General features: G+C 67.8%; 48 protein-coding genes and 3 tRNA genes (2 of these 51 only partly in view). 25 read left to right on the top strand and 26 right to left on the bottom strand.

The genetic code is table 11. The annotated features are described in order from the left end of the window. The 3 genes from bktB to CBM2594_RS07825 all read left to right on the top strand — a co-directional run. Positions 1–373: the 3' end of a beta-ketothiolase BktB gene (gene bktB, locus CBM2594_RS07815; RefSeq protein ID WP_018004476.1), read on the top strand. It extends 812 nt beyond the left edge of the window; the window shows 373 of its 1,185 coding nt (coding positions 813–1,185); the start codon falls outside the window, past its left edge; it ends in the stop codon at positions 371–373. An 8-nt stretch (positions 374–381) separates the two neighbouring features. Beyond that, positions 382–1,005, top strand: a complete 624-nt coding sequence (locus tag CBM2594_RS07820) for a hypothetical protein (RefSeq protein WP_116356328.1) — start codon at positions 382–384, stop codon at positions 1,003–1,005. A gap of 135 nt (positions 1,006–1,140) precedes the next feature. Beyond that, on the top strand, positions 1,141–2,364 hold the full coding sequence (locus CBM2594_RS07825) for a cystathionine beta-lyase (protein ID WP_116356329.1): 1,224 nt from the start codon (positions 1,141–1,143) through the stop codon (positions 2,362–2,364). Positions 2,365–2,377: 13 nt separating this feature from the next. On the opposite strand, the gene CBM2594_RS07830 is transcribed toward CBM2594_RS07825, so the two are convergent. The 8 genes from CBM2594_RS07830 to mfd all read right to left on the bottom strand — a co-directional run bounded on the left by CBM2594_RS07830 (position 2,378) and on the right by mfd (position 12,487). Continuing rightward, positions 2,378–2,617 carry a DUF2789 domain-containing protein gene (locus CBM2594_RS07830; protein WP_116356330.1) on the bottom strand — a complete coding sequence of 80 codons (240 nt, stop codon included), beginning with the start codon at positions 2,615–2,617 and terminating at the stop codon, positions 2,378–2,380. A gap of 103 nt (positions 2,618–2,720) precedes the next feature. Further along, entirely contained in the window at positions 2,721–4,370 is a 1,650-nt protein-coding gene (locus CBM2594_RS07835) for a PepSY-associated TM helix domain-containing protein (RefSeq protein ID WP_116356331.1), read from the bottom strand. Between the two features lie 10 nt (positions 4,371–4,380). Beyond that, positions 4,381–4,692 carry a hypothetical protein gene (locus tag CBM2594_RS07840; RefSeq protein WP_116356332.1) on the bottom strand — a complete coding sequence of 104 codons (312 nt, stop codon included), beginning with the start codon at positions 4,690–4,692 and terminating at the stop codon, positions 4,381–4,383. Then, positions 4,689–4,976, bottom strand: a complete 288-nt coding sequence (locus CBM2594_RS07845; protein ID WP_116356333.1) for a hypothetical protein — start codon at positions 4,974–4,976, stop codon at positions 4,689–4,691. Before CBM2594_RS07845 ends, CBM2594_RS07840 begins: the two co-directional genes overlap by 4 nt. 246 nt (positions 4,977–5,222) lie before the next feature. Further along, entirely contained in the window at positions 5,223–6,077 is an 855-nt protein-coding gene (serB, locus tag CBM2594_RS07850) for a phosphoserine phosphatase SerB (RefSeq protein WP_116356334.1), read from the bottom strand. A 104-nt stretch (positions 6,078–6,181) separates the two neighbouring features. Beyond that, a complete protein-coding gene (locus tag CBM2594_RS07855) occupies positions 6,182–7,549 on the bottom strand; it encodes an amidohydrolase (RefSeq protein WP_116356335.1) in 1,368 nt (455 codons plus the stop codon). Positions 7,550–7,731: 182 nt separating this feature from the next. Beyond that, positions 7,732–8,958 (bottom strand): acetylornithine deacetylase, encoded by a 1,227-nt coding sequence (gene argE / locus CBM2594_RS07860; RefSeq protein ID WP_116356336.1) that lies wholly within the window; start codon positions 8,956–8,958, stop codon positions 7,732–7,734. Between the two features lie 79 nt (positions 8,959–9,037). Continuing rightward, positions 9,038–12,487, bottom strand: coding sequence for a transcription-repair coupling factor (gene mfd, locus CBM2594_RS07865; RefSeq protein ID WP_116356337.1), 3,450 nt, complete (start codon positions 12,485–12,487; stop codon positions 9,038–9,040). 221 nt (positions 12,488–12,708) lie between these two features. Between mfd and ispD the strand changes: the two genes are divergently transcribed. Continuing rightward, entirely contained in the window at positions 12,709–13,449 is a 741-nt protein-coding gene (ispD, locus tag CBM2594_RS07870) for a 2-C-methyl-D-erythritol 4-phosphate cytidylyltransferase (protein WP_116356338.1), read from the top strand. A 4-nt stretch (positions 13,450–13,453) separates the two neighbouring features. Beyond that, positions 13,454–13,963, top strand: coding sequence for a 2-C-methyl-D-erythritol 2,4-cyclodiphosphate synthase (ispF, locus tag CBM2594_RS07875; protein ID WP_116356339.1), 510 nt, complete (start codon positions 13,454–13,456; stop codon positions 13,961–13,963). A 2-nt stretch (positions 13,964–13,965) separates the two neighbouring features. Here ispF and CBM2594_RS07880 read toward each other — a convergent pair whose 3' ends face one another. The 6 genes from CBM2594_RS07880 to ompR all read right to left on the bottom strand — a co-directional run bounded on the left by CBM2594_RS07880 (position 13,966) and on the right by ompR (position 19,817). After that, positions 13,966–14,538, bottom strand: a complete 573-nt coding sequence (locus CBM2594_RS07880; RefSeq protein ID WP_116356340.1) for a GNAT family N-acetyltransferase — start codon at positions 14,536–14,538, stop codon at positions 13,966–13,968. Between the two features lie 190 nt (positions 14,539–14,728). After that, the gene (locus CBM2594_RS07885) at positions 14,729–15,250 is read right to left on the bottom strand and encodes a carboxymuconolactone decarboxylase family protein (RefSeq protein ID WP_116356341.1); all 522 of its coding nucleotides are present in this window, start codon (positions 15,248–15,250) and stop codon (positions 14,729–14,731) included. Between the two features lie 105 nt (positions 15,251–15,355). Then, a complete protein-coding gene (locus tag CBM2594_RS07890; protein WP_116356342.1) occupies positions 15,356–15,904 on the bottom strand; it encodes a peroxiredoxin in 549 nt (182 codons plus the stop codon). Between the two features lie 291 nt (positions 15,905–16,195). Continuing rightward, positions 16,196–17,497, bottom strand: coding sequence for an MFS transporter (locus tag CBM2594_RS07895; RefSeq protein ID WP_116356343.1), 1,302 nt, complete (start codon positions 17,495–17,497; stop codon positions 16,196–16,198). A gap of 223 nt (positions 17,498–17,720) precedes the next feature. Continuing rightward, a complete protein-coding gene (locus tag CBM2594_RS07900; protein WP_116356344.1) occupies positions 17,721–19,070 on the bottom strand; it encodes an ATP-binding protein in 1,350 nt (449 codons plus the stop codon). A gap of 24 nt (positions 19,071–19,094) precedes the next feature. Continuing rightward, positions 19,095–19,817, bottom strand: coding sequence for an osmolarity response regulator transcription factor OmpR (gene ompR / locus CBM2594_RS07905; protein ID WP_010810107.1), 723 nt, complete (start codon positions 19,815–19,817; stop codon positions 19,095–19,097). A gap of 302 nt (positions 19,818–20,119) precedes the next feature. Here ompR and CBM2594_RS07910 point away from each other — a divergent pair, with 302 nt between their 5' ends. Beyond that, positions 20,120–20,467, top strand: a complete 348-nt coding sequence (locus CBM2594_RS07910; RefSeq protein WP_116356345.1) for a hypothetical protein — start codon at positions 20,120–20,122, stop codon at positions 20,465–20,467. Here CBM2594_RS07910 and CBM2594_RS07915 read toward each other — a convergent pair. Both CBM2594_RS07915 and hpnD read right to left on the bottom strand, forming a co-directional pair. Beyond that, positions 20,464–21,726 carry a Zn-dependent hydrolase gene (locus tag CBM2594_RS07915; RefSeq protein ID WP_116356346.1) on the bottom strand — a complete coding sequence of 421 codons (1,263 nt, stop codon included), beginning with the start codon at positions 21,724–21,726 and terminating at the stop codon, positions 20,464–20,466. The two genes, CBM2594_RS07910 and CBM2594_RS07915, sit on opposite strands and share 4 nt — an antisense overlap. Before the next feature lie 119 nt (positions 21,727–21,845). Next, positions 21,846–22,682 carry a presqualene diphosphate synthase HpnD gene (hpnD, locus tag CBM2594_RS07920; RefSeq protein ID WP_116356347.1) on the bottom strand — a complete coding sequence of 279 codons (837 nt, stop codon included), beginning with the start codon at positions 22,680–22,682 and terminating at the stop codon, positions 21,846–21,848. Positions 22,683–23,068: 386 nt separating this feature from the next. Between hpnD and CBM2594_RS07925 the strand changes: the two genes are divergently transcribed. Together CBM2594_RS07925 and CBM2594_RS07930 are read left to right on the top strand one after the other, a co-directional pair. After that, a complete protein-coding gene (locus CBM2594_RS07925; protein WP_116356348.1) occupies positions 23,069–24,268 on the top strand; it encodes an efflux RND transporter periplasmic adaptor subunit in 1,200 nt (399 codons plus the stop codon). A gap of 4 nt (positions 24,269–24,272) precedes the next feature. Next, complete coding sequence (locus tag CBM2594_RS07930) at positions 24,273–27,386, top strand: efflux RND transporter permease subunit (protein WP_116356349.1); 3,114 nt, start codon at positions 24,273–24,275, stop codon at positions 27,384–27,386. A 41-nt stretch (positions 27,387–27,427) separates the two neighbouring features. On the opposite strand, the gene CBM2594_RS07935 is transcribed toward CBM2594_RS07930, so the two are convergent. Together CBM2594_RS07935 and CBM2594_RS07940 are read right to left on the bottom strand one after the other, a co-directional pair. Further along, complete coding sequence (locus CBM2594_RS07935; RefSeq protein WP_116356350.1) at positions 27,428–27,874, bottom strand: hypothetical protein; 447 nt, start codon at positions 27,872–27,874, stop codon at positions 27,428–27,430. Between the two features lie 258 nt (positions 27,875–28,132). Continuing rightward, positions 28,133–28,219, bottom strand: a tRNA-Leu gene (locus tag CBM2594_RS07940). A gap of 272 nt (positions 28,220–28,491) precedes the next feature. Here CBM2594_RS07940 and CBM2594_RS07945 point away from each other — a divergent pair. Further along, entirely contained in the window at positions 28,492–28,866 is a 375-nt protein-coding gene (locus CBM2594_RS07945; RefSeq protein ID WP_116357732.1) for a VanZ family protein, read from the top strand. Here CBM2594_RS07945 and CBM2594_RS07950 read toward each other — a convergent pair. Beyond that, positions 28,841–29,698: a 23S rRNA (adenine(2030)-N(6))-methyltransferase RlmJ gene (locus CBM2594_RS07950; protein WP_116356351.1), complete on the bottom strand. Its 858-nt coding sequence runs from the start codon at positions 29,696–29,698 to the stop codon at positions 28,841–28,843. The genes CBM2594_RS07945 and CBM2594_RS07950 overlap by 26 nt on opposite strands. A gap of 155 nt (positions 29,699–29,853) precedes the next feature. Here CBM2594_RS07950 and mnmC point away from each other — a divergent pair, with 155 nt between their 5' ends. From mnmC to CBM2594_RS07980, 6 genes are all read left to right on the top strand, one after another. Then, a complete protein-coding gene (gene mnmC / locus CBM2594_RS07955) occupies positions 29,854–31,827 on the top strand; it encodes a bifunctional tRNA (5-methylaminomethyl-2-thiouridine)(34)-methyltransferase MnmD/FAD-dependent 5-carboxymethylaminomethyl-2-thiouridine(34) oxidoreductase MnmC (RefSeq protein WP_116356352.1) in 1,974 nt (657 codons plus the stop codon). A gap of 229 nt (positions 31,828–32,056) precedes the next feature. Next, positions 32,057–33,412, top strand: a complete 1,356-nt coding sequence (gene tig / locus CBM2594_RS07960; protein ID WP_116356353.1) for a trigger factor — start codon at positions 32,057–32,059, stop codon at positions 33,410–33,412. Positions 33,413–33,511: 99 nt separating this feature from the next. Then, positions 33,512–34,162 carry an ATP-dependent Clp endopeptidase proteolytic subunit ClpP gene (clpP, locus tag CBM2594_RS07965; protein WP_116356354.1) on the top strand — a complete coding sequence of 217 codons (651 nt, stop codon included), beginning with the start codon at positions 33,512–33,514 and terminating at the stop codon, positions 34,160–34,162. A gap of 252 nt (positions 34,163–34,414) precedes the next feature. Beyond that, a complete protein-coding gene (gene clpX, locus CBM2594_RS07970; RefSeq protein WP_012352668.1) occupies positions 34,415–35,692 on the top strand; it encodes an ATP-dependent Clp protease ATP-binding subunit ClpX in 1,278 nt (425 codons plus the stop codon). Between the two features lie 253 nt (positions 35,693–35,945). Further along, positions 35,946–38,357, top strand: coding sequence for an endopeptidase La (gene lon, locus CBM2594_RS07975; RefSeq protein ID WP_116356355.1), 2,412 nt, complete (start codon positions 35,946–35,948; stop codon positions 38,355–38,357). A gap of 191 nt (positions 38,358–38,548) precedes the next feature. Beyond that, a tRNA-Val gene (locus tag CBM2594_RS07980) sits at positions 38,549–38,624 on the top strand. 134 nt (positions 38,625–38,758) lie between these two features. Here CBM2594_RS07980 and CBM2594_RS07985 read toward each other — a convergent pair. From CBM2594_RS07985 to CBM2594_RS08005, 5 genes are all read right to left on the bottom strand, one after another. Beyond that, positions 38,759–39,745 (bottom strand): tripartite tricarboxylate transporter substrate-binding protein, encoded by a 987-nt coding sequence (locus tag CBM2594_RS07985; protein WP_198048112.1) that lies wholly within the window; start codon positions 39,743–39,745, stop codon positions 38,759–38,761. Between the two features lie 26 nt (positions 39,746–39,771). Beyond that, positions 39,772–41,178, bottom strand: a complete 1,407-nt coding sequence (locus CBM2594_RS07990) for an MmgE/PrpD family protein (protein ID WP_116356357.1) — start codon at positions 41,176–41,178, stop codon at positions 39,772–39,774. An 80-nt stretch (positions 41,179–41,258) separates the two neighbouring features. Then, complete coding sequence (locus tag CBM2594_RS07995; RefSeq protein ID WP_116356358.1) at positions 41,259–42,245, bottom strand: Bug family tripartite tricarboxylate transporter substrate binding protein; 987 nt, start codon at positions 42,243–42,245, stop codon at positions 41,259–41,261. Positions 42,246–42,319: 74 nt separating this feature from the next. After that, a complete protein-coding gene (locus tag CBM2594_RS08000; RefSeq protein ID WP_116356359.1) occupies positions 42,320–43,474 on the bottom strand; it encodes a 2-methylaconitate cis-trans isomerase PrpF family protein in 1,155 nt (384 codons plus the stop codon). A 120-nt stretch (positions 43,475–43,594) separates the two neighbouring features. Next, positions 43,595–44,464 (bottom strand): tripartite tricarboxylate transporter substrate binding protein, encoded by an 870-nt coding sequence (locus CBM2594_RS08005; RefSeq protein WP_232346577.1) that lies wholly within the window; start codon positions 44,462–44,464, stop codon positions 43,595–43,597. 264 nt (positions 44,465–44,728) lie between these two features. On the opposite strand from CBM2594_RS08005, the gene CBM2594_RS08010 reads away from it, so the two are divergent. From CBM2594_RS08010 to leuD, 4 genes are all read left to right on the top strand, one after another. Continuing rightward, positions 44,729–45,520: a GntR family transcriptional regulator gene (locus CBM2594_RS08010; RefSeq protein WP_116356361.1), complete on the top strand. Its 792-nt coding sequence runs from the start codon at positions 44,729–44,731 to the stop codon at positions 45,518–45,520. A gap of 277 nt (positions 45,521–45,797) precedes the next feature. Next, positions 45,798–46,682 (top strand): isocitrate lyase/PEP mutase family protein, encoded by an 885-nt coding sequence (locus tag CBM2594_RS08015; protein WP_373457570.1) that lies wholly within the window; start codon positions 45,798–45,800, stop codon positions 46,680–46,682. Next, the gene (gene leuC, locus CBM2594_RS08020) at positions 46,682–48,082 is read left to right on the top strand and encodes a 3-isopropylmalate dehydratase large subunit (RefSeq protein ID WP_116357734.1); all 1,401 of its coding nucleotides are present in this window, start codon (positions 46,682–46,684) and stop codon (positions 48,080–48,082) included. Before CBM2594_RS08015 ends, leuC begins: the two co-directional genes overlap by 1 nt. A gap of 2 nt (positions 48,083–48,084) precedes the next feature. Beyond that, positions 48,085–48,717, top strand: a complete 633-nt coding sequence (gene leuD, locus CBM2594_RS08025; RefSeq protein ID WP_174077596.1) for a 3-isopropylmalate dehydratase small subunit — start codon at positions 48,085–48,087, stop codon at positions 48,715–48,717. Between the two features lie 167 nt (positions 48,718–48,884). On the opposite strand, the gene CBM2594_RS08030 is transcribed toward leuD, so the two are convergent. Together CBM2594_RS08030 and CBM2594_RS08035 are read right to left on the bottom strand one after the other, a co-directional pair. Continuing rightward, positions 48,885–49,676, bottom strand: coding sequence for a transporter substrate-binding domain-containing protein (locus tag CBM2594_RS08030; protein ID WP_116356363.1), 792 nt, complete (start codon positions 49,674–49,676; stop codon positions 48,885–48,887). 142 nt (positions 49,677–49,818) lie between these two features. Then, a complete protein-coding gene (locus CBM2594_RS08035; RefSeq protein WP_232346578.1) occupies positions 49,819–50,607 on the bottom strand; it encodes a MipA/OmpV family protein in 789 nt (262 codons plus the stop codon). A 406-nt stretch (positions 50,608–51,013) separates the two neighbouring features. Between CBM2594_RS08035 and CBM2594_RS08040 the strand changes: the two genes are divergently transcribed. From CBM2594_RS08040 to CBM2594_RS08065, 6 genes are all read left to right on the top strand, one after another. Continuing rightward, the gene (locus tag CBM2594_RS08040) at positions 51,014–51,910 is read left to right on the top strand and encodes an AraC family transcriptional regulator (protein ID WP_116356365.1); all 897 of its coding nucleotides are present in this window, start codon (positions 51,014–51,016) and stop codon (positions 51,908–51,910) included. 126 nt (positions 51,911–52,036) lie between these two features. Continuing rightward, positions 52,037–52,714, top strand: a complete 678-nt coding sequence (locus tag CBM2594_RS08045) for a 2Fe-2S iron-sulfur cluster-binding protein (protein ID WP_116356366.1) — start codon at positions 52,037–52,039, stop codon at positions 52,712–52,714. Continuing rightward, complete coding sequence (locus CBM2594_RS08050) at positions 52,711–53,709, top strand: FAD binding domain-containing protein (RefSeq protein WP_116356367.1); 999 nt, start codon at positions 52,711–52,713, stop codon at positions 53,707–53,709. The genes CBM2594_RS08045 and CBM2594_RS08050 overlap by 4 nt, the downstream gene beginning before the upstream one ends. Positions 53,710–53,726: 17 nt before the next feature. Continuing rightward, entirely contained in the window at positions 53,727–56,030 is a 2,304-nt protein-coding gene (locus CBM2594_RS08055; RefSeq protein ID WP_232346579.1) for a xanthine dehydrogenase family protein molybdopterin-binding subunit, read from the top strand. A 205-nt stretch (positions 56,031–56,235) separates the two neighbouring features. After that, positions 56,236–56,312: transfer RNA gene (locus CBM2594_RS08060), tRNA-Asp, on the top strand. 286 nt (positions 56,313–56,598) lie between these two features. After that, a protein-coding gene (locus CBM2594_RS08065; protein ID WP_116356369.1) for a SurA N-terminal domain-containing protein crosses the window boundary here: on the top strand, positions 56,599–57,245 show its 5' portion. Its footprint extends 1,288 nt past the window's final position; only the first 647 of its 1,935 coding nucleotides appear in the window; the start codon lies at positions 56,599–56,601; its stop codon lies off the right edge, out of view.

The following is a 57,245-nucleotide window of genomic DNA, read 5'->3' on the forward strand; positions in this document are numbered from 1 at the left end:
GAAGCCGCTGGCGCGCCTGGTGTCCTACGGCCATGCCGGCGTCGACCCCAAGACCATGGGCATCGGCCCGGTGCCGGCAACGAAGATCGCGCTCGAGCGCGCCGGCCTGCAGGTGTCCGACCTGGACGTGATCGAAGCCAACGAGGCTTTTGCCGCGCAGGCCTGCGCGGTCAGCAAGGCGCTCGGCCTGGACCCGGCCAAGGTCAACCCGAACGGCTCGGGCATCTCGCTGGGCCACCCGATCGGCGCCACCGGCGCGCTGATCACGGTCAAGGCGCTGCATGAGCTGAACCGCGTGCAAGGCCGCTACGCGCTGGTGACGATGTGCATCGGCGGCGGGCAGGGCATTGCCGCCATCTTCGAACGGATCTGAGGACTGCCTTGCGCGTGGCCTGGCTGACTGACCTCTGCACGGCGCTTGGCGCCGCCGCCGTGCTCGCCCTGGCGGGCGCGGCGCAGGCGGCGCCGGCTACCGAGCTGTCGACCGGCCCTGCAGGGGGCGTGGCCACTGGTGGTGAAGGCCTCGGCCTGAACCAGGCCATCCGCGACGGCGAGGCCCGCCGCGGCGCGGCGCTGTCGACCGGCGCCCCCCGGGCGCTGGCACCGCGGCCGGAGTATGAGTCGCTGCCGGTCTATGTCGGCACGGTCGGCGAGCAGCCGGTGCGCTTGCGCCTGGGCCCCAAGCCCGACGAGCGCGACAGCGTGCGCGGCGAATACAGCGGCCGTGGCGCCGGCGTGCGGCTGCTCGCCGGCGAGTGGGAGGACGGCGCCTTCCTGATGGAAGAGTCCGACGACGGCACCCGCGTGTCCGGCAACTGGGAAGGCACCATCGACGCCAGCGGCGCCGTGCGCGGCACCTGGACCGATGCGTTCAATCCCGCCATCGTGCTGCCGTTCTTCATCCGCCCGCTGGGCATGCTGGTGATTCCCCCGTTCGACATGACCCCCAACAGCGGCGTCACCTACGCGCCGCCGCCGCCGAAGTCGTCGATTTCCGGCTGGTAAGCCTTTTCTGCCGGCCGCGCTGAAGCGTCCCGGTGGCGCGGGCGGCATTTGCTGGTAAGCTCGAAGGCTCATCGCGTCCCATGCCTGACCGTGCCCGCGCACCGCGGCCGGCCGGCAGCCAGCAAGGAAACCGCCGTGTCCGATTCGCCATCCGACAAGCCCGCATCCGCTTCCCGTTACCTGCAAACCGTCGCGGTCCAGCCCGAGCTGGATATCGCCCCCGGCTTTGCGTCGTTTTCCCCGGCCACGCACCGCGGCTCGACCGTGGTGTTCCGCAACCTCGCCGAACTGCGCGCGCATGGCGACGGGGCCACCACCTACTGGCGCTACGGCCTGCATGCCACGCCCACCAGCGAGGCGCTGTGCCAGCACCTGGCGCTGCTGGAAGGCGCGCGCCACACCTTGCTGCAGCCGTCGGGGCTGGCGGCGATCTCGCTGGTGTATTTCGCGCTGCTGAAAAGCGGCGACGACGTGCTGGTGCCGCATAACGTCTACGGCCCCAACCGCGACCACGGCGAGTGGCTGGCGCGCGACTTCGGCGTCACCGTGCGCTACTACGATCCCATGGACGCCGCCGCGGTGCCGGCGCTGATCCAGCCCAACACGCGCCTGATCTGGATGGAGTCGCCCGGCTCGGTGACGATGGAAGTGCCCGACTGCGGCGCCATCGTCGCCGCGGCGCGCGCGCGCGGCGTGCTGACCGCGATCGACAATACCTGGTCGGCCGGGGTCTACTTCCGCCCGTTCGAGCTGGGCATCGACATCTCGGTGCAGGCGCTGACCAAATACCAGTCCGGCGGCAGCGACGTGCTGATGGGCGCGGTGCTGACCTGCGACGATGCCCTGCACGGCCGCCTCAGGCGCGCCCGCATGCTGATGGGCTGGGGCGTGTCCGCCGACGACTGCCACCTGGTGCTGCGCGCGCTGCCGAGCCTGCCGGTGCGGCTGGCCGCGCACGACCGCGCCGCGCGCGAAGTCGCCGAATGGCTGCGCCAGCGGCCCGAGGTGGCGCGCGTGCTGCATCCCGCGCTGCCGGACTGCCCGGGGCATGCCAACTGGCGGCGCGAGTTCACCGGCGCCAGCGGGCTGTTCGCCATCGTGCTGCGCGAGCGCTATACGCGCCAGCAGGTGGATGCCTTCGTCGAGGCGCTGCAGCTGTTCGCGATCGGCTGGTCGTGGGGCGGCGCGCACAGCCTGGCGGTGCCGTACCACGTGCAGGGCATGCGCCCGGCGGGTACCTGGCCGCCGGCCGGCTGGCACGATACCGGCGAACTGGTGCGGCTGTATATCGGCCTGGAAGACACGCGCGACCTGATCGCCGACCTGCGCCAGGCGATCGAGGCCACGCTGGCCGCGTAATCGACCAGCGAGGTCAGGCTGGCTGGCGCAGCGCCAGGTTGAGCTGGTCGACGACTTCGGCCCAGTCGGCGTCGTCGAGCAGTTCGTCGCGCAGCAGCGCGGCCTGTGCGGGCGACCAGAACGGGGCCTCGGCCAGTTCGATGGTTTCGGGCAGCGGCGCGTGCTTGCCGATGAAAGCGCGGATGCTGGCTTCATCCGACGGCAGGCCGAGCTGGTCGAACAGTTCTGAAAACTGGTGGAAGGTGGGTTCCATGATGGTCGGGCTCGCGGTGGTTGGCCTCTGCTAGTGTAGGGCAGCCACGACAACAAGAAACGGACGCCGCGGCGTCCGTTTGCTATTGCGCTGGCGCTGCGCTTCAGCGCGTCTCGGTGCCGGACATTGCCTTGGCGCCGGCGGCGGGCCTGGCGGCCTGTTCCGCACGCGCTGCCCGCGGCATGGCCCAGACTGATTCCGCCGGCCCGCCGCGGGCGCGGCGCGCGGTGGCGCGGGCCAGCGCGGCAAAGCCCGCGGCCAGCGCGATCGCGCCGAGGTCGAAGCCGGCGATGATCCAGTGGCCGCTGGGAATGCTGTGCAGCAGGTGGTCGCCGGTCAGGAGCGCGTTCGACAGCGGCACCGTCAGCGCGGCCAGCGCGGCGGCACCGAGCAGTTCCACCGCGGCGCGCACCGGCGGGCGCAGCAGCGCCCACGCGCAGGCCAGGCCGAACACGGTGAAATAGGTCTGGCTGACCGCGCGCTCGGGCCACAGCAGCGCCGCCGGGAAGCACAGCGCCACGCCGATGCAGCAGCCGATGCACACGCCCACGGTGGCCTGCGCCAGCAGCCGGTGCACGCGCGGCTGCTCGGCCTGGCGCAGCTTGCGCCGCGACTCGATCCACAGCAGGTTGCCCGAATAGAACAGGAAAGCACCGGCCAGGCCGGCCAGCAGGTAGACCAGCCGCACCGGCAGCTCGCCGAAGGTGCCGAAATGCAGCGCGTACAGCGCGCTGTAGAGCCCGTGGTTGCTGTCGCGCGCGCCGGCGGTCTGGTTGGCCGTCAGCTGGCCGGCGTTGGCTTCGCCGCTGGCGGCGTGAATGCCGACCGAGCCCAGGTTGCCGAGCGCCCGCGTGCTGGTGCCGCGCACTTCGACCACGGCGTTGGCGTCGCCGTAGCGCTGGAAGCGGAACGATTCGGGCGTAAAGCGCTCGCCGCCGTGTTCGCGCGCGATCTGCATCAGCGTCGCGGTGGGCAGCGTCGGCACCGCGCGGCCGGCCGCGGCCACTTCCGGCACCGCGGTGGTGGCGGTCGGCACCGCCTCGAACAGGCGGCCGTTGAAGGTCAGCGTGTTGAACACCATCATCAGCACCAGCGACAGGCAGAACAGCGCGCCGGTGATGGCGAAGACAAGGTGGAAGGGCAGGCTGAACAGGCCCAGCACATTGTGCGTGTCCATCCAGAAGCGCTTGAGGTTGCGCCCTGGGCGCACCGCGAACAGGTCTTTCTTCAGCCGCGGCAGGTGCAGCAGCACGCCGGACACCAGCGCCAGCCCGTACAGCACCGAGATCGCGCCCATGAAATAGATGCCGCCGACCGGGATGCCGAGCGAGTAGTGCAGGCTGTTCAAAAACGCCGACAGCTCGCCCATCACGTGGTCGCGCGAGGTGTCGCGCTGCATCGCCGCGTTGCCGGCCAGGCGCGCATCGGTGGTCATCTGCCACTCGCCGGCCTTGTCCTGCCAGTAGGCCGAGATATTGGGCTCGCCCTCCGACGGCATGATCACGTAGGCACTGGCTGCGGCTTCAGGATGGATGGCGACCAGCTTCTGCATGAAGCGGTCAACCGCGTCCGGATCGGCGCTGGCCTCGACCGGCGCACTGCCCTTGAGCCGCGCTGGCGACTGCCACACGTGCAGCTCGTGGTGGAACACGGTGATGGCGCCGGCAAAGAAGGCGATAAACAAGGCCCAGCCGGCCATCAGGCCGACCCAGGTATGCAGCGTCTGGTACAGGCGCAGGGTTGCGGTTTTCATGATGGTGGTCTCAGGGGGCGGGCAGGGCTGCCAGTGCGGCCGGTGCAACGCCGGCCAGGCGCAGCGCCCACAGCGCGGTGAAGCCGAGCAGGTTGGCGCCGCCCAGCCACAGCCACGCGCTGCGGCTGGAGCGGAACAGCAGGCTGGCGCTGATAATGGCGACCCACACCGGCAGGCACGCCGCCACGGCCGCGACGATGCCGGTTTGCCAGCCGCCGGGCAGGCCGAGGATCGCCAGCGTGCACAGCACCACCGCCAGCGGCAGCCCGAGCAGCGCGCCGGCCAGCCATTTGGTGCCCATTCCGGATGCGTCCGCGCTCATGCCCGCTGCTCCCGTTCGACGTGGCGCAGGCGCGCCGCCCAGGTGCCGATGAACGGCCACACCGACAGCGCGCACGGCACCGTGACCAGGGTGGCGGCGATCGCGACCGGCCAGCCATCGGACAGGCTCCACAGCCACGTGCTGATGCCGGTCAGCGCCAGCCCCAGCCAGCCCGACAGCCGCGGCCGGGTCAGGGTGCCGGGCGGCAGCAACACCTGGTTGGGCGCGGCCAGGTACAGGCACGCGGCCGCAGCCAGGCCGAGAAGGACGGCCAGAACTTGCATGGGGCAAATGTCAGATTAACGAAACATTAATAATAATGATTCGCATTTAATTGCGCAAGCGCCAGCCCGGGATCATGCTGTTCAGTTAGCCACCGTCGTTCCCGCACAGGCGGGAACCCGGTGACTTCACCCCGAAAGGGGACGTGAAAGACGCTGGATTCCCGCCTGCGCGGGAATGACGGCGGGACTCGATACCTTGTCTGAATGACTCTGCTGCGGCTCGGGGGGGCGTGGCCTGGCGGGGTATCAGTGCGGGAACAGCGCCAGCAGGCCGTCCAGCCCGACATGGTTGAAGGCGACGCTGGCCTGCGCGCGCACCACCGGCTTGGCGCGGAACGCCACCGACAGGCCGGCCACGGCCATCATCTTCAGGTCGTTCGAGCCATCGCCCATGACGATGGCCTGGTCCGGCGTGGCGCCGATCTGCGCACAGACCTCCTGCACGGTGCGGGCCTTGACGTCGGCGTTGACGATCTCGCCGACGACGTTGCCGGTCAGCTTGCCGTCGACGATCTCGAGCGTATTGGCGCGGGTGTAATCGAGCTTCAGGCGCGGCTTGAGCTGGTCGGTGAAGTGCACGAAGCCGCCGGAGACCAGCAGCGTCTTCAGGCCCAGCGCCTGCACCGTCTGCAGCATGCGCTCGGCGCCCGGCGACAGCCGCAGGCGCTCGGCATAGACGCGGTCCAGCACGGCGGCGTCGAGCCCCTTGAGCAGCGCGACGCGGCGGCGCAGGCTTTCGTTGAAATCGGTGATCTCGCCGCGCATGGCGGCCTCGGTGATGGCGGAGACCTCGGCCTTGAGGCCGCAGAAGTCGGCGATCTCGTCGATGCACTCGATCGTGATCAGGGTCGAGTCCATGTCCATCGCCACCAGGCGGAAGTCGGACAGCCGGCGCCCGGCCGGCACCACCGCCCAGTCGATCGCGCGCGGGCCGCAGAAGTCGTCGAGCGCGTCGCGCAGCGCCGGCGTCAGCGGCGCGCAGTCCTCGGCCACGGCCACGGTGTCGGCGCGCGGCACCAGTGCGGAAGCGCGGGCCAGGGTACGGGCAGTGTCGAGGTCGGCGGGGGACAGCGGGGCGAGGCTCTGCAGGATCAGGGGCATGACGGACGGGAATCGGGCGCTTGCCGGCGTTGCCGGCAAGGCGGGGCGCTGCAACGCGGCAAAAGCGCTATTGTAGCCCCCCGCGGCGCACGCGGGCGCCGCGCTCAGCGCTGCGCCATCACCATGTAGTCCACGGTCAGGCTGGACAGCGCGCGCACGCCGTTGATCAGCGCCGGCTCATCCACATAGAACTCCGGCGAGTGGTTCGACGCCGCCTTGGTCACGTCCTGCCCCTTGGGCGTCACGCCGAGATTGAAGAACAGGCCCGGCACTTTCTCCTGGTAGAACGAAAAGTCCTCCGACGCGGTGGCCTTGGGCGTGATCATCCAGTTGCCGTCGCCGGCCACGCGCTGCAGCGTCGGTGCCATCTTCTCGGTCAGCGCCGGCTGGTTGATGGTCGCGTTGTACAGCTCGACCACGCGGAAATTGGCCTCGGCGCCGGCGCTGGAGGCAATGGCCTCGGTGGTGCGCTTCATGCGCGCATGGATGTCCTTCTTCATGCCTTCGTCGTAGGTGCGGATGGTGCCCATCATCTCGACCTTTTCCGGCACGATGTTCATGCGGTTGCCGCCATGGAAGGTGCCCACCGTGATCACCGACGGCTCCAGCATGGCGTTGACCTGGCGGCTCTGGATGGTCTGCAGGCCCATCACGATCTGCGACGCCACCACGATCGGGTCGATCCCGCCCCACGGCCGCGCGCCGTGCGTCTGGCGGCCCTTGACGTCGATCCAGAACTGGTCGGCCGCGGCCATCGAGGCGCCGCTGCGCCAGCCCAGCTTGCCCGATTCGATGCCGCTGGTGACATGCAGGCCGAAGATGGCGTCGACCTTCGGGTTGTCCAGCACGCCCTCGGCCACCATCTGCTTGGCGCCCCACATGTTCGAGCCGTTGGGCTCGAAGTCGGCCGGGCTTTCCTCGGCCGGCTGGAAGATGAACTTGACGGTGCCGGGCAGCTGGTCCTTCATGCCGGCCAGCACTTCGGCGGTGGCCATCAGGATCGCCACGTGGGTGTCATGGCCGCAGGCGTGCATCACGTCGACTTCCTTGCCCAGGTACTGGCCCTTGGCCTTCGACGCGAACGGCACGTCCACGCGTTCCTTGACCGGCAGCGCGTCCATGTCGGCGCGCAGCGCCACCACCGGGCCGGGCTTGCCGCCCTTGAGCACGCCGACCACGCCGGTCCTGGCCACGCCCGTCTTCACTTCCATGCCGAGCTTGCGCAGGTGGTCGGCCACCAGCTTTGCCGTACGGGTCTCGTAGTTGCCCAGTTCCGGGTGCTGGTGGATATCGCGGCGCCAGGCGATCAGCTGCTTCTCTACCGCCTTGGCGCGGGTCTCGATCTGGGCGTGCAGCGCGTCGGCGCCTTGCGTCTGGGCCTGCGCGGTATTGCAGAGCAGGCCGCTGGCGAGCGCCAGCGTGGCGAGGGCGAAGCGGGCGGTGGAACGGGATGCGGTGCGACGTGCAGCCATGCGGGATCTCCTTCGTTGTTGTTGGTTTGATGCTGGCGGGACGTTGGCTTCTTGGTGAATGCGGACGCTTGCAGTGCTGCACGCGCCGGCCCTCACCCCCGCCCCTCTCCCGCTTGCGGGAGAGGGTTGGGGTGAGGGCGGGGGTATCGACGAAGCGCAGGCGGAAAAGCCACGCGACCTTGTCAGTCCGCCACGCGCAAGCTGTCCACCACCTTGTGCAAGAACGCCTCGCAAGCCGCCAGCTGCTCCAGCGCGACAAACTCATCCGGCTTGTGCGCCTGCTGGATATCGCCAGGCCCGCACACCACGGCGGGGATGCCGGCACGCTGGAACAGCCCGGCCTCGGTGCCATAGGCCACCTTGTTGGTATCGCGGTCGGCGGTCAGTGCGCGCACCAGCTGCGTGATGGCTTCCTGCTCGGCCACGTCGAGCGACGGCGCGGCGGCGATCTTGCTCAGCGTCAGGTCGGCGTCGGCATGCTCGGCGCGCATCTTCGGCAGTAGCACCTCGTTGGCGTAGGCATGGATGCGCGCGTAGATCGCTTCCGGGTCGACGCCGGGCAGGTTGCGGAACTCGAACACGAACTCGCACAGCGCCGGGATCGTGTTCAGCGCGATGCCGCCCTGGATGGTGCCGGTCTGCGCGGTGGTGTAGGGCACGTCGAAGGCCTGGTCGTAGGGGCCGTTGGCCTTGAACTCGTCGGCGATGTCGCGGATGAAGCAGATCAGGCGCGCGGCGTATTCGATGGCATTGACGCCGCGCGGCGTCAGCGACGAATGCGCGGCCTGGCCCTTGACGCAGCAGCGGTAGGCGTTGATGCCCTTGTGCGCGACGATCACGCGCATGCTGGTGGGCTCGCCGACGATGCAGCCGCCCGGCGTCACGCCGCGCTCGCGCAGTTCGGCCAGCAGGTAGGGCGCGCCCATGCAGCCGATCTCTTCGTCGAACGACAGCGCGTAGTGCACCGGCTCGCGCAGTTTGGCGTCGAGGATGGCCGGCAGCAGCGACAGGCTGGTGCCGATAAAGCCTTTCATGTCGCAGGTGCCGCGGCCGTACAGCTTGCCGTCGCGCACCACCGGCTTGAACGGGTCGGTGGTCCAGGCCTGCCCGTCCACCGGCACCACGTCGGTATGGCCCGACAGCACGATGCCGCCATTGGTCTCGCCATTGGCCGCGGGCACGGTGACGAACAGGTTGGCCTTGTCCTGCTGCGGGTTGTAGCTCAGATGCGGCTTCAGCCCCTTGGCCAGGAAATGGTCGCGCACCGCTTCGATCAGGCCCAGGTTGGAATGGCGGCTGGTGGTGTCGTAGGCGACCAGCCGCTGGGTCCATTCCAGCGCGCTGCCGCGCGCGGCGGTTTCGGTGACGGGCTGGCGGGAAGATCCGGCGGGGGCGGCTTGGTTCGGCATGGGGCGATATCACTAACTTGTTAAGGATTTGATGCTACACCCGGCCGCGCGCCGCGTCCATGCAGGATCGGCATGGGCGCTACGCCAGTTGCCGCAGTGTGTGCTTGATAGTCTGCGCGCGCACCGCCACGTCGGGCATCTTGGCCTCGATGCGCAGCTTGTCCTGTCCCGCCAGCTTGATATGCCGGTTCTTCTGCACCAGGTCGATGATGCGCATCGCGTCGATCGGCGGATTGGGCACGAACTGCACGCTGATGGTGGCTTCGCCGGCGTCGATCTTGCGCACGCCCAGCGGCGCCGCGGCGATGCGCAGCCGGTGGGTCTCGACCAGCGCCTGCGCCTGCGCCGGCAGCCGGCCGAAGCGGTCGATCAGTTCTTCCTGGATGTCGTCGACGCGCTCCGGGGTCTCGCAATTCGCCAGCCGCTTGTACAGCGACAGGCGCTCATGCACGTCGGCGCAGTAATCGTTGGGCAGCAGCGCGGGCGTGCCCAGGTTGATCTCGGTGGTGGCCGCCAGCGGCGCCATCAGGTCGGGCTCCTTGCCGGCCTTCAGCGCCTTGACCGCGGCGTTGAGCATGTCGGTGTACAGCTGGAAGCCGATCTCGTGGATCTCGCCCGACTGCTTGTCGCCCAGCACCTCGCCGGCGCCGCGGATTTCCAGGTCGTGCATGGCCAGGTAGAAGCCCGAGCCCAGTTCCTCCATCTGCTGGATGGCCTCGAGCCGGCGCTGCGCCTGCTTGGTCAGTCCGTCGACGTCATGCACCAGCAGGTAGGCATAGGCCTGGTGGTGCGAGCGCCCGACCCGGCCGCGCAGCTGGTGCAGCTGCGCCAGCCCGAACTTGTCGGAACGGTGGATCAGGATGGTGTTGGCGGTCGGCACGTCGATGCCGGTCTCGATGATGGTGGTGCACAGCAGGATGTTGTCGCGGCGCGCGACGAAGTCGCGCATCACGCGTTCGAGCTCGCGCTCGTGCATCTGGCCGTGCGCGACCGCGATGCGCGCTTCCGGCACCAGCTCGGCCAGCCGCGCGCGCTTGTTCTCGATGGTCTCGACTTCGTTGTGCAGGAAGTAGACCTGCCCGCCGCGCTTGAGCTCGCGCAGGATGGCCTCGCGGATCACGCCGTCTTCCTCGCGCCGCACGAAGGTCTTGATCGCCAGCCGCTTCTGCGGCGCGGTGGCAATCACCGAGAAATCGCGCAGCCCCTCCAGCGCCATGCCCAGCGTGCGCGGGATCGGCGTGGCGGTCAGCGTCAGCACGTCGACCTCGGCGCGCAGCGTCTTCAGCGCCTCCTTCTGGCGCACGCCGAAGCGGTGCTCCTCGTCGATGATGACCAGCCCCAGGCGCTGGAATTTGACCTGGTCGGACAGGATCTTGTGGGTGCCGATGACGATGTCGACGGTGCCTTCGTTGATCTGCCTGATCGCCGCGTCGATTTCCTTCTTGGTCTTGAAGCGCGACAGCTCGACGATGCGCACCGGCCATTCGGCGAAGCGGTCGGACAGCGTCTGGAAATGCTGCTCGGCCAGCAGCGTGGTCGGCGCCAGCATCGCCACCTGCTTGCCGCCCAGCACCGCGACAAAGGCCGCGCGCAGCGCGACCTCGGTCTTGCCGAAACCGACGTCGCCGCACACCAGCCGGTCCATCGGCTTGCCCGAGGTCATGTCGGCGATCACCGCCGCGATCGCGGCGGCCTGGTCCGGCGTTTCTTCAAAGCCGAAGCTTTCGGCGAAGGTCTCGTAGTCCTTCGGCGAAAGCGGGAAGGCAAAACCTTCGCGCGCGGCGCGGCGCGCGTACAGGTTGAGCAGTTCGGCGGCGGTGTCGCGGATCTGCTGGGCTGCCTTGCGCTTGGCCTTGTCCCACTGGCCCGAGCCCAGGTGGTGCAGCGGCGCGGTATCGGGATCGGCGCCGGAGTAGCGCGAGATCACGTGCAGCTGGTGCACCGGCACGTAGAGCTTGCTGCCCTTGTCGTAGTCCAGGTGCAGGAATTCCTCGTCGCCCTGGCCCATGTCGAGCGTGACCAGGCCCTGGTAGCGGCCGATGCCGTGCTCGCTGTGCACCACCGGGTCGCCGATCTTCAGCTCGGCCAGGTCGCGCACCATCGAGTCGACGGCGGAAGCCTGCTCCTGCTTGCGGCGGCCGGTGCGGCGCGCGGTGCCGGCGTACAGCTCGGCCTCGGTGACGAAGGCCAGTTGCGCCTGCGGCAGCGCGAAGCCGCTCTGCAGCGGCGCCACCGCGATCGAGAAATGCGCGTCGCCGGCAAGGAACGCGGCAAAGTCATCGACCGGCTGCGGGCGCAGCCCGCTTTCGGCAAACAGCTGCAGCAGCGTCTCGCGCCGGCCGGCGGAGTCGGCGCACATCAGCACGCGGGTCTGCTTGTCGAGCAGCAATGCTTCCAGGTTGACCAGCGGGTCTTCGGCGCGCCGGTTGACCGCGACGTCGGGCAGCATCGCCGAGAACGCCGGCTGCTCCGCGCCGGCTTCCAGCTGCAGCACCAGGCGCGCCATCGGCTTGGCGGCGACGAAGAACTGTTCCTCGGACAGGAACAGGTCAGCGGGCGGCAGCAGCGGGCGCTCGCGGTCGTGGCGCATGAAGTTGTAGCGCTGCGTGGTGTCGGCCCAGAAGCGGCGGATCGCCTCGTCGATGTTGCCGGCGAACACCAGCTGGGTGTCGGCGGGCAGGTAGTCGAACACGGTGGCGCTGTGCTCGAAGAACAGCGGCAGGTAGTACTCGATGCCGGCCGACGGCACGCCGTTGCCGATGTCCTTGTAGATCGGCGACTTGGTCGGGTCGCCTTCGAACACTTCGCGCCAGCGGCCGCGGAAGGCGGTGCGCGCGGCTTCATCCAGCGGGAACTCGCGCCCGGGCAGCAGCCGCACTTCCTTGACCGGATAGAGGCTGCGCTGCGTGTCCGGATCGAAGGCGCGGATGGTCTCGATCTCGTCGCCGAACAAATCGATGCGATACGGCAGCGCCGAGCCCATCGGGTACAGGTCGATCAGGCCGCCGCGCACGCTGTATTCGCCGGGCCGCATCACCGCGCTGACATGCTCGTAGCCGGCCAGCGTGAACTGGGCCTTGAGCGCGGCCTCGTCGAGCCGCTCGCCCTGCTTGAAGAAGAAGGTGTAGGCGGCCAGGAAGGCCGGCGGCGCGAGCCGGTACAGCGCGGTGGTGGCGGGCACCAGCATCACGTCGCACTGGCCGGCCTGGATGTCGTGCAGCGTCGCCAGGCGTTCGGAGACCAGGTCCTGGTGCGGCGAGAAGCTGTCGTAGGGCAGGGTTTCCCAGTCGGGCAGCAGGCGCACGCGCAGCTCCGGCGCGAACCACGGGATCTCCTCGGCCAGGCGCTGCGCATCGACGGCATGCGAGCACACCACCGCCAGCATCGGCGCGCGTTGGCGGTGCTGGCGCGCGTACGCGGCCACCGCCAGCGCATCGGCCGAGCCGCGCAGGCCGGCCACGCTGTGGCGCAGCCCCGGCTTGACCAGCGGCAGGTTGACAAAGGGAAAGGCGGGCGTGGCGTCAGGCATGTCGGCAGGGGGCGTTCAAAACGACGACGCCCCGCCGGCATTGCGGGCGGGGGTCGGAACAGGGGACTTCAGGTGCCGGTGGCGCCTGCCAGCATGGTGACACGGCATGGCGACGGGCAAGGGCCGTATTATAGAATGCGCACCGGCTGTCCCGCTGCGCGCGCTGTTGCATCGCAATGGCTGCGCCGGCAGCCCGCCTTCCTTCACTCCACGCCGATCCTGTGTCCGCTCGCCGCTTTGCCCTGATTCCCTGTGCCGGTACCGGCAGCCGCGCCGGCGGTGCCGTGCCCAAGCAATACCAGACCGTGGCCGGCCGGCCGATGATCTGGTACGCGCTGGCGGCGTTCTCGGCGTGCGACGCCATCAACGCCACCGCACTGGTGCTGGCGCCCGACGACATGCCGCTGGAATCGCGCTTCGGCGCGGCGGCGTTCGCGGGGCTGCGCTTCGATACCGCCTTTGTCGGCGGCGACAGCCGCCATGCCTCGGTGCTGGCGGGCCTGCACCACCTGGCGCAGCTGGGCGCGACCGACGCAGACTGGGTGCTGGTGCACGATGCCGCGCGGCCCGGGCTGACCCCGGCGATGATCCACGCGCTGGTGCGCGCGGTGGAAAGCGACGGCGACGACGATCCGGACGCCGCCATCGGCGGCATCCTGGCGGTGCCGGTGCCCGATACGCTGAAACGCGCGCAGGACGATGCCCGCATCGGCGCCACCGTGCCGCGCGAAGGGCTGTGGCAGGCGCAGACGCCGCAGATGTTCCGCCTGGGCGTGCTGCGGCAGGCGCTGCAGGACGCCATGGCGGCCGGCGCGGTGGTGACCGACGAGGCCAGCGCGATCGAGCGCCTGGGCCTGCATCCGCGGCTGGTCAACGGCTCGCTGCGCAATTTCAAGGTGACCTACCCGGAGGACTTCGCTCTGGCCGAAGTGCTGCTGGGCAACCACGCCAAAGGAGCATGACCGCATGATGCCTTTCGATATCCGGGTGGGACAGGGCTATGACGTCCACGCGCTGGTGCCCGGCCGCAAGCTGATTCTCGGTGGCGTCGAGATTCCGCACGACCGCGGCCTGCTGGGCCATTCCGATGCCGATGCGCTGCTGCACGCGGTCACCGACGCGCTGTTCGGCGCCGCGGCGCTGGGCGATATCGGCCGCCATTTCCCCGACACCGACGCGCAATTCGCCGGCGCCGACAGCCGCGCGCTGCTGCGCGAGGCGGCGCGCCGCGTGCGCGAGGCCGGTTATGAAATCGGCAACGTCGACGCCACCGTGATCGCGCAGGCGCCCAGGCTGGCGCCGCATATCGACGCGATGGTGGCCAACCTGGCCGAAGACCTGTCGATTGCGCGCGGGCGCTGCAACGTCAAGGCCAAGACCAACGAAAAGCTGGGCTTCGAAGGGCGCCAGGAGGGGATCGTGGCGCAGGCCGCGGTGCTGCTGTGGCGCGCCTCGGTGGCGGACGCGCAGGACTGAAATCAGGCGCGCGGCGCATCCGGCGCGGTCTCTTCGGGCGGGATGGCGTAGGTGTAGTCGATCAGCCGCGCCATCGCGCCGCTGCGCGCACCGGCCTCGGTGCGCTTGGTGAATCCCATCTGCTGGCACAGCCGGTTGGCCGACGCCATCTCCGGCATGGTGCGCACCACCAGCGTCGACGCGCCGATATCGCGCGCGCGCTGGATGCAGATCTGCATCAGCGTGCGGCCCAGCCCCAGTCCGCGCGCCTGCGGGCTGACCGACAGCAGCCGCGCCTCGGGCTGGGTCAGGGTGATGGTGCTGCCGTCCAGCGCCGGCAGCGTCGCACCCGGATGGCAGAACAGCACGGCGCCCATGATGCCGTGATCGGTCTCCGCCACCCACCACTCCATGTCCGGGTGGCTGGTCGCCAGCACAGCCTGCATGCCGCGCTGGAACGACGCGCGGCAATCTTCCATGATGGCCAGCTCATATTGCCCGTAGGCCTGTTGCGTGACGGCGGCGATATCGCCCCAGTCATGCACCGCCGCCAGGCGGTAGTGGAAACGGGGGGAAGTCGGCGAAGGCAGGGTCATGGCAGGCTGAAAGTGCGGTTCCTGCCTGGATTGTAGGCGGATCGCCGCGCCCGCGCAGGCTGCGGCCATGACGGTTGCTGAATGGGAACAGCCGGCAACTCCCGATGGGAAGCTGCCGGCTGCTGTGCTACGGGGCCCGCTGCCGAATGCCAGAGGCCGCCGGGGCAGGGCGCGGGGGCGCGCAGATGCCTTACTGCGCCGCGATCACGTTGGCGGCGGCCACGATCACCGCGGCAATGCGGCCGACGTCGCGCAGCTGCTGCGCGGTCATGCCCTGTTCGTTCTTCAGCAGCTGGTAGTGCGACTTCACGCAGAAGTGGCACTTGCCCACGATCGATGCGGCCAGCGCGTACATCTCGAAGCGGCGCTTGTCGACACCGCCGTGGGTGGCGTAGGCGTTCATGCGCAGGCCGGCGGGCTGGCTGGCCAGGTCCGGATCGTCCGCCATCTCGACATACGGGTACCAGGTGTTGTTCATGCCCATCAGCGCCGCCGCGGTCAGCGCGCCGTTGGTTTCCTCGGGCGACAGCACCTCGGCATTGCGGATGGCATCCACCAGCACCTTGCTCTGCGCCGCGAAGGCAGCCGCCAGCGCCACGCCCACCGCATCGTTGCCTTCCAGCGAAGAGCGCGCGATGGTGCCGTCGACGTTCAGGCGGATGTCCTTGGCGTAATCGGGGATGCAATTCTTAATCGTGCTGAGGAATTCCATTTATTTCTCCTATCGATCGGGGCTCAAAAAACCCGCGCGAGCGGGTTTTGATGCGGAGGGCAGGGCCCTCCGCGGATCGCCACGGCGTCTGGCGACTGACAGCAATTACAGCGTGGCGCCACCAACGGCACGGTTGCACGGGCACAGCTCGTCCGTCTGCAGGCCGTCCAGGATACGCAGGACTTCGTCCGGGTTGCGGCCCACGTTCAGGTTGTTCACCGAAACGTGCTGGATCACGTTGTCCGGGTCGACGATGAAGGTCGCGCGCAGGGCAACGCCGGCAGCGTGGTCACGCACGCCCAGCTGGTCGATCAGCGAACCGGTCACGTCGGCGAACTGCCACTGGTTCAGCTTGTTCAGGTCCTTGTGTTCGCGGCGCCATGCCAGCTTGACGAACTCGTTGTCGGTCGAGCCGCCCAGCACGATCGCGTCGCGGTCGGCGAAGTCGCCGTTCAGCTTGGCGAAGGCGACGATTTCGGTCGGGCACACGAAGGTGAAGTCCTTCGGGTAGAAGTAGATGATCTTCCACTTGCCTTCGAACGACTTCTCAGTGATGTCTTCGAAAGCCGATTGGCCGTTCTCTTCGTGGTTGTTGAAACCCGGCTTGACGCCGACGATGTGGAAGGCTTCGAGCTTGTCACCAACGGTCTTCATAGACTTCTCCTGATACGGTTGCAATGAGAGCGGTGCCGCTGCCGCAGGCCCGGCGTGGGGCCGGTGATACGGCTGCTGCGGCGGCGTACCGCGACAAAACGTGATTATGCGTCATCATCCGGGCCCGGGCTAATTGATATTCTCAAACAGCCCGATAGGCAAAGCATGTGGCGCATCGCGATGCGATCCGCGCGTACCGCGGGATCGGCGCGCCAGGCCGCCGATGCGATGGGCCAGTATGCCATGCGCGATGACAGCGCACATGGCAACTTGGTGACGATCGCCGTGAAATCAAGCCGCCTGCAGCGCCACCTGGCCGCGGCGCGCGCGGAAGATCACCAGCGTGGCGACCAGCCCGCACAGCGCGGCGAACATCAGCCACAGTCCCGGCGCCGCCTTGTTGCCGGTGGCGTGGATCAGGTAGGTCGAGATCGCCGGCGTGAAGCCGCCGAACAGCGCGGTCGCCAGGCTGTAGGCCAGCGAGAAGCCGGTGGTGCGCACCGCGGGCGGCATGATCTCGGTCAGTGCCACCACCATCGCGCCGTTATAGCTGCCGTACAGGAACGACAGCCACAGCTCCACCATCAGCAGCCGCGCGAACGACGGCTCGGCCACCAGCCACGAAACCGCCGGATACGCGGTCAGCAGCGTCGCCACCGTGAAGCCCACCAGCAGCGGCTTGCGCCCGATGCGGTCCGACAGCGCTCCCATCAGCGGCAGCCAGATGAAATTGGACAAGCCCACGCACATGGTGACGACGAGGTTGTCGGTGTCGTCCAGCCTGAGCACGGTCTTGCCGAAGGTCGGCGTGTACGCGGTGATCATGTAGAACGACACCGTGGTCATCACCACCATCATGCAGCCGGCCAGGATGATGCGCCAGTTCTCCAGCATGGAGCGGTAGATCTCGCCAATGGCGGGGCGGTGCGTGCGCGCCTTGAAGGCCTCGGTCTCTTCGAGCGAACGGCGGATCAGGAACAGGAACGGCACGATCAGGCAGCCCACCAGGAACGGAATGCGCCAGCCCCATTCGTCCATTTGCGCCGGCGCCAGCGTGGCGTGCAGGATCACGCCCAGCAGGCCGGCGAAGATCACCGCCACCTGCTGGCTGCCCGACTGCCACGCAACATAGAAGCCCTTGCGTCCGGGCTTGGCGATCTCGGACAGGTAGACCGAGACCCCGCCCAGTTCCACGCCCGCGGAAAAGCCCTGCAGCAGGCGGCCGGCCAGCACCAGCAGCGGCGCGGCCACGCCGATGGTGGCATAGCCCGGCACGCAGGCGATCAGCAGCGTGCCCATTGCCATCAGCACCAGCGTCATGATCAGGCCCTTGCGGCGGCCGTGGTGGTCGATATATGCGCCCAGCACGATCGCCCCCAGCGGCCGCATCAGGAAGCCTGCGCCAAAGGTGGCGAGCGAGAGCATCAGCGAGGCAAACTCGTTGCCGCTCGGGAAGAACGTCCTGGCGATGGCGGCGGCGTAGAAGCCGTACACCATGAAGTCGTACATTTCCAGGAAGTTGCCGCTGACGACGCGGAACACGGTGCGGAACCCGTGCTGCGAGCCGGCGGCCGCTGTGGAGGTCTCTGACATGGCTGTCTCTCAGGCACCGCCGGTGGACCCGGCGGCATGATTGTCGGGAGGTATCAGCCAGGTGCGCGGACCGCGCCACAGGGGAGGAGGGTTGCCGCGGGCCTGATGACGGGAGCCAGTGTGCGCCGCGCCCCTGTCATTGCCCTGTCAAAAGCCTTTCAGAAGGCTGTCAGCGGCTGTCGAAAACCTGTCAATGCGCCGCGCGGCGCAGTCTCTCGGCCGCTCAGGCGCGCCGGAAGCACGCGCTGACCACCAGCCCGGTGGCCGGCGCGGCGCGGTTGGCCAGCAGCAGCCGGCCGCCGTTGCGCTGCATGATGCGGTTGACGATGGACATGCCCAGCCCGGCGCCCTTGGCTTCGCTGCGCGCGGCGTCGAGCCGGTAGAAGGGCCGCGTCAGCAGCGACAGCTGGCCGTCGGGCACGCCGTTGCCGTGGTCGGCCACGGTCAGCACCGCTTCCTTGTCATCGACGCGCGTGGAGATCTCGACCACGGCCATGCCGGTCTGCTCGTCCTTGGCATAGCGGCGCGCGTTCTCGACCAGGTTGTCGAGGATGCGCTGCACCTCCATGCGGTTGGCCACTGCCATCACCGGCTCGTTGGCGCGCACATGCACGCGCACGTCGTCATGCGCGGCATAGACGCCGACCGCATCGTGCACCAGCGCCGACAGGTCCACCGGCTCGACCGTGTCGAGCGGCGGGCGGGCGTAGTTGAGGAACTGGCCGATGATCGCGTCCATCTGCTCGATGTCGGCGATCATGGCGTCGCGCGTGGTGCCGTCCATCGGCGACATCTCGGTTTCCAGCCGCAGCCGCGTCAGCGGCGTGCGCAGGTCATGCGAGATGCCCGCCAGCATCACCACGCGGTCGTCGTCGAGCTGGCGCAGGTCGCGCACCATCTGGTTGAAGCTGTGGTTGGCCAGCGCCACTTCGCTGGCGCCGTGCTCGGGCAGCGGCGGCGGATCGCCGCCCGCGCCGATCGCGCGCGCCGCGTTGGCCAGGCGCTTGAGCGGGTAGTTGACGCGCGCGGTGATAAACGCCGCGCCGATGATCGACAGCAGCAGCGCGGCAATGCTCCACCACAGCCACTGGATGCCTGGCACGCGCTCGAAGCGTTCCGGGCTGATCGCCACCCAGTAGTCGTCGCCCTCGATCTCGAAGCTGACCCACACGCCGGGGATGTCGTTGACGGTGGTGGCCAGCACGGTGTCCTCGCCCAGGCGGCTGCGGATCTCCTGCTGCACCAGCGAGGTCAGGAACGGGTTGGCGGTGGGCGCGGCGAAGTCGTCGTCCTTCTCGCGCGGATAGACCTTGATGCCTTCGTTCTGCACCAGGTCGAGCAGCAGGAAGCGGCGCCGCGCGGGGTCGGAATAAAGCAGCGCGGCGCGCGTGAGCTTGACCACGCTGACCACCTGCATGGCGATCTGCTGCGCGCGCGGGGCGCGTTCGAACAGCCGGTAGCTCTGGAACCAGATGCCCAGCGAAATCGCCAGCAGCAGGGCGATCAGCATGAAGGTCCGCCAGAACAGCGAACCAAAGAACCGCGTCGCGGTTCTGCCGATTACGGTCGCCACGATGGGAACAGCGGCCGTAATCGGTTATTTCACGCCATCGGGAATGAAGACGTAGCCCAGGCCCCACACCGTCTGGATGAAACGGGGGTTGCTCGGGTCCGGCTCGATCAGCTTGCGCAGGCGCGAGATCTGCACGTCCAGGCTGCGATCGAAGACTTCATATTCACGGCCGCGCGCCATTTCCATCAGCTTTTCGCGCGACAGCGGCTGGCGCGGGTGGCGCGCGAATACCTTGAGCACCGAGAACTCGCCGGTGGTCAGCGTGATCTCTTCGTCGTTCTTGGTCAGCGTGCGCGTGGCCAGGTTCAGCACGAAGTCGCCGAAGGCGAAGGTCTCGGGGGTTTCCGACGGGGCGCCGGGCACTTCGGCCGGGCCCTTGCGGCGCAGCACCGCGTGGATGCGCGCGATCAGCTCGCGCGGGTTGAACGGCTTGGGCAGGTAGTCGTCGGCGCCCATTTCCAGGCCGACGATGCGGTCCACGTCCTCGCCCTTGGCGGTGAGCATGATGATCGGGGTCTGGTCATTGGCCCCGCGCAGCCGGCGGCAGATCGACAGGCCGTCTTCGCCCGGCATCATCAGGTCCAGCACCAGCAGGTCGAAACGCTCGCGCAGCCAGAGCTTGTTCATCGCGGTGGCGTTTTCCGCCACCAGCACGGTGAAACCCTGTTCGCCCAGATAGCGGCGCAGCAAATCGCGCAGACGCGGGTCATCGTCGACGACAAGAATCTTGTGGCTGGTATTTTCCATGGCGGTATCTTAGCGACTATCGCTTTCGCTCAAAATGGCTTAACAAAACGTTACATACTTTACCCCGTGGTATGGCAGTGTGCACCAACCACGCGATTACACTGCGCAATCCGTCCTTTTCGGCGCCATGCGCGGCAGTTTTCCACGCATTTGCGCCGGACCATCCACGGCTTCCGCCAGCCTGTCCAGCCCTCGCTGGCGCAATGCTTGCAGAGGGCGCGGCGCGAGACGGGGTATCGGAATTCCAGGCTTCAGGGCAGTCCAACCACTGTCTTTTCACGAAGCCAAGACCGCCATTATCAATGAAAGTGAACCGAACCCGGCACGGGCATCCGCAGCATGGTATCGCCGGCGCATGCCTTGCGCTGGCGCTGGCCGTGCTGGCGCTCATCCTGCCGGCCGGGACGGCGCAGGCGCAATCGGCGGGCATGGGGCATCTGCTCAAGCGCTACCCGTCGGCCCAGGCGAGCGACCCGGGCAACAGCCAGCGCGAGGCGCGCGCCCGGGCCGAGCGCCACCGCGCCGAGCAGCGCGACGCCGAGCGCCGGCGCGGCGAGGAACGCGGCGGCTCGCGCCTGTCTCCCGACGAGCGCCGCCGGCTGCGCAAGAATCTCTACGACTTCGGCCGCGACATCTACCAGGGCGGCTAGCCGCGCGGCTGGAAGTGCCGCAGAAAATCCACGAAGACCTCGGCGGCCAGTTGCGCATCCTCGGCGGTGATGGTTTCCAGCGGGTTGTGGCTGATGCCGCCATTGCCGCAGCGCACGAACAGCATCGCCACGTCGGTGACCCGCTGCATCATCATGGCGTCATGGCCGGCCCCGGAGGGCAGCTCGAACGCCTGCAGCCCGCGCTTCTTCAGCACCGCCCCGAACTGATCCATCAGCCAGCGCGCGCACGGCGCGTTGTTCACCGGCGGCACGCGCTCCACCTGCGCGGTCAGCCCGCGGCGCCCGGCAATCTGCGCGATGCCGGCCACGATGTCGGCAATGGCGGCCTCGCGGATGCCGTCCTCGCCGGCGCGAATATCCATCGAGAACGTACAGGCCGCCGGGATGACGTTGCTCGACCCGTTCGGCACCTGCAGCTGGCCCACCGTGCCGACCAGCGTCGGCGCCGCCGCGCAGCGCTGCTCCACCAGCAGGATCATTTCGGCCGCGCCCGCCGCGGCGTCGCGGCGCATGCCCATCGGCGTGGTGCCGGCGTGGCTGGCGAGGCCTTCGACACGCACCGTGAAACGGCTGCTGCCGGCAATCTGCGTGACCACGCCCAGCGGCAGGCCGTGGTGCAGCAGCACCGGGCCCTGTTCGATATGCACTTCGACAAAGCCCAGCAGCGACGCCGGGTCCAGCGCGGCGTCGCGCAGCGCCTGCAGGTCGCCGGCGCCGGGCAGGCCCGATCCGGCCAGCGCCTCGCGCAGCGTGACGCCGTCCGTATCCTGGCGCTCGAGCAGGGCGGCGTCGAAGCGCCCGGCCAGCACGCTGCTGGCGAGGAAGCTGGTCTTGAAGCGCAGTCCTTCTTCCTCGGCGAATGCCACCACCTCGACGTGATAGGGCAGGCGGATGCCGGCCTGGCTGAGCGCGCCGATCACGGCGATCGGCAGCAGGATGCCGAGCCGGCCGTCATAGCGCCCGCCATTGCGCACGGTGTCGAAGTGCGAGCCGGTCATCAGCACGCGCGCGTCCTTTGCCGCAGGATCGGCGGCGTAGCGGCCGATCACGTTGCCGATGGCGTCGATGCGAACCTGCATGCCGGCGGCTTCCATCCACTGCGCCAGCAGGGCCTGCGCCGCGCGGTGGGCCGGGGTCAGGTAGGCGCAGGTGAGGCCGCCCTCCATGTCGGAGAAACGGGCGAGTTCGTCGGCATGGGCGAGGATGGTGTCGCCGAGGGAGGCGGAGGTCTGCGTCATGGCGGTACGGCTTGATTGGGGGCTTCTGAATCACGCACTGTGTGCTTCCTCTCCCGCGTGCGGGAGAGGGGAGCAAACAGCGAGGGGAGAACGTTGTCTGCGCCTGAAGGCGCCAGGCACTAACTATTGCGCACCCACGTCTTCCACGCAATCCACAGCTTGCGCAGCGGCGTCAGCGCGATGCGCTGGTTCAGCACCTGGAACTGGCTGGCTTCCAGTTCGTCGAGCAGCGCATGGTAGATCGCGCCCATCAGCAGGCCGGCGCGCTGGGCGCGGCGGTCCTGGCGGGGCAGCAGCGCCAGCGCCTCCTGGTACAGCGCGCGGGCCCGGCCGGCGTGGTACTGCATCAACGCGACAAAGCGCGCGGAATGCTCGCCCTTGAGGATCTCGGACGCCGGCACCTGGAACTGCTGCAGCGTATTGACCGGCAGGTAGATGCGCCCGCGCCGCGCGTCCTCGCCGACATCGCGCAGGATATTGACCAGCTGCAGCGACTGGCCCAGCTTTTCGGCGAATACCAGCGTCTGCGCATCGGTATAGCCGAACAGGCGCGCGCTCAGCGTGCCGACCACGCCGGCGACGCAGTGGCAGTAGCGGGCCAGGCCGGCCTCGTCCAGGTAGCGGGTCTGGGTCAGGTCCATTTCCATGCCCTCCAGCACCTCGGCCATCTCGGCCTGGCTCAGGCCGGCGCTGGCGATGTGCGGCTGCAGCGCCTGGGTGGTGGGGTGGGTGGGCGCACCGTCGAACAGGCGGCGCAGCTCGGCGCGCCACCAGTCGAGCTGCTGGTGCGCCAGGCCGGCGTCATGGCTGTCGTCGACCACGTCGTCGACTTCGCGGCACCATGCGTACAGCGCGGTAATGGCGCGCCGCCGTTCCGCCGGCAGGAACAGGAAGCTGTAATAGAAGCTCGAGCCGCTCTGGGCGACTTTCTCTTGGCAATACTGATCGGGCGTCACGCCGGTCTCGGGTCGAAGAATGGGGAAACTGCGGGAAAGCGGGGGTGCCTGCCGGCGGGTGTCGGCCGCGTCGCGGTACGCCGGCGGCGCGCCGGATTGTAGCATCGGGGTCGCGCTGGCCCGGGCGGGCCGGGCACTGTTCGCCGCTCCGGAGCGCCGCTGAAGCTTCCTTCCAGTCGTTTCGTCGCCTGCCGTTTGACGCACCCCGGGGCGGTCGTTATATTACTGACCGGCAAGTTATTTATTGCCCGTGCCGGCCCCCGCCAGCCTGTCATTGCGCTTGCCAGCCAGCCAGCCTGCCGGCCGGCATGCCCCGGGCGCGGCGCGCAAGCAGCGGTGTCCGGCCCGCCCAGCCCGTTGTCTCCATCCCGACTCGTTGCCTACCGATGCCAGTGCTTTGCCAAGTGCCGGAAGTTGCGGCTGCAGATATCCCCGTCGTTATCACGCCGCACCGGCAAGGCCGGCGCGCCGGCCGTGGCATGGCAATCGCAGCGCTGTCGCTGGCCGGTGTGCTGGTCCTGGCCGGCTGCGGCAAGGCGCCGGAGCCCGCGCCGGAGATCCGCCCGGTGCGCATGATGCAGCTCAGCCCGCACAGCGGCAAGACCGTGTTCGAGTTTTCCGGCGACGTGCGCCCGCGCGTGGAGTCGCGGCTCGGCTTCCGCGTCGGCGGCAAGATCGCCGCGCGGCTGGTCGATGTCGGGGCCGTGGTCAGCAAGGGCCAGCCGCTGGCGCGGCTGGATCCCAGCGACCTGTCGCTGGCCGAAGCCGGCTCGCGCGCGCAGTACGAGGCCGCCAGGACCGACCGCGACCTCGCCGCGGCCGACCTGAAGCGCTACAACGACCTGTTCGCCAAGGGCTTTATCAGCGCGGCCGAGCAGCACCGGCGCCAGGCCAGTTTCGACGCCGCCGAAGCGCGGCTGCGCCAGGCGCAGGCCGGGCTGCGCAGCCAGTCCAACCAGACCGCCTATGCCGTGCTGCATGCCGATGCCGACGGCGTGGTCACTGCCATCGACGCCGAGGTGGGCCAGGTGGTCACTCCCGGCCAGCCGGTGGTGCGGGTGGCGCAGACCGCGGAGAAGGAAGTCGCCATCGGCCTGCCCGAGGATCAGGTCGGCCTGCTGCGCGGGCTGACCGACGTCACCGTCCACACCTGGGCCGAGCCGCAGCGCGCGCTGCCCGGCCGCGTGCGCGAGATTGCCGCCGCCGCCGACCCGGTCACGCGCACCTATGCCACCCGCGTGAGCGTGCCGAACCCGCCCGCCGACCTGAAGCTGGGCATGACCGCGGTGGTGACCTTCGTGCGCACCGGCGCCGCCCCGGCGCTGCGCGTGCCGCTGACCGCGCTGCTGCAGGAGCAGGGGCGCAACCAGGTCTGGATCTACGACGCCGCGTCCGGCACGGTGAAGCCGGTGGCGGTGACGCTGGGCGACGCCTTCGGCAATGACATCGAGGTGCGCCAGGGCCTGGCGCCGGGCCAGACCATCGTCACCGCGGGCGTGCACCTGCTGCGCCCGGGGCAGAAGGTGCGTCCGCTGCAGACGGTTGCGCCGGCGTCGGCCGCCGCCGCCACCCCGAAGCAGGGGTGAGCGGATGGACCATTCCCGCTTCAACCTGTCGCGCTGGGCGCTCGAGCACCAGCCGCTGACCCGCTACCTGCTGGTGGTGCTGCTGCTCGGCGGCCTGCTGGCGTTCTTCCAGCTGGGCCAGGACGAGGACCCGCCGTTCACCTTCCGCGTGATGGTGGTGCAGGCGTTCTGGCCCGGCGCCACCGCCGAGCAGATCGCGGTCCAGGTTACCGACAAGATCGAGCGCCAGCTGCAGGAAGTGCCCTATGCGGACAAGATCCGCAGCTTCTCCAAGCCCGGCGAGACCACGGTGATCTTCCAGCTCAAGGACACTTCGCCCGCCAGGGAAACGGCGCAGGTCTGGTATACCGTGCGCAAGAAGATCGGCGATATCCAGCAGACCTTGCCGGCCGGCGTGCGCGGGCCGTTCTTCAACGACGAGTTCGGCGACGTCTACGGCACCATCTACGCGCTTTCCGCCGACGGCTTCAACTACAAGGAGCTGCGCGAATACGCCGACCTGGTGCGGCAGGAATTGCTGCGCGTGCCGTCGGTGGCCAAGGTGTCGCTGATCGGGCTGCAGGACGAAAAGGTCTACGTCGAATTCAACCAGGCGCGCTTTGCCCAGCTGGGGCTGGATATCAACGCCATCGCCGACCAGATCTCGCAGCAGAACAACCTGACCGGCAGCGGCGTGCTGGTGACCCCCACCGACAACCTGCAGGTGCGCCTGTCGGGCCAGTTCGCCAGCGTGGAAGACCTGGAGAACCTGGTGCTGCGCGGGCCCAACGGCATCGCCAATATCCGCCTGGGCGACATCGCCCACGTCTACCGCGGCTATGTCGACCCGACCCAGCAGCGCATGCGCTTCAACGGCAAGGACGTGATCGGGCTGGGCATTTCGATGCAGAAGGGCGGCGACATCATCGAGCTGGGCCAGAACCTGCGCGCCGCCTTCGAGCGGCTGCGCGGCCAGCTGCCGGTGGGCATCGAGATGGACCAGGTGCAGGACCAGCCCGAGGCGGTGCAGCGCTCGGTCGGCGAGTTCGTGCGGGTGCTGATCGAGGCGGTGGTGATCGTGCTGGCGGTGAGCTTCGTCTCGCTCGGGCTGCATACGCGGCCGCTGCGGCTCGATGTGCGCCCGGGGCTGGTGGTGGCGCTGACGATCCCGCTGGTGCTGGCGGTGACGTTCCTGTTCATGAACATCTTCGGCATCGGCCTGCACAAGATCTCGCTGGGCGCGCTGATCGTCGCGCTGGGGCTGCTGGTCGACGACGCCATCATCGCGGTCGAGATGATGGTGCGCAAGCTGGAAGAGGGCTTCTCCAAGATGGAGGCCGCCACCTTCGCCTATACCTCGACGGCGATGCCGATGCTGACCGGCACGCTGATCACCGCTGCCGGTTTCCTGCCGGTGGGACTGGCGCGCTCGACCGTGGGCGAGTACACCTTCGCCATCTTCGCGGTGACGGCGCTGGCGCTGGTGCTGTCGTGGCTGGCCGCGGTCTATTTCACGCCCTACCTGGGCTACCTGCTGCTCAAGACCCGCGCCCCCGGTGCGGGCGAGGCCCACGAGGTCTTCGACACCCCGTTCTACGCGCGCTTTCGCCGGCTGGTGGACTGGTGCGTCACCTGGCGCAAGCTGGTGATCGCGATCACGCTGGTGGCGTTCGGGCTGGGCATCTACGCCTTCAAGTTCGTCGAGAAACAGTTCTTCCCGGATTCGAGCCGCCCGGAGCTGATGGTGGAGCTGTGGATGCCGGAGGGCACCAGCTTTGCGCAGATGGAGGCCGAGGCCAAGCGCTTCGAGCAACGGGTCGGCACGGACCGCGACGTCGCCAGCCTGACCACCTTCGTCGGCACCGGCGCGCCGCGCTTCTACCTGCCGCTGGACCAGATTTTCCCGCAGAGCAACGTGGCGCAGGTGATCGTGATGCCGGCCAGCACCGAAGTGCGCGACGCACTGCGCCGCCGCGTGATCCAACTGCTCGATACCGAGTTCCCGTACCTGCGCGGCCGCGTCAAGCTGCTGCCCAACGGGCCGCCGGTGGCCTATCCGGTGCAGTTCCGCGTGATCGGGCCGGACGCCGCGGGCGTGCGCCGGCTGGCCGACCAGGTCAAGGCCGAGATGCGCGCCAACCCCAACACCGTCGGCGTCAACGACAACTGGAACGAGAACGTCAAGATGCTGCGCCTGGAGATCGACCAGGACAAGGCGCGCGCGCTCGGCGTGACCACGCAGGCCATCGCCCGCGTCACGCAGACGGTGCTGAGCGGCGTGCCGGTGGGGCAGTACCGCGACGGCGACAAGCTGATCGAGATCCTGATGCGCACCCCGCGCAACGAGCGCGACGCGATCTCGGACCTGAACAACATGCTGGTGCCGACCAATACCGGGCGCGTGGTGCCGCTGACGCAGGTGGCGCGCGTGGCGCTGCGCTCCGAGCCCGGCGTGGTCTGGCGCGAGAACCGCGACTTCGGCGTGACCGTGCAGGCCGACGTGGTCGACGGCATCCAGGGCCCGACCGTCACCGCGCAGATCAACCCGAAGCTGGACCCGCTGCGCGCGCAGTTGCCGCCGGGCTACCGCATCACCGTGGCGGGCGCCGAAGAAGAAAGCGGCAAGGCCGGCGCCTCGATCGCGGCGCAGCTGCCGCTGTGCATCTTCATCATCTTCACGCTGCTGATGCTGCAGCTGCACAGCTTCTCGCGCGCGGCCATGGTGTTCCTGACCGGCCCGCTCGGGCTGATCGGGGCCGCGGCCACGCTGTTGCTGCTGCGTGCGCCGATGGGCTTCGTGGCGCAGCTGGGCATCACCGCGCTGCTGGGCATGATCATCCGCAACTCGGTGATCCTGGTCGACCAGATCGAGCAGGACATCCGCGCGGGCGTGCCGCAATGGACCGCCATCGTCGAAGCCGCGGTGCGCCGCTTCCGCCCGATCATCCTGACCGCGGCGGCGGCGGTGCTGGCGATGATCCCGCTGTCGCGCTCGATGTTCTGGGGGCCGATGGCGGTGGCCATCATGGGCGGGCTGATCATCGCCACGGTGCTGACGCTGCTGTTCCTGCCGGCGCTGTACGCGGCGTGGTTCCGCGTCAAACGGCCCGAAGACGGCCCGGGCGCCGTGGCCGTGTGACGGCCGGCGCCAGGGTCCTGCGCCAAGGCACCAGGCTGCGCCTAGTTGCAGATCGTGCCGGGAACCGGCTTGCCGGAGGCGGTCAGCCCCTGGCAGGCATCGCCGCTGGCCAGGCTGGTGTCCGACGCCGACGCCGGCGACAGCCTGAGCTTGCCGGCCACCGTGCAGCAACCGCGCGGCGGTGGCGGGGCGGGGCTGCGCTTGACCGTGGTGCCGGTCAGCGTGGCAGGCGTGCCCGGGGCGACCGAAGTGTTCGGAACCGGCGTGACCTCCGCCGCGGCCGGGGTGGCTGCCGCCGCCGCGGCAGCGCCAGCCTTCGGCGGACCGCCGGCCTCGGCCGACTCTTCCACTTCGGGATAGACGCATTGCCCCTGGTGGCAGATCCGCTCACCTTTGCACTGCATGTCGTAATGGCATCCGGCGGCCTGTGCGAACGATGTCCAGCCAGCGGCCATCGACGCTGCCAACAGCAAGGCAGGGAATTTCATATGCCCTCCGATCAGGGCTGAGGTGATGATGCCGGACACCGCGTGCAACGTACGCACGGCGGCCCCGACATCTTCAGCATAGATCGCCGCAAGGGTCCGCGAAAGGCGGTGCCGATCAGGTCTTCTACCACCTGCGGCAAGCGCCGCGAATGCATACGGAATGCATACGGCATCGCGTCAGCGCGCAGGCGATTGCCGGATGCGCCGATCGGAGTCTGGAAGGGGGGGAGGTTGTCAGCCCGCCACTTGCAAGGCGGGTGGTGCGAGGGAGGGGACTCGAACCCCTACACCATTGCTGGCGTCAGGACCTAAACCTGGTGCGTCTACCAATTTCGCCACCCTCGCGGTCCTTTGCGGCGTTGCCCGGGCGGGCGGCCGCGCTGCTCGTTGCAGGACATGAAAGCAAAAAAGGCGGCTGGAATGGCCCGCCTTGGGTTCGCTTTGTTGCCGGCGGCACTGGCTGCCGCGACATGGTGTCGGCCAGGCTTGCGCCCGCAGTGCAACGAGGCTGCGGATTGTAGCGCAAGGCGCGGGGGGAATCCAGCCCCGGCACGCCTGCCCGCGCGCGGCCGGTCGGTGCGGCTATATTGTCGGCTTTGCAGACCTTCATCACGCCCATGATTGCCGTTCCGACCCCGAGCCCCACCCCGCTGCGCTGGCGCCTGCTGTTCTGGGCGTGCGCCGCCGCCGTGCTGGTGCTGTCGCTGATGCCGCCGACCCAGCCGCTGCCGACCACGGGCTGGGACAAGGCCAACCACGCGCTCGGGTTTGCGGTGCTGGGCCTGCTGGGCGCGCGCGCCTACGCCGCGCGCGGCTGGCCGCTATGGCTGGGCCTGGTCGCGTATGGCGGACTGATCGAGCTGCTGCAAGGGCAGACCGGCTATCGCGAGGCCGACTGGCTCGACCTGCTCGCCGACACCATCGGCGTGGCCGCGGCCATGGCGCTGGACTGGCTGGTGCGCCGGCTCAGCGCTCCTCGGCTTCGAGCGTGAAGCCGGCGCCGTCGTCCTGCCCGAGCAGCTCGGCCAGCACCGGCATGGCCTGGCGCAGCGACTCCTGCAGCCGCCACGGCGGGTTGACGATGAACATGCCGCTGCCATGCAGGCCCAGCCCGCCCTCGACCGGGTGCTTGACCGTCAGGGTCACGTGCAGCCAGCTCTTGAGCGGCAAGCCCTTCAGCTGCACCGGCAACTGCACCGCTTCGCGCCGCTGCACCTGCGGGTACCAGACCGCGTAGACGCCGGTGGCAAAACGCTCCAGCCCGTCGCGCACGGTCTGCACGGTGCGCGCGTAGTCCTGCTTGTCTTCATACGAGGGATCGACCAGCACCAGCGCGCGCCGCGGCGGCGGGGGCAGGATGGCCTTGATGCCGCCGAAGCCGTCGCCGTCGTACAGCATCACGCGGCGCCCGGCGCCGCGGAAGTTGTCGCGCAGCACCTGGATCTCGGTGCTGTGCAGCTCGAACAGCCGCAGGCGGTCGTGCTCGCGCAGCATCTGCCAGGCCAGCCAGGGCGAGCCGGGGTAGTGGCGCAGGTTGCCGTCCGGGTTGAGCGCGCGCACCTGGTCCAGGTATTCGTCCAGCATCGCCGGCAGCGGGGTGCCGCTTGCGGCGGCGCGCCACAGCGGCGCGATGCCGGTCTCGAACTCGGCCTTTTTCTGCGCGTAGGCATGGTCCAGCGCATAGAGGCCGGCGCCGGCATGGGTGTCGATGTACCAGAACGCCTTGTCCTTCTGCGTCAGGTGCTCGAGCAGTTGCACCACGACGGCGTGCTTGAGGACATCGGCGTGGTTGCCGGCATGGAAGGCGTGACGATAGCTGAGCATGTGGGGCAGCGCGCGCTGGCGGCGCGAAATCGGGGGCGGACGGTTGCCGTGCCGGCGAGGTCCGCGAGAAGGCCGCTATGCTACCATCCGCCGCGAGTCGCCCCTCCACGCCCCGGTGCTCCGTGCGGGGCACCTGCTTCCGAGTTTCCTGTCCCATGCCGCGCGCACTCGAGCCCGCCGAGCCCATCCTGTCTGCCCAGGGCATCCCGTATTCGCCCCGCTACGACGACGTCTACCACAGCACCGAAGGCGGCCTGGCGCAGGCCGCCCATGTCTTCCTGGGCGGCAATGGCCTGCCGGGCGCGTGGGCCGGGCAGCGGCAGTTCGTCATTGTCGAGACCGGCTTCGGCCAGGGGCTGAATTTCCTGGCGACCTGGCAGGCGTGGCGCGACGATCCGCAGCGCTGCGGCACGCTGCATTTCGTCTCGATCGAAAAACATCCTTTTACGCGTGAAGGGCTGGCGCAACTGCATGCCGGCCTGGACGGGCTGCAGCCGCTGGCGCAGGCGTTGCAGGCGCAATGGCCGCTGGCGCTGCCGGGGCTGCACCGGCTTGCGTTCGAGCAGGGGCGCGTGGTGCTGACACTGGCGTTGGGCGATGCCGAAGCCATGCTGCCGCGGCTGGCTGCCGGCGCCGATGCCTTCTACCTGGACGGCTTCGCGCCGGCGCGCAATGCCGGCATGTGGTCGGCGCCGGTGTTCCGCGGCCTGGCTCGGCTGGCGCGCCCCGGTGCCACGCTGGCGACGTATACCGCCGCGGGCTTCGTGCGGCGCGGACTGAAGGAAGTCGGCTTCGAGGTCAGCAAGGTGCCCGGCTTTGGCGGCAAGCGCGACATGACGGTCGCGCAGTTTCGCCCGCAATGGAAATCGCGCCGCCACGCGCCGCCGCTGCCGGCGCAATGGCCCGAGCGCCATGCCATCGTGGTCGGTGCCGGACTGGCGGGCTGCGCCGTGGCCGAGCGGCTGGCCGCGCGCGGCTGGCGCATCACCCTGTTCGACGGTCACGAGGGGCCGGCGCGTCAGACCTCGGCGCATCGCGCCGCCGCCATGCATGCGCACGTGTCGGCCGACGACAGCCTGCTGTCGCGGCTGTCGCGTGCCGGCAACCAGTACGCGCTGCGCGCCTGGGCGGCGCTGGCCGAGGCCGGGCATGCGGTCGGCTGGCATGGCTGCGGCGTGCTGCAGATCGGCGAGGACGAGGCCGAAGGCGAGGCGCAGCGCGCCGCGCTGGCGGCGATGGGCCTGCCGCAGGATTTCGTGCGCTGGATGAGCTCCGCCGAGGCGGCCGCGGCACACCACGCCGGCGTGCCGCGCGGCGGCCTGTGGTTCCCGCAGGGCGGCTGGGTCGCGCCGCCGGACATCTGTGCGGCGCAGCTGGCGCGTGCCGGCGCTGCGGTGACGGCGCGCTTCGGCTGCCGGGTTGAGGCGATCGCGCGCGTCGACGACCAATGGCGGGCGCTCGCGCACGACGGCGCCGTACTGGCTTCGGCACCCGTGCTGGTGCTGGCCAATGCGCACGAGGCCCAGCAACTGCTGCCGCAGCAGCACTGGATCCTGCGGCGCGTGCGCGGCCAGCTGACCACGCTGGCATCGGCGCAGGTCGACGCACTCGGCGGCTGGCCCGATTGCGTCGTGACCGGTGCCGGCTACCTGCTGCCGCGTGCCGCAGACGGCAGCGGCCGCGTCGGCTCCAGCTATGACGAAGACAGCGGCCCGCTGGTGGCGCAGCCGGCGGTCCACGCCGCCAACCTGGCCCGGCTGGCCGGACTGCTGCCGGGACAGGCCGGCGCCGTCGCCGCGATCGATCCGGCGGACGTGTCGGGCTATGTCGGCGTGCGCACCGTCACGCACAACCGGCTGCCGCTGATCGGGCCAGTGCCCGACGAGGCCGCCGCGGCGGCGCAGGCGGCGTCGCTTCGCGGCGCGCACTTGCGCGACCTGCCGCGCCTGCCCGGACTCTATGCGGCGCTGGCTTACGCTTCGCGCGGCCTCACCTGGGCAGCGCTGGGCGCGGAACTGGTGGCCAGCCAGATCGAGGGCGAGCCGCTGCCGCTGGAGTCTGACCTGGCCGATGCGGTGGATCCGGCACGCCTGCTGCTGCGCGCGCTGCGCCATGGGCAGGCTGCGTAGCGCGGCGCAGCCAGGGGCAGGGTTGCGGCGCGTTCCGGGCAAAATCTGCCGGAAGCGAATCAAAACCGTGCGATAATCCTCGTTTTCCGTTTGCGCGGAGCTTTCCGTTCGCCGGTGCGCTGCCCTGGCCGTCCCGTGAGGACGGCACCGTGGCGGTAAAGCGGGCGGTACGCGCACCAGACGGCAGCACCTACGAACACAACTACATTTCTGGATTGGATCTACGACCATGTCGAACGTGATTGAGAACCTCGGCAAGCTGGACCGCAAGGTGACCCTGGCCATCCCCAAGGCCGAAGTGGAGAAGGAAAAGCAGGAGCGCCTGGTTCGCCTGTCGAAGACCGTGAAGATGTCGGGCTTCCGTCCGGGCAAGGTGCCGATGAAGATGGTCGAGAAGCAGTACGGCCAGCAGGTCGAGTTCGAAGTGCGCTTCGACAAGGCCGCGCGCAAGTTCTTCGACATCACCAAGGAGCAGGACGTCAAGGTTGCCGGCCAGCCCAAGTTCGAGATCAAGAACGAAGGCGTGGGCGAGGATGAAGTGGCGTTCGACGCCACCTTCGAGGTGTACCCGGAAGTGACCATCGGCGACCTGTCGGCCGCTGAAGTCACCCGCACCACCACCGAGATCACCGACGCCGAAGTCGACAAGACCATCGACATCCTGCGCAAGCAGCGCGTGCACTACCACGCCCGCGGCGAAGCCGGCGAGCATGGCGACGGCGGTGCCGACGTCACCGCCCAGAACGGCGACCGCGTCACGCTGGACTTCGTCGGCAAGATCGACGGTGAAGAATTCGCCGGCGGCAAGGCCGAGGACTTCCCGTTCGTGCTGGGCGAAGGCCGCATGCTGCCCGAGTTCGAGCAGGCCGCGCTGGGCCTGAAGGTCGGCGAAAGCAAGACCTTCCCGCTGGCCTTCCCGGCGGACTACCACGGCAAGGAAGTCGCCGGCAAGACCGCCGAGTTCACCGTGACCCTGAAGAAGATCGAGTGGGCGCACCTGCCGGAAGTGAATGAAGCCTTCGCCAAGTCGCTGGGCATCGCCGACGGCAGCGTCGAGAAGATGCGCGCCGACATCCGCGAGAACCTCGAGCGCGAAGTGAAGCGCCGCACCCATTCCATGCTGAAGGACCAGGTCATGGAAGCGCTGCTGAAGGCGAGCGAGCTGGACGTGCCCAAGGCCCTGATCGAGCAGGACCAGGAGCGCCTGGTCGAAATGGCCCGCCGCGACCTGGAACAGCGTGGCATGCCCAACGCCAAGGACATGCCGATCCCGGCCGAGATGTTCGCGCAGCAGGCCGAGCGCCGCGTCAAGCTGGGCCTGATCCTGGCCGAGATCGTCAAGGCCAACGGCCTGGAAGCCAAGGCCGACCAGATCAAGGCCGAGATCGAGGACTTCGCCAAGAGCTACGAAGACCCGAAGGAAGTCATGCGCTGGTACTACGGCGACCAGCAGCGCCTGGCCGAAATGGAAGCCTACGTGCTCGAAAACAACGTGGTAAATTTCGTGTGCGACAAGGCCAAGGTCACCGACAAGAAGGTGTCCTTCGAGGAACTCACCGCCGAAGGCAACCCGCAGCAAGCCTGAGGCCGGAAGTAACCGGCCGCCCTGCGCCACGGTGCGGGGCCCGGACTTCCCGAGTTACCCGGATTGCCTTGCGATCCGACGAATCCATGGAGAACATGCATGACCCGCAATGATTTGCTTGACCGTCTCGCCACCACGCAGGCTTCGGCACTGGACACCCAGGGCCTGGGGCTGGTGCCGATGGTCGTCGAGCAGTCCGGCCGGGGCGAGCGCGCCTATGACATCTACTCGCGCCTGCTGAAGGAGCGCGTGGTGTTCATGGTGGGCGAGGTCAACGACCAGACCGCCAACCTGGTGGTGGCACAGCTGCTGTTCCTGGAAAGCGAGAACCCCGACAAGGACGTGTCCCTGTACATCAATTCGCCGGGCGGTTCGGTGTCGGCGGGGCTGGCCATCTACGACACCATGCAGTTCATCAAGCCGGACGTGTCGACGCTGTGCATGGGCATGGCGGCCAGCATGGGCGCCTTCCTGCTGGCGGCGGGCGCCAAGGGCAAGCGTTCGGCGCTGCCCAACTCGCGCATCATGATCCACCAGCCGCTGGGCGGCGCGCGCGGCCAGGCCTCGGACATCGAGATCCAGGCGCGCGAGATCCTGTACCTGCGCGAGCGGCTTAACACCATCCTGTCGGAAGTGACGGGCCAGCCGGTCGAGAAGATTGCCCGCGACACCGATCGCGACAACTTCATGAGCGGCGACCAGGCGGTCGACTACGGCCTGATCGACAAAGTACTCGCCCGCCGCGGCTGATGCGGCACGCCGCCGTGGCCTATGCTGCAACGGCGGCCGGCCATGCTGGCCGGGCTCAACTGGCGAAGGCTACACCGGAACGAGGCCCCGTGCCTCGTTTTTCGCATCGGAACCTGTGAAACGGGGCCTTCGCCCCACAGCCGGGGGGAACCACCGGTGATGCCAATTGTTTTGGCGTATGATGCGTTTGAAGCGTATCGCCGAGGAGCCTGTCGCCCCGCGGTGTGCGCACTGCAAAAGTGACTGATTCCTATGGCGGACAAAAAAGGTTCATCCAGCGAAAAGCTTCTGTACTGCTCCTTCTGCGGCAAGAGCCAGCATGAGGTCAAGAAGCTGATTGCCGGCCCGTCGGTGTTCATTTGCGACGAATGCATCGACCTGTGCAACGAGATCATCCGCGATGAGGCCACGGCATCCGAGAAAGACGCCGCCGCGGCCGCGCGCTCCGACCTGCCCACGCCCCACGAGATCCGCGAAAGCCTGGACCAGTACGTGATTGGCCAGGAACAGGCCAAGAAGATCCTGGCCGTCGCGGTCTACAACCACTACAAGCGCCTCAAGCACCTCGGCAAGAAGGACGATGTCGAGCTGTCCAAGAGCAACATCCTGCTGATCGGGCCGACCGGCTCGGGCAAGACGCTGCTCGCGCAGACGCTGGCGCGCCTGCTCAACGTTCCGTTCGTGATCGCCGACGCGACCACGCTGACCGAAGCCGGCTACGTGGGCGAGGATGTCGAGAACATCATCCAGAAGCTGCTGCAGAACTGCAACTACGAAGTCGAGAAGGCGCAGCGCGGCATTGTCTACATCGACGAGATCGACAAGATCTCGCGCAAGTCGGACAACCCGTCGATCACCCGCGATGTCTCCGGTGAAGGCGTGCAGCAGGCCCTGCTCAAGCTGATCGAAGGCACCATGGCCTCGGTGCCGCCGCAGGGCGGCCGCAAGCATCCGAACCAGGACTTCCTGCAGGTGGACACGACCAACATCCTGTTCATCTGCGGCGGCGCCTTCGATGGCCTGGAAAAGGTCATCATGCAGCGTTCCGACAAGACCGGCATCGGCTTTGCCGCGCAGGTCAAGAGCAAGGAAGAGCGCGACGTCAGCGAGGTGCTGCCGCAGACCGAACCGGAAGACCTGATCAAGTTCGGCCTGATCCCCGAGCTGATCGGCCGCCTGCCGGTGGTGGCGACGCTGGCCAAGCTGGACGAGGCCGCGCTGATGCAGATCCTGGTCGAGCCCAAGAACGCGCTGGTCAAGCAATACCAGAAGCTGCTGGCGATGGAAGGCGTCGAGCTGGAAATCCGCCCCGGTGCGCTGAGCGCCATCGCCCGCAAGGCGATCCGCCGCAAGACCGGCGCGCGCGGGCTGCGTTCGATCCTGGAGCAGTCGCTGATGGACGTCATGTATGACTTGCCGAATTACAAGGGCGTGCAAAAGGTGGTGATCGATGAAAACACGATCAACGGCGATGCACCGCCGCTGCTGATGTATGAGGAGCAGCAGCCCAAGGTGGCAGGGTCAAACTGACGCGAGGGCTGCCAACGTGGTCAGAATCGGCACCACAGCGGCAGCAGGGCGGAAAGGCCGTTCGCGGAGAAGCGAGCGGCTTTTTTTGTTTATTTCTACCGACGACAGGGAGGAAACGCGGGTATGCTGTTTCAGAGGGGCCACCAAGTGCAGGGAGCGGCATCTGCCTGCCTTGATGAATCGATTGGCACGTATCTTGTAATCGATTCGGGCGGCCCAATTTACGCCTTAAATGACTGACTTGGGGAAAATGATGTCCGGAACACAACTCCTCCCGGCCGAGCCGATTCGCCTGCCACTGTTGCCGCTGCGCGACGTGGTGGTGTTTCCGCACATGGTGATCCCGCTGTTCGTGGGACGCCCAAAGTCCATCAAGGCGCTTGAGACTGCGATGGAGGCGGGCAAGAGCATCATGCTCGTGGCCCAGAAGACGGCGGCCAAGGACGAGCCGACCGCCGACGACCTGTACGAGGTCGGCTGCATCGCCAATATCCTGCAAATGCTGAAGCTGCCCGACGGTACCGTGAAGGTGCTGGTCGAGGGCACCCAGCGCGCAAACATCCGCGAGGTGAGCGAGGACGATTCGCACTTCATGTGCGAAGCCGTGCCCGTGCCGCCCGCACCTGGCGAAAGCGCCGAGACCGAGGCCCTGCGCCGCGCGATCGTGTCGCAGTTCGACCAGTACGTGAAGCTCAACAAGAAGATCCCGCCCGAGATCCTGACCTCGCTGTCGGGCATCGACGAGGCAGGGCGCCTGGCGGACACCATCGCCGCGCACCTGCCGATCAAGCTCGAGCAGAAGCAGAAGATCCTGGAGATGGTCAATGTGACCGAGCGCCTGGAAAGCCTGCTGTCGCAGCTCGAGGGCGAGATCGACATCCTTCAGGTTGAAAAGCGCATCCGTGGCCGCGTCAAGCGCCAGATGGAGAAGAGCCAGCGCGAGTACTACCTGAACGAGCAGGTCAAGGCCATCCAGAAGGAACTGGGCGAGGGCGAAGAAGGCGCCGACCTGGAAGAACTCGACAAGCGCATCAAGGCGGCGCGCATGCCGAAGGAAGCCAAAAAGAAGGCCGACGCCGAATTCAAGAAGCTCAAGCTGATGTCGCCGATGTCGGCCGAGGCCACCGTCGTGCGCAACTACATCGACACGCTGGTGAACCTGCCATGGCGCAAGAAGAGCAAGGTCAACAATGACCTCGCCAACGCCGAGCGCGTGCTGGATGAAGACCACTACGGCCTGGAGAAGGTCAAGGAACGCATTCTCGAGTACCTCGCGGTGCAACAGCGCGTGGACAAGGTGAAGGCGCCCATCCTGTGCCTGGTCGGTCCTCCCGGCGTCGGCAAGACCTCGCTCGGCCAGTCGGTGGCGCGCGCGACGAACCGCAAGTTCGTGCGCATGGCACTGGGCGGCGTGCGCGACGAGGCCGAGATCCGCGGCCACCGCCGGACCTACATCGGGTCGATGCCGGGCAAGATCCTGCAGAGCCTGTCCAAGGTCGGCGTGCGCAATCCGCTCTTCCTGCTCGACGAGATCGACAAGATGGGCATGGACTTCCGCGGCGATCCGTCGTCGGCGCTGCTCGAGGTGCTGGACCCGGAACAGAACCACACGTTCCAGGACCACTACATCGAAGTGGACTTCGACCTGTCCGACGTGATGTTCGTGGCGACGTCGAACTCGCTGAACATCCCGCCGCCGCTGCTCGACCGCATGGAAGTGATCCGCCTGTCGGGTTACACGGAGGAAGAAAAGCTCAACATCGCCACGCGTTACCTGCTGCCGAAGCAGATCAAGAACAATGGTCTGAAGGTTGGCGAGATCGAGGTGACCGATGCTGCGATCCGCGACATCATCCGCTACTACACGCGCGAAGCCGGTGTCCGTTCGCTCGAGCGCGAGGTGTCCAAGATCGCCCGCAAGGCGGTCAAGCTCCTGCTGCTGAAGAAGGAGTCCGGCACGATCAAGGTCGATTCGGAGAACCTCGACAAATTCCTGGGCGTGCGCAAGTACGACTTCGGCCTCGCCGGCAAGGAAAACCAGGTTGGCCAGGTGACCGGGCTGGCGTGGACCGAGGTGGGCGGCGACCTGCTGACCATCGAAGCCGCGATCATGCCGGGCAAGGGCAACATCACCCGCACCGGTTCGCTGGGCGACGTGATGAAGGAGTCGGTCGAGGCCGCACGCTCGGTGGTGCGTTCGCGGGCACGCCGCCTGGGCATCACGGATGAGATGTTCGAGAAGCGCGACATCCACATCCACGTGCCCGAAGGCGCCACGCCCAAGGACGGCCCGTCGGCAGGCGGTGCCATGACCACCGCGCTGGTGTCGGTGCTGACCGGCATCCCGGTGCGCGCGGATGTCGCCATGACCGGCGAGATCACGCTGCGCGGCGAGGTGCTGCCTATCGGCGGCCTGAAGGAAAAGCTGCTGGCGGCTCACCGGGGCGGCATCAAGCTGGTGCTGATCCCTGAGGAAAACGTCAAGGACCTGGCCGAGATCCCGGACAACGTCAAGAACGCCATCGAGATCGTGCCGGTGCGCTGGATCGACAAGGTGCTGGAACTGGCGCTCGAGCGCAAGCCCGAGGCACTGCCGGAAGACGACGCCAAGCCCGCCGACGTGGCGGACAAGGCCACCGCCAAGGTCGAGCGCCTGCATCACTGAGCCCGGCTCAGCCGCATGCACGGAACGCCGCAGGGCAGCGATGCCCGGCGGCGTTTTTTTGTCCGCGCGGGCCTTGGCAAACCGAAATCACCTGTATTAAACTTGCGCCCTCGCAACGCAAACCACGGCATCTGCCGCGAGGTGCGGAGCGTTCAGCAAGTTGCATGGCAGACCGCCTGCAACGGTCGAGCGGGTGCTTAGCTCAGTTGGTAGAGCGGCGCCCTTACAAGGCGTAGGTCGGGGGTTCGAACCCCTCAGCACCCACCACACGCTCTACCGGCGAGAATCAAGGACCTTGGAGTGATCTGGGTCCTTTTTTTATGCCTGTTTCACTGCTGCGTATCGGGGCCGGCCAAAGGGGAAGGATCTATTGCCCGAAAGGAGCCGGCCACCACCCGCTGTCACTCCAGTTTGATCCCCGCACTTTTCACCAGTTGCTCCCACTTGGCCTGATCCCCGCGAATCTGCCTGCCCATCTCGCGCGAGGCCTGCGGTTTGACCAGCGTCGTGTTCCGTCCGGCCATCAGTTGGCGGAACGCCGCGTCGGCCAATACGTCGTCAACTGCCTTCTGCAAGGTCGCGATCACGGATGGCGGTGTTCCGGCCGGCGCCAGCAGGCCTGACCAGCCGAACACGTCGAAGCCTTTCAAGGCTGCGCCGCCTTGTGCGGCGAGCGGAATCTGGTTAGGCGCCAGGGGATCGGGTTGCGCCGAGCTGGTGCCGTAGGACCGCAGCCTGCCGGCTTTTATCATGCTGGTGGCCGTTCCCACTGCATCAAACATCAGCGTCACCTGCCCGCCAATGACATCCGCTTCCGCCTGCGCGGGTCCCTTGTAAGGAATGTGCACAAGATCGACGCCTGCCATCCGCGCGAACAGTTCCATCGCCATGTGCGAGTAGCTGCCATTGCCGTTGGACGCATAGCTGTACTTGCCGGGCTCTTTCTTCAGCAGCGCAATCAGCTCCTGCACATTGCGGGCGGGCAGGTTCGGGCTGGACACCAGCAGCAAGGGCCCCGTGGACAGCATCGCCACCGGGGCCAGGTCCTTTTCGACGTTGTACTGCACCGAGCGGTCGATCAGCGGACTGATTACCAATGGGGAGGACGTGGTCAGCAGCAGCGTGTAGCCGTCCGGCGGCGCCTTGGCGACCGCCGCTACGCCGAGCGTTCCGCCGGCCCCCACGCGGTTGTCGATCACGAGCGGTTGCTTCAGTTTTTCGGACAGCTTCTCGCTCAGGGCGCGTGCCAGATTGTCTGCGCTGCTCGCGGCGCTGAACGGCACTACCACGCGGATCGGCCGCGTGGGGTAGGCATCGGTCTTGCCGTGCGACAGCGTGGAAAGGGCCATCAGGGCGAAGGATGCGAGCAGGGGTAGCGTTCTGTTCATGTCGATGTGTCTCGGGTCAGAGAAATTCATGCGGGGGCGCGCAACGACGCAATGGCTGCCGCGGCCGAACTTTCGCGATCGATGCGCTGGAGTCGGTCGGCAATTTCGGCGGCGCGCGCCGAGCCATAGACGGGTGTCGCCAATGACAGAAACTTGCGCCGCACACCAGCCGGCGACAAAGGCGTAGAAGGGTCGCCCGAAGGCACCAGCACTTCGATATCGTGCCGGCCGCCGCCGTCCGCTTCGGCGCGCAGGCGGCAGCCGCCCGGTGCCAGGTCGGGATCCACCGTTACCGAGATGCGTTGCGTCATCGCCGACATTTCGGCCGTGCCGATCCGCCGCTCATAGCTCTGCCATTCGACCCCGCCATCCAGCCATGCGCATGCGACCTGGAAGTACAGGCTGAATTGCGCGTCGACGATGTTTCGTGGCGCGAGCTTGGCCTCCAACGCCTCGCCAACGATTTTGTGCGCCGTCGGCGAGATGGTCACCTGCAAGCGCGCGTCGGGCAGGGCACCTTGGACAAAGCGCTCGCGTAGCGACAGCGCCGCATCGATCGCCGCGTGGGTCAGCCGGCACGACGGGTAGGGCTTCAGCGCGGTTTGCCCCGCAAGCCATTGGGTTCCAAGACCGTTGATCAGCTGCTCGGGCCGCGGTGCGTTGGTGTACCCAGCCAGCAGCCCGAAGCGGCCGGCGATCGGCTCTGTCGCGGCAACCACGCCGGCCTGTGCATAGCTGAGTGCCAGCATGGCATTGTGAGCGGCGAAGCCGGGATGCAGCCGCTTGTTCCACGCGCCGTTCTCGAGGTATTGCATCGACCCCGAGGCGAGGCTGCCGGCGATGCCGAAGGCTGCCTCGATCGTCGCGGCATTCATGTCGCGCAGCCTGCCCGCGGCCGCCGCGGCGCCGAAGATGCCAGCCACCGAGGTGTTATGGAAGCCCCGTTCGTAGGCGCTTGTGTTGAGTGCCGCGCCGATCCGACAAGCGACTTCATAGCCAATCACAATGGCATCGAGCAAAGCCTTGCCGTCAACGTCTCGTTGCTCGGCTTCGGCCAACGCGGCTGGAATCACCGGAGCGCCGGGGTGAAGCACACCTGCGCCGTTGGTGTCGTCGAAGTCCATGGTGTGCGCGAATGCGCCGTTGAGCAGCGTGGCCTGCTGGCGCGTGAAGGTCTCGCTTAACCCGACCACGGTGAAGCCACCGCCTTGCGTGTCGAGGTCGCGCGTACCGGCGATAAAGGCGGGACTGCTTTCAGCGAATTGTGCGGAGAATGCAGTGTGGCCGACGAAATCGACCAGACAGTCACGCACGCACGCGCGCACGGGTTCGGGAATCGCGCTGCCTGCTGTCGTCGCGGCAAGCGCTGCAAGCGCGGCGGTCGCGCCATCGTGCGCGCGGGCCGCGCCGATTTCGCTGTGGGTAAGCGTCATGCTGTCTCCGGATGGAATGAAAAAAGGTGTGGAATATGGGCTGCGCGCGCCCGCCAAAGCGAATGTCGAAAGGCAACGGATCAATCGATCTCTGCGCCGGCATCGACCACCGCGCGTGCCCAGCGCGTTCCCTCCTGGCGTAGGAAATCGGCGAAGTACGCGGGCGATTCAAGCACGGGCTGCGAGCCGGTTGCGCGCAGGGAATCCCGGATTTGCGGCGAAGACGCGGCGCCGCGAATGGCAGCGTTCAGCGCCGATACCACTTCGGGCCTGGTGCCGGCAGGGGCCAGGATGCCGACCCACGAGTAGATCTCGAAGTCCTTTAGCCCTTGCTCGGACAATGTGGCGACCGCAGGCAGCTGCGGACTGCGCTGCGCGCCGCTGATGCCAAGCGCCTTCAGCTTGCCGGCCTGGACGTGCGGCATCGCAGATGGCAAGGCGTCAAACGCGAGGGATACCTGCCCGGCCATCAGGTCGTTCAACGCGGCGGGCGAACCCTTGTAAGGCACGTGCCGTAGCTGGATGCCTGCACGCGCTTGCAGGATCTCCATCGCGAGGTGAGCGGTGATGCCATTGCCGCCGGAGCCATAGTGGACCTGGTCGGGATGCTGTCTGGCGTAGCGGATCAGTTCCTGCAGATTGCTGGCGGGAAACGATGGGTTGGCCACCAGCAGCAGCGGGCCGATGCTGACAAGGGATACCGGCGCAAAATCCTTCAACGGGTCATACGGCAGCTTCTTGTAGAGGCCGGGATTGATCGCGAGCTGGCCCAGCGTGCCGAATAGCAGGGTGCGGCCGTCAGGACTGCTGCGCTTGACTTCCTGCGCGCCCAGGATGCCGTTGGCGCCGGGACGGTTCTCGACATAGACGGATTGTCCGAGCGACTTCGTCAGCGCTGCGGCGTAATTCCTGGCGATGATGTCGACAGTCTGTCCGGCCGGATAGCCGACCACGAGACGGATCGGACCCGTGTCGTTTGCTCGTGCGGTGCAAGGCGCAAGCAACAAGCCCGCGCTGGTGCCGGCCAGTTGCGCCAGCAGGCGGCGTCGCCGAGGGTTGGGTGTCATCGTGTCTCCTGGAAATGGCACCCGGTGCGTTGCCGGGACCAATGTGTTGCAGCGGGGCGTTAGCGCTACCCGACTCAGTAGTCGCGCGGAACATGGATTTCGCCGGACATCAGCCGGCGCGCCGTGCGTGCCAGCCCCAGCACGGCGAAGGATGTGTCTTCGGGGCGCGCGCCCGCGTTCGCTTCGACGCGGACCGGCATCACGCCAAGGGGATGGCCGATACGCAACTCGCCACCGACGGCAGCTGGCGCGCCGAGCGCCTGATGCACGATGGAATCAGGGAGGCGTGATGCCGCGGCCGTGCACATCGAGCCGGTGCCGGCCATGCTGTCGTGGCATTTGCCGAGGAATACCAGCCGCGCGTGCAGATCCATCTGTTCGGCGCGTTGGCCGGCGCCAGCCATGTCGGTAAAGTCGGCGGGCGGCGCCACCATCACGAAGAGCGGCAGGCCAGGCAGCTTGACGTCCTGCCAGCGCGGCCACAGGCCAAGCATCTCGCCGGCACGCGACTGGATCTCGCCGATGGTTTCGATCAGCGCCTCGTTGGCAGAGATTTCCGGGGGCAACTCGCTGCCGGTGAGTCCGAGCGAGGCAGCGGCGACGAATACGCAGGGATTGGCGACGTCGCAGAGCGTCGCTTCGACCGTGCGGCCATCCGACAGCGTGATGCGATCGACCACGTTGCCGGTAGGCAGCAGACGTCCGGTCTTCGCCCCGACCGTGCCAGCATAGTCCATCAGGATCTCCGCGCCCGTGCCCGGCACGCCGGCGATCGCGCAGTCGCCCGTCACGCGCGCCTTGCCGCCCGCGACCTGCACCCTGGCAATCAGCAGCTTGTCGGTGTTGGTGTTATAGATGCGCACCGTGGTTACCGGCTCGACTGCGTCGACCAGGCCTTCATCGATGGCGAACGGTCCGACCGCGGAGGAGATGTTGCCGCAGTTGCCGTCGTAGCCGATGCGATCGCGCTCGACGTCGGCCTGGGCGAAGGTGTAATCGACGTCGGCATCGGGACGGGATGAGCGGCTGATGATCGCCACCTTGGATGTCACCAGTCGGGATCCGCCCATGCCGTCGATCTGCAGCACGTCGGGCGTGCCCATCGCGCGCTTGAGCAGGGTGTCGCGCTCGGGGCCAGGCCCGGGCAGGTCGTTGGCGTGAAAAAACAAGGCTTTGCTGGTTCCGCCGCGCATCAGCACGCAGGGGATGGCGAATTGATCGGAGTACATGTCGGGGTCGATGGTGATTTAAACAAGGATGAAGGGGGTTGGTGCACGAGCTTTCGGTTCCTCGCTCGCATTCGGCGGTAGAGAAGGCGGGTGAGGGCCGTGCACCAGTCCGCTGGAGCATCACTCCAACGGATACTTCCTGATCAGGGCTTCCAGCCTGTCTCTGTCCTGCTTGACCTGGGCGGCGAACTCGGCTGGCGAGTTGACTACCGGCTCCGCGCCGGCCGCGGCGATGGTCCTGCGCACCTCCGGATCCTTGATTCCCTCGCGCAGCGCTGCCACCAGGCCTTCCGCGACGGCGCTCGGCGTGCCCCTGGGCGCAAACAGGCCGAACCACGTCACCGACTGGAATTGCGGGAAGCCCGCTTCGGCGGTAGTCGGTACGTCCGGCAAGGCGGCGGCCCTGGTGCGGCCTTGTGTCGCCAGGATTTTTAGCGTACCGGCCTTGTAATGCGGCAGCGCCGCGGTGATCCCGGTGAACGACATATTGACGTTGTTGGCGATCAGGTCGGTCACGATCGGTCCGGTGCCCCGGTAGTTGACGACAATCAGGTTGGGGATGCCTGCTTCGGCAGCCAGCTGCTTGCCGGATACCCGTGCAAGGCTTTCGCCGCTGCCCAGCGAGCATGGCGGCGCGGCCGTCTTGCAGTAGCCCACCAGCTCGGCCAGCGAGGAAACGGGCAGCTTGGCGCTGACGACGATCGCGGCCGGCGATTGCGAGATGGCGGTGATCGGCTGCAGCTTCGCCAGCGGATCGATGCCTTTCAAACCGGGAAGATGGCTGGTAATCGTGACGGCAGGGACCTGCAGCAGCAGCGTGTAGCCGTCGGGGCGGGCTTCCATCACTTTGCGCGTGCCGATCAACCCATCGGCGCCGGGCAGGTTCTCGACCACCACCGGTTGTCCCCAAATGGCACCGAGCTGCCTCGAGACCGCGCGCGCCGTGGCATCCGTTCCACCTCCCGCGGCGTAGGGCACCACCAGCGTCACGGGCCGCTCGGGCTTCCATGGCGTAGCCGTTGCGGCCAAGGCAGCTGGCGCCACCCAGCCCAGCAAGGCGGCAGCCGACCAGATCAGCCGGCGTTTGATTCGTTGTCGCATATTGTCTCCCTGGCGACGCAATGGTCTGTGCGATGTCGGCGTCGATGTTGTAATGTGTTTATAGAATAATAACAACTATGCGGCGCGGTCAAGTGTGTGAGAATCGCGGGCGTTGGCCTGTGCTATCCTCGTCACGTCGTTTTTCCTAATGCCATGTCGATCAAAGTCCGTAATACCCCCCAGGTCCGACGCGCTGCCGGCACTGCGCTTCATCGGCAGATCTTCAACGTGCTGCGCGACGAAATCGCGCGCGGCGTCTACGCAGGGTCGGGTGTGCTGCCTACGGAAGAGGCCATCTGCGAGCGCTACGGCGTCTCGCGCATCACCGTGCGTCGTGCTCTGACGGATCTGGCCTCCCAGGGCTTGGTCGAGCGGCGGCACGGCCTTGGTACCTTCGTCAAGATGCAGGTTGCTGGCCGGCAAGCGCCTAGCCTGAGTCTGGTCGAAAGCCTGCGCAAGACCGCGCAGGAAACGCAGGTCAAGGTGATCGAGGTCAGTCAGGCCGAGGCACCTCCTGATATCGCTGCGCAACTGCAACTGGCCGCCGACGAGCGGGCCGTGCATGCACTGCGGCTGCGATGCGCCGATCGACTCCCCGTGATGCTGACTGACGCATGGATCCCCGCAGCAATGGGCACAGGCGTGTCGGCCGCTTCGCTGAAAAAGCATGCGCTCTATGAATTGCTGATGAACCAGGGAGTCAGGTTCGGCAGCGTCGTCCAGGAAATCACCGCACAGCTGGCCGACCCCGTGCTGGCGAAGCTGCTGGGTGTCGAAGTAGGCGCGCCGCTGCTGAAGCTGGTGCGGCTGATGCACGACCAGTCTGATGTGCCGGTGCTGCATATCAGCATCTACCTGAGTCCTGAGCGCAGCCGCATCCTGATGGACTTCCAGGGCGACAGCGTCAACACGCTGGTGACCGGACGCATCGTGCACGATCGCTGAGCCGCCCCGGCGGCCCGCATATCAGGCAGCGGTAGCGCCGCCGTTCCTCCCTTTTCGAATCGTGGTTCGGGTGCCCGGGCGGGGCGCGGGCCGCAACCTTCCCATCTCCCGCAGCGGTGAGGGATACACACCACGCCGGAAATCCGTTGCAAGAAGCCTTCAACAAGGTCTTTGACGCGCGCCCATAGTTGTATTTAGAATATAAACACATAACCTGTGTTTGCGGGCGTTCGCGATGTTCCATCACGTTCGTGCCGAAGACGACTTCAGAGGACCGATGATGACCCCCATTCAATCCCTGCGCCGGCGGCTTGACGCACCTGGCATGCTGGTCGCCCCTGGCGCCTACGACGCGATCGGCGCGCGCCTGATCGAGCAGGCCGGCTTTGGCGCCTGCTACATGACCGGCGCGGGCACATCGGCTGCGCGAGGGTTCCCTGACTTCGGTCTGCTGACAATGGGGGAGATGGTTGACAACGCAGCGGTGATGGCGCGTTCGATCTCGATTCCGCTGATCGCCGACGCCGATACCGGTTACGGCAACGAGTTGAACGTCACGCGTACGGTGCGCGAGTACGAGGCCCGCGGCGTGGCCGCGATTCATATCGAAGACCAGGTCGCGCCGAAGCGATGCGGCCACCTCGATGGCAAGGAGGTAGTGTCGCGCGAGGAGTTCGTGTCGAAGATCCGTGCCGCCGCGCAGGCCCGTCGTACGCCGGATTTCGTCATCATCGCCCGCACCGACGCCCGCGCGATGATCGGGCTGGACGAAGCGATCTGGCGCGCCAATGCCGCGCTGCAAGCGGGTGCCGACATGGCATTCGTCGAGGCCACGCAGACGCTCGACGAAGTGGCCCGGGTGCCGCGCGAGGTTGGCGGCCCCTGTCTGCTGAACGTCGTGCCGGGTGGTCGCACGCCGATCTTTGATTTGCGCGAAGCCGAACAAATGGGCTACAAGCTGGCGATCTTGCCGGGCCTGATGCTGAAGGCCGCCATCGAGGCGGGTGACGCCGCACTTGCATCCCTCAAGGCCACGCATATGGCGCCCGACGTCGGCGCCAGCGTGGCGCATACGTTCCGCCGTTTCGGCGCGGACGAGTGGGACGATTTGCGCCAGCGCTTCAACGCCGGCGCAAGAGCAACGCAGGCGGACGCACAATGATGGCGCGCACGCTGGTCGATAAACTTTGGGACGCGCACGTGGTGCGTGATCTTGGCGACGGCTGGGCGCTGCTGCACATCGATCGCCATCTCCTGCACGACCTGTCCGGTCCGCCGGCGTTGCGCGACGTGGCCGCGCGCGGGTTGCCGCTGCATGATCCGAAGCTGGTGTTCTCCACACCTGATCACGCCGTGTCCAGTCGCCCGGGGCGCGACGGCGATACCTATCCGCCCGGCGGGCGCCTGTGGCAGGGGTTGCGCCAGGGTTCGGCGAAGGCGGGTATCCGGATGTTCGATCTGGGCGAGCCTGGGCAAGGCATCGTGCATGTAATGGGCCCCGAACTTGGCATCGTACTGCCCGGGCTCACGGTGATTTGCGGCGACAGCCACACGTGTACCAATGGCGGCATCGGAGCGATGGCGTTCGGCGTCGGCACTTCCGAAAGCACGCATGCCCTGGCCACGCAGACGCTACGCCAGCAAAAGCCCAGGCGTATGCGCATTCTCTGCGAGGGTGAACTGGGAACGGGCGTCACCGCCAAGGACCTGATTCTGCATGTGATCGGCAAGCTTGGCGCCGCCGCAGGCGTCGGCTACGCCATCGAATTTGCTGGCCCGGCTATCCAATCGCTCGACATCGAAGGGCGATTGACGGTCTGCAATCTCTGCGTCGAACTGGGGGCGCGCTTTGGGCTGATCGCGCCCGACCAGAAGACCGTGGACTGGGTGCGGGGCAGACCGTTCGCGCCCGCCGGCGAGTTGTTCGAGCGGGCCGCAGCCGACTGGCTGGCGCTTTGCACCGATGCCGACGCCGTGTTCGACCGCGAAGAGCGGATAGATGCGTCGGCGGTGGTGCCAACCATTACCTGGGGCACCAGTCCCGAGCAGGTGATCGCGGTTGACGGTGTGACACCGCGACCTGAAGACGAAGCCGATTCCGCGCGGCGCGATGCCGTCGTTGCCGCTCTCGACTACATGGGCCTGGAGCCGGGCGCGCCGATTGCCGGAACGTCGGTGGACTGGGTTTTTATCGGGTCTTGTGCCAATTCCCGGCTGTCCGATTTGCGCGCGGCGGCGGCCATTGTCCGGGGGCGCCGGGTGGCGCCGGGCATCACCGCCTGGGTGGTGCCGGGTTCGGAGAACGTGAAACGCGAGGCGGAGGCAGAGGGATTGCGTGCGGTGTTCGAAGCCGCCGGTTTCCAGTGGCGCGAGCCGGGCTGCAGCATGTGCGTTGCAGCCAACGGCGAGCAGGTTCCGCCCGGCAAGCGTTCGGTTTCAACCTCCAACCGGAATTTCGTCGGCAGGCAGGGGCCGGGGGCGCGCACGCACCTGGCCAGCCCCGCCATGGCGGCAGCTGCCGCCGTGACCGGCCGGATCACAGACGTACGGAGACTTCAATGACCATGCAGCCATTCACGACAGTCATCGGTGCCGCCATTCCGCTGCTGCGCGAAAACGTCGATACCGATGTGATCATTCGCATTGAACGTCTGACGGAGCAGCCGCCGGGTGCATTGGGTCACTATGCCTTCGAGGCGTTGCGCTACCGGCCTGACGGCACCGAGGACCCCGGCTGCATCCTGAACGATCCGGTGTTCCGCGGCGCCCCGGTGCTGCTGGCCGGACGCAACTTTGGTTGCGGCTCGTCGCGTGAAGGCGCGGTAGTCGCGTTAAAGGGCATGGGCGTGCGGTGCGTGATTGCGCCTAGCTATGGCGACATCTTCTACAACAACTGCTTTCAGAATGGACTGTTGCCAGTCGCATTGCCGCCGGAGAAGATCGAGGCATTGGCTGCGCAATGCGCGTATGGCGCCCCGGTGCGCGTGGACCTCGAGGCGTTGACGATCATCGCGCCCGACGGTTCATCGATCCCGTTCGAACTCGCGGCGATGCGTCGGAAGGGGCTGTTGCACGGCCTGGACGACATCGGACTCACGTTGAAGGACGATGAAATCATTCGCGCCTGGCAGGCGAAGGATCGGCAGCGAAGAGGGTGGGCCTGGATTGTGGAGGGCGATAGCCTGGTGCTGCAGTAGTGTTTGTCGGCCTCTTCCCGGGCCCCGCGCGCCGGGACGCCTTCGCTGGCGAGCGCCCGGCAACGGGAAGACAGCAGCCGTCGGCAGTCGGCAGAGCCTACTGGCGTGCTATCGACGCATGTACGCTGACCCGCCGCGTGCCTGCGTCGTCGATGGCATGCGAAACGCTACTTCCCCAGCCAGGCCGCACGGCGCGCATCGAATTCGCCGCCGGCGCGGGCCAGGTGCAGCCACTGGTCAACGTACCGTTTGAACACCTCATCGCCGTTTGGCAGCAGATAGCCCATTTCAGCGTACTGCAGCGGCTTGTCCGGATTGACCGCGCATAGCTCCGGGTGGGCCTTGCTCTGGACGATGGCTTCGGCGGCCTCGGTAACGAAGACGTCGGCGTGGCCCTGGATGACCTCGTCGAAAATCGTCAGGTTGTCCTTGTGCATCGTCAGCCGGGCCCGCGACAGGTGTGTGCGGGCGAAGCGCTCGTTGCTGCCGCCGGGATTGGCAATCACGCGCACGCCGGGCTGGTTGATCGCCTCGATGGTCTGAAAGCGCTGCACATTCTCGCAGCGCGTGATCGGCGTCTTGCCATTGACCATGTAGGGCGCACTGAAATAGGCGTGCTTCTGGCGTTCCAGCGACACCGAGATGCCGCCGGTGCCGATATCGCACTTGCCGCTGACGAAGTCCGGCATCAGCGTGGCCCAGCTGGTCTTGACGAATTGCGGTTTGGCGCCGAGCGAGCTAGCCAGCGACGTCATCAAATCCACGTCGAGTCCTTCGTACTGGCCTTCCGACTTCATAAAGCTGAAGGGCTTGTAGTCGCCGGGCGTGCACACGCGCAGGACGCCCGATTGCGCGACGCGGATCAATGCGGGTGACAGCCCGGCGGGCGGCGTGGCCGGCTGCGCGAATACCGGAGCGGCGCAAAGCAGGGCAACAGCGCTGACGATCGTCCTTGTCATTGGCATGTCGTTTTTTCTCTGTGGAGGATGTTGCGAGTTGGCCGGATGGCCTGCGGAAATATATCGCATACGTGCTCCCAGGCGCATGCCTTCAGCCGAGACCCGCCGCCGCGCATCGCGTCGCGATGAGCCGCATGTGACCCTATTCCCGGCTCGACACATACGTCGACGACTGACCAAAGACCCAGCTCAGCGCCAGCCCGGCGGCAAGGGCGTCCTTCTGGCGCACCAGCGGGCTGTTCTCGAAGCTGGCGCCGTCGAGCCGGTCGTAGCGGACGAAGGCGCCGAACCAGACATGGCGGAACCGCCTGGACAACGAAGCCAGCGCCATGCTGCCGGAATATCCACCCTGTGCGGTGTAGGCCGGACGCGCCGCGGTTGCGAATTGCTGTTCGACAGAATAGAAGTACTGGTTGTAACGCGCGCTCGAGAACAATGGCCCGGCCATCAAGCCCAGGTTCCAGCCGGGCAGGCCGCCGACATTGGCAATGTCCAGGTTCAGGTTCGGCGAGAAGATCCAGCCTATCGCCCTGGGCGACGACTCCACGGTCACGGCCAGCCGTATCGGAAGCCGCAGATCGAGCCGGGTACGGTCCTCGGCGGAATGCCAAAGCGTGACCGCCAGCGAAGGTCCGATTTCCACGGCGGTCTTGAGGTCTGGCATGCCGCGCCGGACCTCGTCCTGGCTGCTTTTGACCGGAAGCGAGATGCCGAGGCTGACATTGGCCTCGATCCGGTCGCTATCGAATAACTTGCCGCGCACCCCGTTGCGGTCGGCGCGGAAATGCTCGCCGCGGTAGACAAAGTAGGGCACCGGAAACAGCAGGTTGGCGCGCGAGTCCGAGCCGCGGTAGTGCGGCAGGGTGATGCCGCCGAGCCCAAGGCCGGCTTCCCATAATGGCCGCTCGATGGCATCGAAATCCTGCGCCATGCAAGTCGTGGCGAGTACCGCGGCAAGCGCCGGGAGTGCGCGGTAGCGCTTGCGCAACCTTGCATCTGGCGAGGCATGCCGTTGTCGGCTGGCGCAAAGGCCGGTTCGCATGGCGTGGCTCCGGAGGAATGTCGTGGCATTGCGGGGAACAACCGGGCAGGGCGAATCCTCGGGAGAGTATAGCCAGAGCGTGGCTGGATGATCTGCGGGTCCGCCAGGACCGGCATTCGAACGCCACCGTCTCGCGCATTGCAGCCGACTTAGCAATGCGCCGGGCGGGGTAATGTCTCGTTGCCTGTTCCCGCGATAAGATGGGCCGGCCGGCAGGCTCGGTCGTCCGTGGTGAATCCGTCACTCCTACCCGCGGGAACCCCCGGCCGCGTATCGCCCCTTGAAAGGACCGACCATGACCCTGACCCCAGCCATCGGTCACGGCCGCCTGACGGCACGCCAGGCCAGGACCGCTGCCGCGTACACGACATCCATGCTCGGCGGCGGCCTGGTCTTCGACCATCGCCACTGGGCCTGCGGCGAGGCGGAGTTCCGCTGGAGCGCGCCGCGCCACCTGATCGTGCTGACCGAGCGCGGCTCGACCGGGCGCACTTGCGTCTACAGCGAAGGGCGGCTGATGCACGACGGGCGCGACCGGCCCGGCACGCTCAGCTTCGTGCCGGCCCATGCGGAACGCAGCGGGCATTTCCGCGACGCCGACCTGGTCTACACGGCGCTGTGGCTCGATCCGGCGCTGGCGCTGCCGGGTTGCGAGCGGCTGGCGCAATTGCCGATGCGCATCAATGACACGGCCGACGCGGTGGTGCGGGCGTTGCTGACCTCGCTGAGCGCGGACATGGCCGCGGGCCGTGTTCCCGAAGCGGTCTACCTGGAGCACCTGGTTTCGCTGGTGGCGCTGCGCATCGCGGGCGCCGCGCCGGCCGCGCCCGCACGCCGCATGCAGGGGCTGGGCCAGCGGCTGCTGGCGCGCCTGACCGACTATATCGACGCGCACCTGGACACGTCGTTGTCGCTGGGCGACCTGGCCGGCGTGGCGGGCATGCCGGTGGACAGCTTCGCGCGCCGCTTCAAGGCGGAGACCGGCATGGCCCCTTACGCCTACGTCATCGCCCGGCGGGTGCGGCGCGCGCAATGCCTGCTGCGCGCCAGCGCGATGCCGATCAGTGCCGTGGCGCTGGAACTGGGCTTTTCCAGCCAGAGCCATTTCACCTCCACCTTCCAGCGCCTGACCGGCACGACGCCGCGCAGCTATCGGCAGCACTTGCGCCAGGATTCTGATATTTCCGCCTGATATGTGAAAGAAACGCCCCCGCTGGCGCCGACATACTGCCGGTGCCGGCTTTGGCGGCTTCCGCGGGGGAAGTCTGTCGCGCCGCGCGGCAGGGCCTGGCCTTGCCGTCCTCACCAGGAGCAGACCATGGATCAGGAGGACCATCCGCAAAACCCCGGTCGCCGCGCCGTGCTGCGGGCCAGCGCGGCGAGCGGCATGCTGTTCGCAGTGCGCCCTGCGCCGGCGCAGGCTGCATCGGGCCCATCAGGCCCATCTCCTGCGCCGAATGCCGCGCCCGCCGCCGTGCCGCTGCGGCCGCTGAGCTTGCGCATCAACGGCGCGGAACATGCGGTCCAGCTCGATGTGCGCACGACCCTGCTCGATGCGCTGCGCAACCAGCTCGGCATGACCGGCACCAAGAAAGGCTGCGACCACGGCCAGTGCGGCGCCTGTACCGTCTTGGTGAACGGCCGCCGCATCAATGCCTGCCTGACGCTGGCGGTGATGCACGACGGCGACGCCATCACCACCATCGAAGGGCTCGCGGACGGCGATGCGCTGCACCCCGTGCAATCCGCCTTTATCGCGCGTGACGCGTTCCAGTGCGGCTACTGCACGCCCGGGCAGATCTGCTCGGCCGTCGGCATGCTTGCCGAGGTTCGCGCCGGCTGGCCCAGCCATGCCAGCCGCGACGTGGCGGCGCGGGCGTTCGCGCTCGACGAGGCCGAGATCCGCGAGCGCATGAGCGGCAATCTGTGCCGCTGCGCAGCGTATCCGAATATCGTCGCAGCGATCCGCGATGCCGCCGACGGGGGCAAGGCATGATGACGTTCTCCTACGAGCGCGCCGGCGACGCCGCGCAAGCGGTCCAGGCCGTCGCCAGCCGCGAAGGCGCGCGCTTTATCGGCGGCGGCACCAACCTGCTCGACCTGATGAAGCTGGGCATCGAGCAGCCGCGCCATCTGGTCGATATCAGCCGGCTGCCGCCCGCTGCCATCGAAGACACCGCCGACGGCGGGCTGCGCATCGGCGCGCAGGTGCGCAACAGCGACCTGGCCGCGGACCCGCGCGTGCGCGCGCGCTATCCGCTGCTGTCGCAGGCGCTGCTGGCGGGCGCGTCCGGCCAGATCCGCAACAAGGCGTCGACCGCGGGCAACCTGCTGCAGCGCACCCGCTGCGCCTACTTCTACGATCCGCATATGCCCTGCAACAAGCGCACGCCCGGCAGCGGCTGCGCGGCGCTGCAGGGCCACAACCGCATGAACGCCATCCTGGGCGGCAGCGAGTCCTGCATCGCCGTGCATCCGTCCGACATGGCGGTGGCGATGGCGGCGCTGGACGCGCGCGTGCACACCGTATTGCCGCAGGGCGGCGAGCGCGTCATCGCGGTGCGCGAGCTGCACCGGCTGCCGGGCGCGACACCGCATATCGAAACCCAGCTCCGGCACGGCGAGATGATCGCCGCGGTCTCGCTGCCGCCGCCGCCGGCCGGGCACCAGCTTTACCGCAAGGTGCGCGACCGCGCCTCGTATGCGTTTGCGCTGGTGTCGGTGGCGCTGGTGCTCGACGTGGCGGGCGGCCAGGTGCGCGGCGCCCGCATCGCGCTTGGCGGCGTCGCGCCGCGCCCGTGGCGGGCCGACGGCGCCGAGCAGGGACTGCGTGGCAGAGCGGCGGATGCATTCAGCTGGCAGGCGGCCGCGGACGCGGCGCTCGCGGGCGCGCGCGGGCATGGCGGCAACGATTTCAAGATTCCGCTGGCGCTGCGCACGGTGCGGCAGGCGTTGGCCGCCGCCGCGCAAGCCGTTGCGCCGCGCACATGACACGGACTGGTGCGAACATGACGACGAACACGCCGACGAACACGCCAACGAACACGCAAGGTACTGCAGGCCGGGCGCCGGGCGCTCCGGTGGGCCTGCCCATCGACCGGGTTGACGGCAGGCTGAAGGTGACGGGGCGCGCCACCTATGCCGGTGAACAGCAAGTGGCTGGCCCGGTGCCGCCGGCCTACGGCTATATCGTCGGCGCCACCATCGCGCGCGGCCGTATCGTTGCCATCGATACCCGCCAGGCGCGGCAGGCGCCCGGCGTGATCCATGTGATGACGCATCGGAACGCGCCCGCCCAGCCGCCGTTCGGGCCGTCGGTGCCGCCCACCCCGCGCGACGTGTTCACGCGCGCGCGGCCGTACCTGGCATCGGACCGCGTGCGCTATTACGACGAGCCGGTGGCACTGGTGGTGGCCGAGAGCTTCGAAGCGGCGCGCGCCGCCGCCGCGCTGGTGCAGGTGCGCTACCAGGCCGAGCCCGGGGAATTCGAGCTGGCGCCGCGGCTGGCCGAGGCCTACAAGCCGCCGCGCACCAACGCGGGATTCACGCCTGACAGCGCGACGGGGGATTTCGCCAACGCGTTCTCCCAGGCCGCGGTGGCGCTGGACGTGACCTACGCCACGCCGTACCAGAGCCACAATCCGATGGAGCCGCACGCGACCCTGGCGGTATGGTCGGATGCCGGGCTGACCGTCTACACGGGGGCGCAGACGCTTGCCAACTTCCAGGCGGGCCTGGCCGCGACGCTGCGCATCGCGCCGGAGCGGGTGCGCATCGTCAGCCCCTTCACCGGCGGCGGCTTCGGTGCCAAGCTGATCGTCCATGCCGACACCGTGCTGGCCGCGCTGGCGGCGCGCGAACTGCGGCGGCCGGTGAAGATCGCGCTGACGCGCCAGCAGATGTATGCGAACGCCGGCCATCGCGCGGCCATGTCGCATCGCGTGCGGCTGGGCGCGAGCCGCGACGGGCGGCTGTCGGCAATGGACTATGAGGTCTTTTCGGCGACCTGCCGCTTCGAGGAGTATTGCGAGCAGACCGCGGTGTTCGCGCGCGCGCTGTACGCAGCGCCGCACCGGGCGACGCGGCACCGGCTGGTGCCGGTCGACCTGAACCGCGGCGAATGGATGCGTTCGCCCGGCGAGGCGCCGGGCATGCTGGCCTTCGAGTGCGCCATGGACGAACTGGCCGAGCGCCTGGGGCTGGACCCGATCGAGCTGCGCATACGCAACGAGCCCGAGCGCGAGCCCGAGACCGGCCTGCCGTTTTCCACCCGCAACCTGGTCGACTGCATGCGCACCGGCGCCGCGCGCTTCGGCTGGCAGCGCCGCCGCGCCGCACCCCGCAGCGTGCGCGAAGGGCGCTGGCTGGTCGGCATGGGCATGGCCGCGGCGATACGGCCGAACTACCTCGGCGCCGCGGCGGCGCAGGTGGCCATGGACAGCCGCGGCCGCGTCACGGTGCGGCTGGACATGACCGACATCGGCACCGGCACCTACACCATCCTGACGCAGATCGCCGCCGAGAGCCTGGGCGTGCCCCTGAACTGGGTGCGGGTCGAACTGGGCGACAGCCGCTTCCCGCGCACGGCGGGGTCCGGCGGATCGTGGGGCGCGGCCAGCGCCGGCTCCGCGGTGGCCGATGCCTGCGCGCAGCTCAAGGGCCGCATCGTCGCCGCTGCCAGCGGGCCGAACGAGGCCGCCCCGGCGGCGGTGCGCTTCGCCGATGGCAGCGTTACCCTCGGCGCGCGCACGCAACGGCTGGACGACCTGATGGCGCGCGTCGCGCCCGGCGGGCTGCAGGCGGAAGGCCGGGTGGCAGGCATGGGCGATGCGTACAAGGCGCGCTCGCACCACGCCTATGGCGCGCATTTCGCCGAAGTCGCGGTCGATGCCGATACCGGCGAGATTCGCATGCGGCGCATGCTGGCCGTGATCGGCGCCGGCCGCATCCTCAACCCCAAGACCGCGCGCTCGCAGATCCTGGGCGGCATGACCTGGGGCATCGGCGCCGCGCTGATGGAGCAGACGCTGCTGGACGCGCGCTACGGCAGCTTTATCAACCACGACCTGGCCGAGTACCTGGTGCCGGTCAACGGCGATGTGGCGCAGATGGAGGTGGTGTTCCTGGACCAGCCCGACCCGGATGCCAACCCCTTGGGCATCAAGGGACTGGGAGAGCTCGGTGTGTGCGGCGCGGGGGCGGCAGTGGCCAATGCGGTGTACAACGCCACCGGCGTGCGGGTGCGGGAATTTCCGGTGACGCTGGACAAGGTGCTGGCAGGGATGGCAGCGGCCGAGCGGCTGGCCTTGTGAGCGCCTGTGAGCGCCTGTGAGTGCCGATCGGGGGCAGGGTATTGCACCGCTGCGCGACACGCGCTATAGTTCGGCCTCCTGCAGCAAGGCACGTCCCGCAAGGGGCGCGGATGATGCGCCAGGTTCCTGATTCTTAAAGGAAATCCGTTTCCTTTCAGAAGCCGGGATCGCCAGCGCAAGTCGCCGCCATGCAGGAGCCGACACAGGAGTGGTAGTTCAGTCGGTTAGAATACCGGCCTGTCACGCCGGGGGTCGCGGGTTCGAGTCCCGTCCACTCCGCCAAATTTAGAGAAGCCCGCGCAAGCGGGCTTTTTTATTTGTACGGAGTGGAGCGAGCCGCCTGCGCGGCTCGCGGCGGGGCGAGAAGGGCTGCGCCTGCAGGCGCAGCAGCGGCCTGCGGCACGTAGGCGAGTCCCGTCCACTCCGCCAGCTTTATGAAACGCCCGCAGCAGCGGGCGTTTTTCATTTGCGGCTCATGTTCCCCACCCTGCACAAAGGGCGCTTGCCCACCGGCTCCTGATAGAATCGCGGAGTTTGTCTTTCGTGCCAATCCACTACCCGAATCCGCATGCTTGATTTCGTACGCAACAACCGGCGCCTGATGCTCTTGCTGCTGCTGGTGCTTGTTTTCCCGTCGTTCGTGTTCTTCGGCGTGGAAAGCTATTCGCGCTTCATGGACAGCTCGCACGATGCCGCCGAGGTCGACGGCCGCGCCATCAGCGTGCAGGAGATCGACAATGTCGTGCGCGACCAGAGCGAGCGCGCGCGCCAGATCCTGGGCGCCAACTATGATCCGCGCCAGTTCGAGGGCCCGGAGGCGCGCAAGGCCGTGCTCGAGCAGTTGATCCAGCAGCGCGTGATGGCCAATGCGGTGGCCAACGAGCACCTGACGGTGTCGGACGCCAAGCTGCTCGAAGAGATCAGCAGCCTGCCGGCGATTCAGCAACTGCCGCGCGGCAAGGACGGCAAGGTCGACGACAAGGCCTACCTGCAGCTGCTGCAGTCGCAGGGCATGACCCCCGAGCAGTTCGATGCGCGCATGCGCTTCGAGCTGGCCACGCAGCAGCTGGGCGCGTCGGTGGCCGCGACGGCGTTCGTGCCGAAGTCGCTGATCGAGCGCCTGATGGCGGTGCGCGACCAGCAGCGCGAGGTGCAGGCGCTGCTGTTCAAGCCGGCCGGCTACGCCGCCAGGGTCGAGCCCGATGCCGCCGCACT

Source organism: Cupriavidus taiwanensis (genome assembly GCF_900249755.1).
GTDB classification, from domain to species: Bacteria; Pseudomonadota; Gammaproteobacteria; order Burkholderiales; family Burkholderiaceae; genus Cupriavidus; species Cupriavidus taiwanensis_D.

Bases quoted from the DNA above. Each gene is read 5' to 3' on its own strand.
- CBM2594_RS08010 (WP_116356361.1), top strand. From the start codon at position 44,729: ATGTCGATCAAAGTCCGTAATACCCCCCAGGTCCGACGCGCTGCCGGC.
- CBM2594_RS07925 (WP_116356348.1), top strand. From the start codon at position 23,069: ATGCCAGTGCTTTGCCAAGTGCCGGAAGTTGCGGCTGCAGATATCCCC.
- CBM2594_RS07935 (WP_116356350.1), bottom strand. From the start codon at position 27,874: ATGAAATTCCCTGCCTTGCTGTTGGCAGCGTCGATGGCCGCTGGCTGG.
- tig (WP_116356353.1), top strand. From the start codon at position 32,057: ATGTCGAACGTGATTGAGAACCTCGGCAAGCTGGACCGCAAGGTGACC.
- ispF (WP_116356339.1), top strand. From the start codon at position 13,454: ATGATGCCTTTCGATATCCGGGTGGGACAGGGCTATGACGTCCACGCG.
- serB (WP_116356334.1), bottom strand. From the start codon at position 6,077: ATGCCCCTGATCCTGCAGAGCCTCGCCCCGCTGTCCCCCGCCGACCTC.
- CBM2594_RS08030 (WP_116356363.1), bottom strand. From the start codon at position 49,676: ATGACAAGGACGATCGTCAGCGCTGTTGCCCTGCTTTGCGCCGCTCCG.
- CBM2594_RS08055 (WP_232346579.1), top strand. From the start codon at position 53,727: ATGACGACGAACACGCCGACGAACACGCCAACGAACACGCAAGGTACT.
- CBM2594_RS08050 (WP_116356367.1), top strand. From the start codon at position 52,711: ATGATGACGTTCTCCTACGAGCGCGCCGGCGACGCCGCGCAAGCGGTC.
- argE (WP_116356336.1), bottom strand. From the start codon at position 8,958: ATGCCGAACCAAGCCGCCCCCGCCGGATCTTCCCGCCAGCCCGTCACC.
- ompR (WP_010810107.1), bottom strand. From the start codon at position 19,817: ATGGAAAATACCAGCCACAAGATTCTTGTCGTCGACGATGACCCGCGT.
- CBM2594_RS07995 (WP_116356358.1), bottom strand. From the start codon at position 42,245: ATGACACCCAACCCTCGGCGACGCCGCCTGCTGGCGCAACTGGCCGGC.
- CBM2594_RS07840 (WP_116356332.1), bottom strand. From the start codon at position 4,692: ATGAGCGCGGACGCATCCGGAATGGGCACCAAATGGCTGGCCGGCGCG.
- CBM2594_RS07990 (WP_116356357.1), bottom strand. From the start codon at position 41,178: ATGACGCTTACCCACAGCGAAATCGGCGCGGCCCGCGCGCACGATGGC.
- CBM2594_RS07915 (WP_116356346.1), bottom strand. From the start codon at position 21,726: ATGACGCAGACCTCCGCCTCCCTCGGCGACACCATCCTCGCCCATGCC.
- CBM2594_RS07910 (WP_116356345.1), top strand. From the start codon at position 20,120: ATGAAAGTGAACCGAACCCGGCACGGGCATCCGCAGCATGGTATCGCC.
- CBM2594_RS08035 (WP_232346578.1), bottom strand. From the start codon at position 50,607: ATGGCGCAGGATTTCGATGCCATCGAGCGGCCATTATGGGAAGCCGGC.
- CBM2594_RS07895 (WP_116356343.1), bottom strand. From the start codon at position 17,497: ATGTCAGAGACCTCCACAGCGGCCGCCGGCTCGCAGCACGGGTTCCGC.
- CBM2594_RS07930 (WP_116356349.1), top strand. From the start codon at position 24,273: ATGGACCATTCCCGCTTCAACCTGTCGCGCTGGGCGCTCGAGCACCAG.
- clpP (WP_116356354.1), top strand. From the start codon at position 33,512: ATGACCCGCAATGATTTGCTTGACCGTCTCGCCACCACGCAGGCTTCG.
- CBM2594_RS07950 (WP_116356351.1), bottom strand. From the start codon at position 29,698: ATGCTCAGCTATCGTCACGCCTTCCATGCCGGCAACCACGCCGATGTC.
- CBM2594_RS07885 (WP_116356341.1), bottom strand. From the start codon at position 15,250: ATGGAATTCCTCAGCACGATTAAGAATTGCATCCCCGATTACGCCAAG.
- CBM2594_RS07830 (WP_116356330.1), bottom strand. From the start codon at position 2,617: ATGGAACCCACCTTCCACCAGTTTTCAGAACTGTTCGACCAGCTCGGC.
- lon (WP_116356355.1), top strand. From the start codon at position 35,946: ATGTCCGGAACACAACTCCTCCCGGCCGAGCCGATTCGCCTGCCACTG.
- CBM2594_RS07985 (WP_198048112.1), bottom strand. From the start codon at position 39,745: ATGAACAGAACGCTACCCCTGCTCGCATCCTTCGCCCTGATGGCCCTT.
- CBM2594_RS07890 (WP_116356342.1), bottom strand. From the start codon at position 15,904: ATGAAGACCGTTGGTGACAAGCTCGAAGCCTTCCACATCGTCGGCGTC.
- CBM2594_RS08045 (WP_116356366.1), top strand. From the start codon at position 52,037: ATGGATCAGGAGGACCATCCGCAAAACCCCGGTCGCCGCGCCGTGCTG.
- CBM2594_RS08040 (WP_116356365.1), top strand. From the start codon at position 51,014: ATGACCCTGACCCCAGCCATCGGTCACGGCCGCCTGACGGCACGCCAG.
- CBM2594_RS08015 (WP_373457570.1), top strand. From the start codon at position 45,798: ATGATGACCCCCATTCAATCCCTGCGCCGGCGGCTTGACGCACCTGGC.
- leuC (WP_116357734.1), top strand. From the start codon at position 46,682: ATGGCGCGCACGCTGGTCGATAAACTTTGGGACGCGCACGTGGTGCGT.
- CBM2594_RS07835 (WP_116356331.1), bottom strand. From the start codon at position 4,370: ATGAAAACCGCAACCCTGCGCCTGTACCAGACGCTGCATACCTGGGTC.
- mnmC (WP_116356352.1), top strand. From the start codon at position 29,854: ATGCCGCGCGCACTCGAGCCCGCCGAGCCCATCCTGTCTGCCCAGGGC.
- leuD (WP_174077596.1), top strand. From the start codon at position 48,085: ATGCAGCCATTCACGACAGTCATCGGTGCCGCCATTCCGCTGCTGCGC.
- CBM2594_RS07880 (WP_116356340.1), bottom strand. From the start codon at position 14,538: ATGACCCTGCCTTCGCCGACTTCCCCCCGTTTCCACTACCGCCTGGCG.
- CBM2594_RS07845 (WP_116356333.1), bottom strand. From the start codon at position 4,976: ATGCAAGTTCTGGCCGTCCTTCTCGGCCTGGCTGCGGCCGCGTGCCTG.
- CBM2594_RS08000 (WP_116356359.1), bottom strand. From the start codon at position 43,474: ATGTACTCCGATCAATTCGCCATCCCCTGCGTGCTGATGCGCGGCGGA.
- CBM2594_RS07945 (WP_116357732.1), top strand. From the start codon at position 28,492: ATGATTGCCGTTCCGACCCCGAGCCCCACCCCGCTGCGCTGGCGCCTG.
- mfd (WP_116356337.1), bottom strand. From the start codon at position 12,487: ATGCCTGACGCCACGCCCGCCTTTCCCTTTGTCAACCTGCCGCTGGTC.
- CBM2594_RS07855 (WP_116356335.1), bottom strand. From the start codon at position 7,549: ATGGCTGCACGTCGCACCGCATCCCGTTCCACCGCCCGCTTCGCCCTC.
- clpX (WP_012352668.1), top strand. From the start codon at position 34,415: ATGGCGGACAAAAAAGGTTCATCCAGCGAAAAGCTTCTGTACTGCTCC.